This is a genomic window from Bradyrhizobium sp. B124 (genome assembly GCF_038967635.1).
Taxonomy (GTDB): Bacteria; Pseudomonadota; Alphaproteobacteria; order Rhizobiales; family Xanthobacteraceae; genus Bradyrhizobium.
Map to the genome: position 1 here is coordinate 57672 of NZ_CP152413.1, position 57671 is coordinate 115342.

A 57671-nucleotide genomic window follows, 5' to 3' on the forward strand; every position below is an offset into this window, starting at 1 on the left:
TCGACCGGTGCCACCGGTTCGACAGGTGCAACGGGAGCTACTGGCGCGACCGGAGCCACCGGTTCGACGGGTGCGACCGGAGCAACGGGAGCGACCGGCTCGACTGGTGCAACCGGAGCAACGGGCTCGACAGGTGCCACCGGTTCGACGGGTGCAACCGGAGCTACGGGCTCGACCGGAGCAACGGGTGCCACCGGTTCGACGGGTGCAACCGGAGCCACTGGCGCAACCGGAGCGACGGGCGCGACCGGCTCGACGGGTGCAACGGGAGCAACGGGCTCGACCGGAGCGACGGGTACAACGGGCTCGACCGGAGCAACGGGTGCGACCGGCTCGACGGGGGCAACCGGAGCTACTGGTGCCACCGGGTCAACGGGAGCAACGGGCTCGACTGGAGCCACAGGTGCGACCGGCTCGACAGGAGCAACGGGAGCTACTGGCGCAACCGGAGTGACCGGTGCCACCGGTTCGACGGGAGCAACTGGCGCAACCGGCGCTACTGGTGCAACCGGTTCGACAGGTGCAACGGGAGCTACTGGCGCGACCGGAGCCACCGGTTCGACGGGTGCGACCGGAGCAACGGGAGCGACCGGCTCGACTGGTGCAACCGGAGCAACGGGTGCCACCGGCTCGACGGGAGCAACGGGCTCGACCGGAGCTACAGGTGCGACCGGCTCTACAGGAGCAACGGGAGCTACTGGCGCAACCGGAGTAACGGGTGCCACCGGTTCGACGGGAGCAACTGGCGCAACCGGAGCCACAGGTGCCACCGGCTCGACGGGAGCTACAGGAGCGACCGGGGATCCTGGTGCAACCGGAGCAACGGGCTCGACCGGAGCCACGGGTGCCACCGGTTCGACAGGTGCGACCGGAGCAACGGGCTCGACCGGAGCCACGGGTGCAACGGGCTCAACGGGCGCCACCGGATCGACGGGAGCCACCGGTTCGACCGGAGCCACCGGTTCGACCGGAGCAACAGGCTCGACGGGTGCAACCGGCCCGAAGGGGTCGACCGGAGCGACCGGCTCGACTGGTCCGCGTGGTCCGACGGGTCCGACCGGTAGTCACCGTCACCATGGTCATACCGGTCCGACGGGTCCAACGGGTGGCACGGCCGGAGCGACGGGCTCGACGGGAGGCGCCGGAGCGACTGGTGCTAGCGGTGCGACGAGTGCTGGTGGTGCGACGGGCTCGACAGGCTCGGCAGGTGCAACGGGAACGACTGGTCATCAAGATCAGTCATCGCTGACCACGACGATCAACTCCGACACGACCGTTGGAACGTTGAGTCCGGTGCTGCTGCGCTTGGAGGCTGCAGTTGCGGACCTGGCGCTTGCAATGGCTGGAGGTTCGATGAACGGCCAGCAGTTGCAAGCCGATCTCACGACGATCAAGAGCTTGGCCCAGACGCTGTTGTCCCGCATGGGCAACACAGATGGCGGCTCAGCTTTCGATCAGAGCCGTCCGGGCGGTGCAGGAACGATGGGTCAATTCGATCAATCAAATAGGCCCAACCTCAACCTGCCGAAACACGACTCTTAAGGTCGGCGGCTGACGAAGTGACGAACGAGGAAGCCATGGATCGCGCATCCCTGGCTTCCTCTCCGATCAAGGCCCGGAATAGCCGATGGTTGGCACTACCATGATCGACCGCCGACGCTTCCTCGCTCTCGTGGGCAGTGCGGCGGCTCTCTTGGTCGAGAGCAGAAGGTCTTTCGGGCGCGAGATCCCTCCGACAGAAAGCCTCCTGAGTGCTCCGATCGAATTGTCGGGCGATTGGCATGCAGCACCGAACGACGCGGTGATGCGTGTGCTCACCCGGATCCGCGAAATCGATCTGTCAGGACTGCGATTGCTGTCGGATCGGCAACCCAAGAAGCTACGTATCGAAAATCAGGGTGAAGGTGCGCCCGCGATCTGGCTGCATAGCGATCAACCTGACATGGCATCCATCATCGTGAACGTCGGCTATGCCGATTGGTGTAGACTCGCCTATCAATTCGGTCACGAGCTTGGGCATGTCTTGAGCAACAGCTGGCAGCTCTCCGCCAAGCCGCAACCTCCGACACAATGGCTCGAGGAGGTACTGGTGGAGACATTTTCGGTTCGCGGTCTGCGGCTGCTCGCCGGCAGTTGGGAGAGATCACCGCCATTTGCGGGAGACGCAGGTTTCGCGCGGGCCATTCGTCAATATGGCTCAGCGCTGCTGGACAAGTTCAAAGCGGACGATCTTTCACCGTCTGAGTGGTTCCGTACAAATCGGGCGAAGCTGGAAGTTAGATCTGGAAAGGAAGTTCCGTGGGGACCCGCGGTGGTCGGCATCCTGCAGATCTACGAGGACGTCAAAGCAGGGAAACCAACCTGTCTCGATGATTTGGGAGCCTTGAACCGCTGGCCGGAGCGGACATCCGTTCCGATCGAGCGTTACCTGGATTTGTGGACGGAAAGCTGTGTTGCGATTGGTTCCACCGGCGAATTGCCGGCCCGGCTACGACAACTGTTCGCGATCGCGTGAGATGTCGGTGGGCAGGGTCGCAATCGCATCAACCACGTGCAGGGATTTCGGTGTCGCGGCCTGTCGAATTCGTCTAGATTGCCGCGAGATAGTGAAGAATTTTATTCTGTTATTGATTTTGGAGGGTGACCGTGGACCCGCATAGGGGAGCCTTTGGGGAGCCTGGGCCCGACAAGTATGTCCGCTTGCTGCGGAAGGCCATTGACGACCTTCATGCGAGCGATGAGGCGTCGCGCAATGCGCTTTACAGCCGGGCACGCACCTTGTTGGACAGCCGGCTAGCCGCCAGAAAAGATCTATCGCAGGCCGAAATCGACAATGAGAAGTTTGATTTCGACGAGGCGATGTGGCGCGTCGAGGGGCAGGTCCACCTCTGCGCAACGGCACCGGTCAGAACTCAGTCGGGTGTGCACGGCGACCTGCACATCATTCCTGCGCGGGAAAGCGACAGATCGCAGCTGGTGGCATCACCCGACGTCGTGCATCCGCGTGTCGCCAAAGGGCCGACCAAATCGCGACGTGCTTCCTCGCCGACGGCGAAAGCGCAATTCACAAGGCGATGGTCCGGTCAGTTGCGCGCATCCCTGGATCTCGCCCATCGGGGCTCCGAATTATTGACTGATCTCGGTGTCCGCGCGCGTGTCTCCGTGCAACGGGCCCGCGCTGAGTTTGCCGCAAAGGCTCAATCCAAACGGCAGGCCGTCTCAGCCGAGCGGAAGTCAAGCGATCTTGCTTCGCAGCAGGGGCATTCGATCGACCGCCTGGAGGCGCAACGCAGCCCGCAATATCAGGCGCGATTGCAAGCGGTTGTCCAGGTCGCGCGTCATCACGGCGTCGAGCTCGATGTCGCCGAGTTGAGAACTGGTGAATCCGATATCTATCCATCGGCTGCGGCGCTCTCGGCCTGGGCGCAGAATGCGGGCCTATGGTCCCGCGCGGTGCGAACCAGCTGGCGCCTATTGCTCGGGATGAGCGAAGGCGGGCCCGTCATCTTACTGTTTGCCGACGGTAGCGCCGCGCTCATGGTTGGTGCGAACGCCGATCAGAATATCGTTATGCTGAAGGATCCAGGCGCCTCCGCGGACGGAGCCGTACCCGTCGACGAGTTGCGCCTTTCCCAGGTGTGGAACGGTGAGGCCATCCTGGTGCGCGCGAGCCGAAGCCGCGCCGCTGCCGACGCGCCGTTTGACCTGCGCTGGCTCTTCGATCTCGTTCTGCACGAAAGGCGCTTGTTGCGGGACATCGGAATCGCCTCGCTCACCATCAGCTTCCTGACCATTTTCCCACCGCTGCTGGTGATGACGATGGTGAACAAGGTCCTGCAATTCCACAGTACGTCCACCTTGGTCATGCTTGCCGCCGTCATGGCGGTCGTAATCGTCTATGAAGCCCTCTTGGGGCACGCGCGACGTCATATCATTGCAGTCGTCGGCGCCAGGCTTGACGCAAAACTCAATCTGCACGTCTTCAATCGGCTGCTTCGCCTGCCGCTCGATTACTTCGAGCGTCATCCTGCGGGTGAAACGATGTACCGTATCGCGCAGGTCTATCGCGTTCGCGAATTTCTGACCGGCCGCCTTCTGACGACCTTTCTCGACCTGATGACGCTTTGCGTGCTGCTCCCGTTCCTGTTCTATCTCAGCCCGATCCTGGCGAGCATTGTGCTCGGCTGTGCCGGCGCAATCTTGCTGATCATCATCGCATTCCTGAAGCCGATGCGAGAGATGTACGGACGGGTCACCACGGCCGAGACGTGGAAGTCGGCAACGCTCGGCGAGACGATCGTGGGTATCAAGACGGTCAAGGCTTTGGCTCTCGAGCCACAACGTCGCGCCCTTTGGGACGAGCGGATTGCAGAGGCCGGAAAATGGCGATTGGAATTTGGCCGTCTGTCGAACTGGCCGCAGACTCTGGTTACTCCGATCGAGCGCTTTATGGTGCTCGGCACGACCATGCTTGGTGCGTATCTCGCGATGCACGACTCGTCAGGCTACATGGTGGGCGGATTGTTCGCGTTCCTGATGCTGAGCGCGCGGGTTGCCCAGCCACTCGTTGGGATGGCGCGGTTGATCGAGGACTATGAGGAGGTCGGGGCAGCGATCGGAGAGGCAAGCTCCGTGCTCAATCGGCCAGCCGAGAGCAGCGCGCGAGCGGCGGGCTTGAGACCGAAGTTCGCAGGCGAGATAGCCTTCCAGGACGTCAGCTTCACGTACCTCAACACAACCGTCCCAGCGCTCGACAGGGTCAGCTTCTCGGTTCCGGCCGGTTCGACGTTAGGGATCGTCGGTCGCAGCGGATCGGGCAAGTCGACGGTTACGCGCCTACTGCAGGGAATCAATCGTGATTATAAGGGATTTGTGAAGATCGATGGCGCCGACCTGCGCGATGTTGATCTGCGTCACCTTCGGCAGAGCCTCGGTGTCGTCTTGCAGGAGAACTTCCTGTTTCGTGGCTCCATCAGAGATAACATTATCGCTGGTCGACCGGGCCTGACGCTGTCGGATGCTGTCTATGCGGCAAGGCTCGCTGGCGCTGAGGAATTCATCGAGCGGATGCCCAATGGCTTCGAGACTTACATCGAGGAAGGATCTCCAAACCTGTCTGGCGGACAACGGCAGCGGTTGGCGATCGCGCGAGCGCTCATCACGGATCCGCGCATCCTGGTGCTGGACGAAGCGACCAGTGCGCTCGATCCCGAAAGCGAAGCCGTCGTGACAGGCAACCTCGAACGGATCGCGAGCGGACGGACGATGATCATCGTTTCGCACCGGCTGTCGTCGTTGGTTGGCTGCGATCAGATTTTGGTTCTAGATCAGGGTAAGATCGTTGATTGCGGCGCGCACAATGTTTTGGTCGAGCGTTGCGCGATCTATCGACAGCTTTGGAGTCAGCAAAACCGCCATAGCGAACCGACGCGCCAGTCCGTTACTCCGAAGCTGGTCTCGGGCGGAGCGAACGAACCATGAGCGAAGTCCAGGCCAATTTGCTGCCACTGCCGTTCAAGTCGAAGAAGAGCGACCCGACGTTGCCGGTGATTCTTGAGTTCCAGCAACCGTCAACGGCGATCATCAACGCTCCTGTACCCCGCGCGGCCCGTGGCACGATCTGGATCGTCTCCAGCATGGTCGCTGCTCTGGTCCTTGTTGCGGGAGTATTACCTGTCGATCAGGTCATCACTGCGCGCGGCCTGGTGGTCTCGCAATCTTCCACCATCCTCGTACAGCCGCTGGAAACGGCAATCGTTCGTTCGATTGACGTAAGCGAAGGCCAGCATGTGCGGGCGGGCGATGTGCTGGCGCGTCTCGATCCGACCTTCGCCGAAGCAGATCGAATGGCCCTCGAGGGGCAGCTGAACAGCCTTGAGCCCGAACTCGCGCGTCTGCGTGCCGAGGCAGATGGCCAGCCGTTTACATACTCCAGCAGCGATCCAAACTGGGTCCTGCAGGCTTCGATTTTCAGTCATCGCAAAGCGCAGTTCGACTCCAAGATCGAAAACTATGAGCACCGACTTCAGGAACTGAACTCCGTAATAGCGAGATCGGAATCCGATGCCGTCGGCTACCGCGAGCGCCTCGGCGTGGCTCAGAGCATCGAGGATATGCGCAAGCAGTTGGAGGCGACCCAAACCGGTAGCCGGCTGAACTCGCTGATCGCCAAGGATACACGCGTTGAAATGCAGCGGTCGCTTTCCAACGCGGTCGCTACCGGAGAGGGCGCGAAGCGCGATCAGTCGGCGCTTGCTTCGGACCGCGACGCATACGTCCGCGGCTGGAAGGCGGAAGCTTCGCAAAAGTTGCAGGAGATCAGTGTCAAGGCAGCCGACACGCGGGAGCTACTTACCAAGGCTAACCTGAGACGCAAATTGGTCGAGATCCGCGCCGGGCTCGATGCGATCGTGCAATCCGTCGCAAAGGTCTCGGTGGGTTCCGTCATGCAGTCGGGGCAGCAATTCATTACGCTCGTGCCGGCGGACGCGCCACTTGAGGTCGAGGCCAACATTGCGGGCAAAGATAACGGCTTCGTGCATGTCAAGGATCCCGTGTCCGTCAAGTTCGACACGTTTCCATTCTCCCAGTACGGGATGGCCGAGGGAGTCGTACGTATCGTTAGCCCGGATAGCTTCAATGCTCAGGTTGAGGCGCGCAATCCTACCAGTGCCATTCCGACGACGAACCTGGAGCCGTTTTACCGCACTCGGATCAGTATTGATCGGGTGGCCCTGCACGGCGTGCCGGCCGGTTTCCAACTCACGCCAGGCATGCCCGTAACCGCCGATATTAAGGTTGGTCAGCGGACCGTGCTAACGTACATGCTCGGCCTGATGCTTCCGGTGACGCAGGAGGCGTTGCGCGAGCCGTGAGCGATTTGGCTCTGCATTGCTGACGGATGGAGCCTTCGGGAAATGCTCTTTGATCGCTTGATCGGAAAGGCGTCGCCCGAAACGGGGCTGCGCCGAGCGGTCGCTCTTATCGAGAAAGAGCGGTTTGCTGAAGCGCTGCCGCAGTTGGCCCGAATGGCCGAAGCCGGCAGCGCGGAAGCTGCGTATCATATCGGAAGGCTTTACCTTCAAGGCGCCGGCGTACCGTTCAGTCGGACGGAGAGCGCGCGCTGGTTGGAACGCGCGGCGTTGAATGGCAATGTCGAAGCGCAGTCCCTGCTGGCATCACTCATGCTCCAGGGGCTCGGCTCGCAAGCGCGAGAAGACCACGGCGACGCCGCAGCGCGACTATTTTCGCAGGACAGCACGGCAACGCCAGATTTCGATGCTGCGCTGAAATGGGCTCGCATGGCGGCTGACGCCGGGTCTCCTGACGGGCAGGCTCTGCTCGCTTACATTCTGACCTATGGTCCGCCACCGCTCAGAGACCAGATACAGGCGAGAGAATGGTATCGCCGGTCCGCCGCCTCAGGCTGCGCCCAAGGACAGTTGGGATTTGCGTTGTCGCTCGCTGGAGACCCGAACCGGGCCGCTCACAAGGACGAGGTCGTCGAAAACATGCGAGCAGCGGCGGCCGCTGAAATTCCTACGGCTGTCTTTATGCTGGGTGTGCTCACCGAAGGAGGGATCAGCGGCAAACACGATCCGACAGCAACCGCCGAACTTTACCGCAAAGCTGCTGAGCTGGGACACCGCGGTGCGCAGATAAAATGGGGGATGATGCTGATTGAAGGTAAAGTCGTTGCCAGGGATTTGGTGTTGGGCGAGACTTGGCTTCGTCGTGCTGCCCTGGCGGGGGATGCTCGTGCTGCGGAACTGGTCGGCAACCTTTATGCCAAGGGCGGAGCATTGCCGCCGAATTATTTGGAAGCGGCAAATTGGTATCGTCGAGCGGCGGAGGGTGGCAACGCGGCGGCTGCTCGGGCGTTGAGTTCGTTCTACATGACCGGAGCCGGAGTACCTCAGGACAACCATGAAGCGGCCCGCTGGTTGCGTATCGCTGCCGAGGCCGGAAATCTGGATGCTCAGGTCGACGTCGGAAATGACTTGCTGGAACGAGCGGCCAGTGAAGAGGAACGTCCGCCGGTCGCGGATTGGTTCATGCAGACAGCGCAGCGCGGCAATCTCGTCGCCGCGTTCAATCTTGGCGTTTGTCTTCTCCAGGGCATAGGCGTCGAGCGCAACGAACAGCAGGCGGCGGTCTGGTTGCGGCGTGCGGCGGACGGAGTTCCAGAGGCGCAGTATATGGTCGGTCGTCTTGTTGCCGATGGGCGTGGTGTGCCGGCCGATCCGAAAGCGGCACGGGGCTGGTTTGCGCGCGCGGCGGAGGGAGGGATCACCGATGCGCAGGTTGCTCTGGCCGAGATGCTTGTGAACGGTCGCGGGGGCCCGCAGGACGCTCCTGCCGCGCTCAAATTATGCGAACAGGCCGCCGCCAACGGACACGCCGGGGCAATGTTTGCGCTCGGTGCGATATATAGCGGCGGCCACGCCATTCCCGTCGATCGAGCCAAAGCCGAGCATTGGTTTCGGGCGGCCGCAGAACGCGGTCATGGTCAAGCTCAACTCATGCTCGGGCGCTATCTGCGAAGCGGGGCCGCGGGGCACAGCGACCTCAAGCAAGCGAGCCACTGGTTGGAGATGGCTGCCGCTCAAGGCATTGCCGACGCAGACGCAGAACTGGCGGAACTGACAAGAACTGCGTCAAGATGATGTTACGCTCGCGCCGGTCGTAAAGTTCGATCATATCCAGGCTGGATCCCGCGGAAAAGCAATGGTTGGCAGCGGTTTATCCTCGAGGTCGAAAAGGGCATCGGTTGCGACTGAACACCGACTTGCACCAAGCGCGGGCTTATCCTTGAAGGGGGACGCCGAAATAAAGCATTCTGCGGTATTCACTAACGCTATTTCATTCAGCGGAAAGCGCATTATCGCGCAGCGCGCGTTGGCGTAGTATAAAATACAGATTAGACAAGAGATCAGACCTTGCATCTGATGCGGTAGTTCGGCTCAAAAAGTGTGGGAGTGCTCGATGGAGCGAGTAGCTGCAAGACACCTGCACTGGATTGGCTTTCTTCAACTTTCCAAGTCAGACGGCGTAGTCGTTCACGAAGGCAGAAATAGCCGCGGCACTTACTGGATCGATGGAAAAGTCCTACGTGTGCTGTGGGAGCGGTTCGGATCTGACAGCTTCACGAAGGTCGGTGAGGTGTGGGTGGACCAGAGGCTGCTCGATCAGACGATGCGAATTCAAGACATCAAAGTTGTCGACGCGTTTGGTGCTCGTTACCTGGCGAACCGGATCAGCGTAATTGTGCCTGAAGCAGGCGCTGAGATTGAACTGCGTCTATGTACGAGCGACCTGCTTGCATTCCGCCAGATATTCATCGATTCCGAATACAGCTTGAAAGATCTACCCGCATCGGCGTCTACTATCATTGATCTTGGAGCCAATATTGGCTTAGCGACACTTTATTTTGTAGCGCGCTATCCGCGGGCCACAGTGTTGGCAGTCGAGCCAGAATTGGAGAACTTCAGGCTTCTCGTACGCAACACGCAGATACTCGGTACCCGCGTTCATCGCTGTCAAGCCGCTGCATGGACACATGATGGACACGTCTGTTTGCGGACCGAAGACGAAACAAACTCTCCACTCGATTCATGGGGTGTCCAGGTCACCACCACACCACGACCCAGCGACAAGCAAGTGCCGTGCTACCGGCTCTCCACGCTGATCGAAATTGCCGGTTTCTCGCATGTTGACATTCTCAAGATTGATATTGAGGGCGCTGAACTCGAATTGTTTGCGCAGGCAGCAGATGATTGTCTGGCAAGAATTCAAGCGATCATTATTGAGACGCATGATAGATTTCGGCCTGGCAGTGAAGCCACGGTTCGCCGCGCGTTGGCCCCCTTTTTTGATGAGCGCCAAGGCCGAGGTGAGAATCTTCTTTTCGTACGGAAGGCGGCGTGATGGCTTTCACAGCGTTCGTGACGCGCTACGTAGATAAGCCGCTAATCTCGTTCTAACGGAATCATTTGTTTCAATAAGCCGCTTTCCTTCACATCGGCAGGTCAAGGTCAGCTTAGAAGCTCTTGAAGCCGATCGGGCAAGGCTGGCGAAGCCTGCAGTTTTTTGCAGCTGTCCTTCCAAGCCTCTAGATATTGCTCGAGGGGGATAGCGCTGCGGCTATCCCATCGGTTTAGCGCGCCGAGTGCTTCCATGGTGGCCGGGTTGCGCTCGTATTCTTCGAGGATGAATAGCGATGCCGCTTGTGCAAACGCGTTGAGGCAGGGGTCTGCCTCCAACGCGGCACGATGCTGCCTGAACCAGGCGTTGAGATTCTTTGAATTACCTTGTTCAGCCGCCAATTTTCCGTAGCGCTCGACAGCATTTTGTCGATAGACCGCAACGGCGGCGCCAAAACCACTATCATCCTTGAACGGAGGATCGCGAGACCAGTTGTCCGCCAACAGGGAGAGGCCTCGCAACGTAAACGCTTCTACCAGGGCCTCCTCCAGCCATTGGCTGGGTGCTGCAGGCTTAGCATCCGGCCGCCATGAGTTGGATGTAACGTGTCCCAACTCGTGACCAAACTGATAGGCGAGCCTCGACCAATCCCGTTCCCCAATGTCGACGACAATCCAGGCAAGGTCGGTTGAGTCGTTGTGAAGCCAGACCGCGGGAGGGCCGCTGGTGCGTTCCTCAACGCGAAGGCGGTTGGGTTGGTCGTTTGAAACAAGGCGGAAACCATCAAGGCAAGCAGCACGCATCCGCTCAACGACCTGCAGAGCCGCATGCGGGATCATGCGACCCCAGTCGCCGGCGAGTTCGATTGGAGCGGTGCGGAGATCCGCTAGATAACCCGAAGACATGCAGCATTATCCTTCCGACGATCAAAAATTGAGCCTTATGCTAATTACACAATGTTATTGTGATCAGAGCAATCCGCATGTCGTCCCTTTTTGTGCGGCGGCTAGCCAGCAGCTGTGCGTGTACATCCCGCTTCAACGAATACTTCGTTGGTTTATCTCTGCAACGGCTTCTTCGCAAAGGTCAGACGGAGAAGCTATTCCCGTACTTCCCCAAACTATCGTTCTGAAGCTATTGGAGGCTGAGGCTGTACGCACGACTTGCTAAGTCCAGCTCTGGCGAAAAATGGTGGGACATGATGCCGGAAGGTAGTCTTGGATCCAGAGCCGTGGGTTTCTTGCAAATCACGGCAAGCGACACTTCTTGATCTCCCTTATGAGCAGCAGTCGTCGGGATTGCGCTGCATTGAGCAGGCCCTCGAACAAGACAAAGGCCTCGCGCGCCTGGATGTAGACATCGGTGTTGATGGAATGCTGGTCGAAACCGTACGACGCGAGACGCGCCTCGATTTCGGTTGTGGCAACAGGATCGAGCCGCCAACTCAGCGCGTTTTGTCTGGTGTAGCGCTCGGCCTCGTCTTCGAACTCAGGCGCGATCCCGGTCATGTCGATATGGCGTAAGGCGGCCTCAATCGCCTTTTGCCGATAGGTCGCGAGCAGACGGTGGCGCAGGACGCGGTAACGCTGGATCTCCCAAGAGAGTTCTACGACGTCGATCGCGAGCAGCCACTCGACGGCAGAATGCGGCGCCAAATCAGCGAAGATCGCTGCGCGGAGCGCGTGATAATGGTCTAGGCGTTCACCAGGGAGCAGAAGGGGAGGTGGGGCAAACACCTCAAGCGCGACCGGCAACGTTGTTGTTGCGGGCAACTCATGCGCAGTTTGAAATGGTCCATTCATCGCGAGGGAACCTCCGGCTCAAAGCGGGAGGGAGCGGCCGTGCCGACCATGGCCGCGCTGATCGGGCTGTGGATCGGGCTTGCCGTCCACAAGTCATGGGCCAGCCGCAAGGGATCAATCTTCAAGGCCGCCCACCAGGCCCGTTCGTTGCCGTGTCGATGCAGCTCGTGGTGATGGGCGCGACACAACGGAACGGTGTACTCGTCGCTGACCTTGCGGCCGAGAGCCCTGGGTTGGGCGAACTTCAAATGGTGGGCATCGGTAGGCGATTGCCGGCAAATGAGGCAGCATTGTTCTCGGACAAACATGAGGTGCGCCTTGCTGCGCCTGCGGGGCAACTCCTTGGGATGCGCCAATCCGGCCGCAGGCGCATCTGTCAGGGGGGCCGGTACCGCGGCATCCGTGGCTGCGTAAGGCTGCGGGGGCTGCTCTGGCGCTTGGTCTAAGGCGGGTGCCTGTTCGACCATCCCGGCTTCGTCGGATTCCTGAAGCTTGGTCAGATAGGCGACCTCGACGAGCTGGGCGTCCGGCTCCAAGAGGGTGTTCTTGAGCGGAAGGCTGACCTTTGCCCAGGCGAGTAGGTCATCGCCGGGAGGCAGGACCGCGAGCTGGCTCAACAGCCGCACCCGAAGCTCGGCCGACCGTGTTGGATCCAGCATCGGCGCGCGGTTGAGAACGCCCTTGGAGGGGCGGGCCTTCGCGCCAGCGGGTGCTTGCGGCGCCGCGGCCGGCGGGCCCGCCACCGCGTCGGGGGCGTCGAGATCATCCTCGCCGGCAATTCCGACCAGGGCGAAGAGGGCATAGCGGCGCGCATAAGTGAGCGCCGCTCCCATGCGGTGCGGCGCCTCGACGTCTTTGACGGTGCAGACCGGCAAGTCCGAGCAAATCCATTCCCCGGAGGCATGAGCGAGCAGGGTGGTGAGGTGGATGTGGCCCGTAGTAGTCTCGATTCGGGTAGTCTGTATGGTCGCGATCTCCTGCCGGCTTAGGGTCTTGCGCACGATGTCGAGGCCTGCGGCGAGCGACGCGTAGCGGAAGGTCCGATCGTCATCGCGCAGGAAGGGCGAGCGGATTATGGCGATCAGGGTCTTTTCCGGGTTGGTCAGTTCGGCCTGCGCTCTGGCGAGCGCGGCTGCGATCGTGCCGATATGCTCACTTGCCTGATGCATCGACGATCTCCACCTCGAGCGAGCCAAAGCTGATGGCGCCGGATTTCGCCCGCTTGGCACGAATGCCGCAGCCGAACGCTTCCTTGGCATCCTCCGGCACCAGCTTTTTCAATTCGGCCTTCGCCCGTTCGTGGTCGCCGTGTGCGACGAGGGTGCGGAGGTAACTCGCTGCACATTCGGCCCACAGGTTGGAGGCGGTCATGTCCACGACCTTGACGGCCGCTAGCCGCGGGCGCGGCGCCTCGCTCCCGAAAAGGACCGGCGGCTCGCCGGTTCGCACGCAGCGCCAGAACTTCTTCTCCGCGGTCAGCAGAAGGTGCTGGTAGAGCGGGTCGGCATGCACGATAATCTCGATCCATTTGCCGCCTCCGGTGATCACCGAGAGCACCGCCGACCTTGCCGCAATCACCCACATGTTGTGCTGCAGCTGCGCCATGTGCTTTTCGGCTGCTGCTTCCTCACTAAAGGCCCATGGCAGCATGAACTTTGCTTCGAACACCGCGCCGGTCTGTTCGACGATACCGTCGAGCGTTGCCGCCATCCATGCATGGACGGGGTGACGCACGCGCTTCTGGATGTCTTTGATGGTTTGGCCACTGTTGCGCTGATACCAGCCGCGATTGAGTTCTTCCGTGGCGGTGCCGAGCTGGACGATAAGATTGTTGGACAAGTCTTCCGGCTCGCTCTCGCCGCGTTTTTGGCGCCATAGGCGGATCAGATCCGCCTCATCATTGCCCATGATGACACGGGCATCCGAGCCGCCAATGAAATGACGACGATCAGCAGGGTTGAACTTGACGAGCTGAAATCGTGGCTCTGTTGCGCCACCGGTCGGAATAGCACTCACCGGTATCTCCCGTTATGAACAGCGCGGCGATGGTTGCCGCACTGCGCAAACCCCGCGGGATGCGAGGTGAGATAACGGGGCCGTTTCTGCGCCCGGTCGACTCAGTAACGCTCCGTTTGCCGCGGAACGCCAGTCCTTTCTGCAGCAACAATCTTGCTCTTTTGCCAGCCAGAGCTTGATGCGGATAGCGAACGGAGCAAGGTGGCGAGCGTGATGGCAACGCGGAGAATAGGGCATGGCGTCAGTTCGACAAATCGAAGCCAATCGGAGAAATGCCAAGCACAGCACGGGCCCGAAGACAGTCCAGGGAAAGGCCCGATCATGCGGGAATGCGCTCCGTCACGGATTGTCGCGCTCAATGGCGTATGAGAGCACGGGGACTGACGCGTTAGCGAAGGCTCTTCTCAATCGCTTGGAGCAAGAAGCGCTGGCGTTCGAGCCGGCCGTCATCGTGGGCCAGGAGGAGCTCGCCCGCGTCCGCTTGGCTCGCTACGAATTGCTCGCCGCATTCCTGATGTGCCCGAGCGCGGCGATAGCAAAACGGATTCGCGGCCTTGCGCGTTACGAATGCACGGCGTTTACAAAGCAGAAGCGGGTCATCCGGGCCAGCAGGATCAGCAGAGCGCGCGCAGAAACAGAGCGTTCTTGCAGCGAGGCATAAAGGACCTCGACATTGAACTCTTTTAAACGACTAACCGCGGGTTTCATGTAAACACGTAATCGTGGTGTCCATCAAATCGGAAGCAGCTCAAAGTGGTGCGTCGAGACGAACGCATCGATAAGATCCGCGTTTACCTCAACGGCGTGAAAAAGGGTTCGAACGCTTCGCCAGGATCGACGGTTTTTTCAATGCCTCGCAGGTTCTCAACGTTGGCTTCAGTCAAGCATCAAGCCTCGGATGAATTGATCACGTCCGATTCTCGCGGTGGTCCGGTTGTTGTTGATTCAGTCAATTCAAGGATATAGTAAATCTGCAAATACTCGCGGAAGTTACCGATCCGGACTCGCTCCAATCAACAGAGCGGCCGGCAGCCCTCATGGCGCAAAAGTAGTAGCGCCGCGGCAATTTGCGAATCCTAGGACGCGGACTCATTAAGGCGCAGCCATAGCCGGATTGACGCGAGTTGAACGAATGCGAGGTAGTTGGCGGCGAGCCTATCGTAGCGCGTCGCCACCCGACGACATTGTTTGATCCTGTTGAAGAACCGCTCGACCTGGCTGCGAGCACGATAGAGACAGGGGCTGAAGCAGATCGGATCGCTGCGATTGCTTTTCGGCAGGATGTTGGCCCACGCGCCCTTCTTCATGGCAAGCTCCCTGATCCAGTCCGCCTCATAGCCACGGTCGGCAAGCAGCATTGACCCGAATTTCAGACGAGACATCAGTTTTCCGGCGAGTCGAACGTCGTGGGCCTCACCCTGGCTCAACGCCAGCCGTACCGGCAGACCAGTGCCATCGACCACCGCATGGATTTTGCTCGTCAAGCCGCCGCGGGACCTTCCCATCGATTGGCGCTGGTTCCTTGTGATTCAGGCTCCATGCTGATGCACGCGGACAATGGAGGTGTCGATCATCTGGACAGCGGCATCATGGGCAGTGGCAAGCGCTTCTATGATGCGGCCCCAAACATTGGCCCGCCGCCACCTAACGAAACGGTTGTAGCAAGTGGTGTATGGGCCAAACGCCGTCGGCAGATCACGCCAGGGTGCTCCTGATCGGAGGACCCAGAAGATGCCATTCAGGACCCGTCTGTCGTTCACCCGAGGAACGCCACGCGGCTTGTTCGGCAGCATCGGCTTGATGGCGGTCCATTCATGGTCGGCGAGTTCGTAGCGCATGATTCGGGTCCCCAGTTCGGGAGCTTGAATCACGGCAGTCCGGCCAAACGCAACTCTCCTGGCCCGCTCTTGGTACGGCGCTTACAGACAGGAGCGGACATCAACCAGTCCTCAATCCCTGCCAAATGCGTCGAAAATGACCCATCTGCGACATTAGCCCGAAATCGGGAGCGCAACTCCCTACCAAGGTGTTATCCTTTCGTATCGAGCACAGATCGGATGGGAGGTCCTCGACATGAGGCGAATTTTTGTGGCTGTGACGGCGGCGATGATATTCGCGACTCTGCCGATCACAGCACGAGGTGCGCCCTGCCTCGTGGTGACACTGACCGGCACCCAAGGTGGGCCAACAGTGTTCAACGGTCAGGCCGGTGCTGGAACATTGGTGAGCTATGGTGATGACGGTAACGGCTGCGCAGCCGTTAGGCTCCAATTCGACGCCGGTCGTGGCACGAGCATGCGGCTTTCGCAGATCAACGTGATCCCGGTTCAACTCAGTGCAATCTTCCTGACGCATATCCATGGTGACCACACCGAAGGACTGCCCGACGTGCTGGCTTTGCGTTGGTACCTTAAGGGCCCAAAGGTCGACGTCGTATGCAGCGCAGACACGGCTACGCCGTCCGGGTCAGTCAACAGTTGCCGAAACTACATCACTCATATCGCCGATGCATTTATTGGGTCGGGTGAAGTCGCCGAGCGGCTATCTGAGGATCGCGAGCGCCTTGCGGGCGGACCGGCAGAATTGGCCAATGTGCTGACTTTCGAGCCGAAGGAGGAGCCCAAACTCGTTTGGACATCAGGCGACGTAAAAGTTAGTGCCATCCGTTCAACGCACATCGCGGGGCATGCGTCCTATCGCGTAGATACACCGGCAGGCAGTGTCGTTATCGGCGGCGACGCGAGCAACGACACGCCGGCTCCGCCCCGATCCCACTCTACGTCAGATTAGGTCGAACGGTTGGCCCAGGGAACCGATGTCATCGTACATTCGGCGATACATCCGGTGCTGGGTCCGGACCGGGGCAGCGGCTTTCCCGCGCCGACCTTCTATCGGCAGAGCCTAGCCACTGACCTTGGCGCAATGGCACAGCGAGTGGGCGCAAAGTACTTGATGTTGACTCACCTTGCCCCCTCGCTCGGCACTGCAGGGCACAACCGCTGGTCTGTGCCGGGCGGCCCTCTCTCGGAGGCAGATTACCGCAGGGCCGTTGAAGAAAGCGGCTATACAGGCAAGACCATCGTGGGCACCGACCTGACCACACTTCGGTTGCCGCCGCAGTGAATCTCATAAGCCGATGTCCAGCGATCTGCTCGATGTCGCCTATTGGCCCGTGGCTGACCTCAACCCAGTTCGCGGCGATGTCGGCTTCTGAGAGATGACCCGACCAAGGGCACGCTGGCTGCCGAGGGCAGCCTTTGACCCAAAGCGGATAATCCGTGTCATCTCTCGGCGGATTTCTTAGGGATTGGCAAATAATCCTGACGGACGAGCCTGAGCCGGTATCAGGAGATTGATGGATGCAAAACGCGACAGTGGCCGCGATTGTTTACGAGCTTCTGTTCGAGGTCTATCGAAAGATGGAACTCGATCGAAAGGGCGGGCTGCTCCAATCCTTTCCTGATGAGCATGGCACGCCACGCGAGGCATTCTTCCATGAATTTATGAATACTTGGGAGTGGCTCGCCGGCACGCTGGAGGAAATCGGCATTCTAAAGCTTCTCCAACCAACTTCTGGTCTCTGGGGACCGAATTTCTACCCAGTGATTGGCTTGGACGAGTGCGCGGTGACGGATTTTTCAAGGTTCGAGACCTTCGACAATTATTGTGTCGCGATGAACTCTTTTGAAATGCTGCATAGTCATTTTGAATTTCGTGGGCAAGTCGATCTCAGCATTCGGTCGCCACGTTTCCTCGAAGCCGTCGCGTCCCAAGATGATATTTTTCTGGTCGAGGATGACGGCGAAGTCAGGTTTGATCGGGCGCGCTTCAACGCGAAAGTCATGACGCGGTGGGACGAACTAGAGGTTCGCCGCGTTCATCTCAAGAGCGGCGCTTAGTTTTTGAAGCGAAGACGTTCTGCAATAGCAGCAGACTGAAGGAATGTCCGGTTCTGGCCCATCGCTGCCGCATCCATCTGCCAAGGATACGTCGGCTGTCAGGGGTAGGCCGGACCTAACTTAAAACCGAACCAATCGCGATTGACCCACACCGGCTTCTCGGGCCGGCTGCCATGGTTCCTCACCATTTTCGCTTTGCGTTTGCCAACCTCAATCTCGGAGAGTTCAATGCTTTCAGCCCGGCGTCATTCCCTTCGCTTTAATGATGGCGCTTGCTTCTGGCGACTTGAGATACTCGAGCAGCGCTTTTGCGGCATCTCCTTGCTTTGTGTCCGCGGCAACGGCACCCGTAAAGACAACTTCCTGCTGCAGGTCCGCAGGGAATGGGCCGACGACGTCTAGTCCAGGGGCGGTGAGCACATTTAGCAAGAACACGCCTAGCTCAGCTTCGCCCTGTTCAACTGCCGCAACGATTTCGGCTGGTGCCGCCTTTGCCTGAAGCTTGCCCTTGATTGCCACGGCGACACCAAGTCGCTCGAATGCTTTCATCACTTGCGCACCTGCGGCGCTTGCCGGCAGTGTCGCAATCGACCGTGCTTCGAGCAGCGTAGCCTTAAACACGTCAGGTGTGCCGATGTTGGGCTTCGGAGCGCCAGCTCGCACCGCAACACCGAGGCCGACGCGCGCAACATCGGATGTAGTGCCGGCGGCGAAATTTGCTCGTGCTCCTGCGTCCTGCATCACCTCGACCGGCACGACGCCGACGTCAAACGCCTTTCCCGACGTCGCCTCCTTGATCAAATTTGGGGTGGTGCCGAAGAAAATGTCGAGCTTGAGTCCAGAGACCTGTTCGAACTTTGGTTTCACCTCGGCCCACACCGCGGTCATCGCGCCGCCCGCCAGAACGCGCAGCTCGGCTGCCTGACCCTTTTCACCCAGAAATGTAACAAAGACTGACGCGAGGAATGCCGCGCGCGCAAAACTCAACACAGTCATGATTTGCTCCCCACACGAGTTCACGCAGTTTAGCAGTTCCGACTGATCAGTGCCAATTGCCTGCGTGCATGCAGCGAGTCGCCCGGAGGTCCGCAAATGGCCCATCGCGACATATTGCGCCGCCGCCCGAAGTCGGTCGCTATAGGGGCAAAGCAGACATTGCTTAGTCGCCTCACGTCGCCGGGTTTATGGGTACACGGCCTAGTGACGAAATTCCGGAAAAAGCCGTAACCTGCTCAGTACTGGAGGTTGGCCGCCCCAGCCTCCAGCTTAGTCCCGGTGGCCCCAACTCAACCCCCGAGCTGGGGCACGCCGGGCTGAGGGCAAAACGATGCAAGAAGTATTCAAACCCTACGTGGTTTTCCGTCGTCGATACCTCAGGCGTTGCGCGTGCGGCCTATTTTATTTGCATCGATGGCGGAGAGGCAATGCAGCGAGCCGAACGCTATCTTCAAGTAGGTCGTCGCGGCCCGGCCCCTGCGGAAGCTTGCTAGCGGTGGCTTCTAGCTTCACCGCCATTTCTTCTAGCTCCCGAAGGATGGTCGGGGTGTACGGTTGGGTCGGCCAATCCGCAGCGGGGAATGCAAAAAGATGGGATCCTCCGGACGAAAATTTTAACCGTATCCGTCCGCTCAAATTCTCGTGCTCGCATGATCCCGTGGGGCGATCACTTTCTTACAGGAGCGAAGCGCGTCCGGCGGCACCTATTGCATATCCGGTGCCGTCATAGGCGTTGCCGGATGATGACCAAAGTGAAAACTCGGCTCTGGCATGTTCGCTGGGGCGTTTTTTTAATCAGTGACGTCCGGCGGTGGATCTCGATGGGCTTCCGGGTGATGGGCGTTGTCGCCGCTATGCGCCTGCCTGTTCGAAGGCTTGGTTCAGTGCTCGGAGCGCGACAGGCCGCATCAAAGCATAACCCGCGACATTGGGATGGACACCATCAGGCATGATCGCCGCCTTTCTGGCTTCATCGATCGTTCCGAATGCCGCTCGATAGTCGGCGAAGACATACCCCCGTATTCTTGCGGTATCCTCGATCCAGGCGTTCATGCGCTGGATCCAAGGTTTCGGATCGATATCTGGTGCCCATGCGAACTGGTCGTAATCGGCATAGTTGCCGAGAATCACACGCAGGCCATGCGCATCGGCAAGTGTCAGCATAGCCAGCACGTTATTCTGATAGTCGCCGAATGTCGTCGGGCCGGTATTGCCAGCGATGTCATTGCAGCCGCACAGAATGTGAACCACCTTAGGCCTGAGTGCGACGACGTCCGCCATGAAGCGCAGCAATATCTGAGGCGTGGTCTGCCCAGCGATGCCACGCCCGACGATCCCGTTCGAGAACAACTCGGGATCGACGTGAGGCCATGCTTCGGTCAGAGAATCCCCGATGAACACCGCGCGCAGTGGGGCCATTATCGCAGCATTGCTGTCTCGGTATTGACCGAGATTCGGCCAGTCGCTGCCCATTCCTCCAGTTAGATTCTCGACCATTCCGACTGTGCTCATTGCCAACCTTCCGCCCGACGTGGAAGCAAATTCGCATGCGTTATTTTCATCAGTAGCAGAGTTGCGGTGGGCGAAAATTAAACCTCACGACAACAACGCCGTCCGCTAAAATAGCGGACGGCGCTGACATTGCAAAATCCTGATGGCTATGAGGACGCAGAATCAAGCTGCGCGTCGGATGCAAATTATCAATCCCTTGAGTTTCGGAACCGCGCGCAGCTACCGCGCGTCGCCGATGTCGAACAGGGGTCCGTCGCTACTGGCCATTGTCGGCCTTCGCATACGTACCTGCTCAGGCAAGGTAAACGTGTAACGCAAACAGTGAACGTTCTCGCCGTAGTGAGGTCCTCGCAAGAAACCTCGTCTGCTTGTGCGGCATTATTTCCGACGAGTCTGATAGCGTCGGACCAATCCCAAATCTTTCGTAAGTACTCCGGTTTCTATAGTTTCTTTGTTCGCTCCGCTAGAGTGCCCTTCAAGTCTGGATATTGGACGGCGAGGCCCACCTCCGGCGAGCGACTGTACATACTGCCGGCCGCTTCTTCGTGGCCTACGAGAGGCAAACTTCGCTTGGGTAAGAAATGCCTTCTTGAACCGGGACATGTTCGGTCACGACGGGTTCAGCTGCCTTTGGCCAATCGACGACGCCAAGTTTGAAATCTTCGACGGAGCCGGTCCCAAGCAGAAGCGAACTGCCCTTCCTTGCGATAGCTGCTTAACAAATCGTCGTAGACCTGAACATTACCTATCGCGGCATTGCTTCGAGCGAGAATCGCCACCGGCTTATGATACCCGGGGTAAAGCGCGCCGAGAGATAGACCCACCTCTTAACCATTTGACAAAGTTACGAAGATGCCGAAAGCCACGAAGACATGGTGCTGAGACATAGAGTGGCAGTGAGGGCACTGTCAGAAAAACAGCCATCTTGCGATCTCGAGTGGGAGCGGTCCAGCAGCGAAAGCCTGCACCATTCCTCCGGGGATTTCTTTTATCGCAAATCAATGGAGGGAAGAGACGGAGCGCAATAACTCCTGCCTTGAATTAAATGAACCGCGTTCTGTGGCGGATCGTTGAACACGTTCGAGCAATCCGCGAGCGCGAAAGGCTAAGCTCAATGAACAGGCAAGTCGCCACGGCTGGCGAGAGTTCGGTAATTCCTAACCGTGCCAGGAAAAGACGCCGCCGGTCTCACAATATATGCCCGCGGCGCTTTATTCCTGAACTGGATATTGAAATCCCTAGTCTCACACAGACTGCATGGCTACGCCAGACGGCTTCATCGTCTACTGGCGACATGCATAGGCGAATTTGTGCTTGGTTGCGGCGTTCCCATCGCGGCCCACGGTTCGGCCGGTCTTTTAGTGCCTTCGCCTCCGTCACACGGCTCGTCGCGGTGGCGGGGTGCTCTGACCTTAGGCCAATGCGGGCACCGGCCGCCGCGGTGGGAGCAATCTGAGCGCTTTGACAACAGCCCCTCGAAGCCAAAAGCGCAGGGGACCGCTCTACGCGAGCGCCACACGGGACTTGGCGACTGATTCCCCACGAGGCGGCAATCCGGACATGCCGGACACGGCGATATGCTTCGGGGACTTCACCTTTGATCCAGTCCTCCGGCCATCGGCTGAATAGACGCTCTCAGCGTCTCTCGGGTGCCGCTCGAAGACCAACTCTCCTGAATGATCGAAGGCCGTCATGGTCGCGATGTCGCTCACTGAGTAGCAGCAAAATGCGCCTTGGTGCTCCCTGGTTATTCACTTATGAGCCTGGCATCGGCTCGTTTCAGAGCCTCTCGTCTGCTTCGGTGATACCAAATGTTATCTTCTCACCAGGCAAAGGATCCCCAGGAAACTGTCTGCGCAGTTCATCTAACAAGCGCGCCGCGCTGATGTCCTTATTAAGGGCCATTGTATAGATCTGTCTTACATAGGCGTCCCAGAGTGACATCTTGACCACGCCTCCGTCGACCTCAATTCGGATTTCCTCCTGTGAAACTTTGCGAAACAGAAACCCGACAGACATTGGTCGCTTCGTTTGCTTTGGGCGACCCTTCGGATTGCCTGAACGCCCCTTCTTGAATCGTGTGTCGTTCGTTCGTGGTTCCGCGCTCATTAAACCTGTCTCGACATCAAGCTTGATCTGGGGTGAATCACTTCACTTCTGGCGCACGACAAATTCTATGTCTGATGGTCCTTCGGCTTCTGGACCGAAATGTTGCTTTGCCATCTTTGATAGGAGCTTTGCCACGGTAAGATCCCCCTTAATCGCTTTGAAGAATAACTGCCGAAAGTGGATTTCTGCCTTTGACATTCGTTTGCGTTTGCCGTTGACGTTGACGACGATTTCCTCTTTGTCGATGGATTGCAGAATCCTTCCGGCGTGAAATTCCTTAGTAATCTTTTTCGGACGCCCGCGTGGATTCCCGGACTGCCCCTTTTTGAACCGCGTTCTTACCGGCGGGTTTCGGTAGCCCACCTTGCCGTTATGTCCCGCGCCCTCACTCACCGGTCGCTTCCGCTTCAGATTCAATCTCGGCGAACCGCTTTCCATCCGATAACCGGACGGCATCCTGCCCGGTCAGATTCTGCCAACGTCGGATCGCCGTATCAATATACAGAGGATCGAGCTCGATCCCGCGACAGGCGCGGCCCGTCCGCTCTGCCGCGAGCAGCGTGGTGCCGCTGCCCAAAAAGGAGTCGATGACGATTTCGCCGCGGTGCGAGCAATCCAGCAGAGCGTCCATCACAAGCTGGACCGGCTTGACGGTTGGATGCAGTTCGAGGACATTATTGCCCTTTCGAGCTTGGGTGCTGGCGCTGTCGTATTTCCAAACGTTAGTGCGATTTCGGCCATGCTTGCCGAGCTCGATGTTGTTCGTGTGCCGCGCCGTGCCTGACTTGTAGACACATACGAGTTCATGCTGGGAGCGGTACAGCGATCCCATTCCCGCAGCACTCTTGACCCAGACGGCGACGTTCTTCAATTCGCTATAAGTCTCGCGGCCGGCGGCAAGAAGCTCGTCAAGGTGCGCCCAGTCCATGAAGACGAAATGGATTGCGCCATCTTTGCTGAACTTCGCAAGCAGCCCGCAGCTCTCGGCCAGGAAGCGAATAAATTCGTCTCTGCTGAGCTCGCCGACACCTTGAGCAAATTCGCGGTGGACAGTTTTCCCGTTGCCGGAGACGTGGCCGTGGATGGGAACGTTGAAGGGCGGATCGATGATGACGGCATCGCCGCGTTCGTCTCGCATGAGTTCGTCGAAGCTGGACTCCGATCTCGCGTCGCCGCAATAGACGCGGTGGCTGCCGAGCTGCCAAAGATCACCGACCTGGCAGACCGGCACTCCTGTGACAGAGCTGCTATCTTCGAGGTCATCGACGGGTGCCTCAGTAAGCTTCTGAATCGTCAAATCGATTTCGGGCAGGGTGAAGCCCGTCACCGACAGATCAAAATCCTGGTCGAGCGCCTTCAGCTCCAGGAGGCTTTCGCCCAGAAGGCGCTCGTCCCAATGCGCATTCAGTGCCAGTTTGTTGTCCGCAATCCTGAGCGCCTTCAGCTGGGCGGACGACAGGTGCCGGATCTCGACCACGGGTATTTTCGCCATTCCGAGCTTCTTGGCCGCAAGGACCCGCCCGTGGCCGACGATCACGTTTCCCTTGTCATCGATGACAATGGGCATCACGAAGCCAAACTCTCGGATGCTATCCGCAAGCTGAGCAACTTGATGTTGGGAATGCTGGCGCGGATTGCGCGCGTCCAACAGGAGGTCCGCTACCGCGCGATATTGAATCTGGATTTCTACCAGGCCAGCGTTCGTTGCCGTGCGGCTTCTAACTGCTGCGCCGACGGCCTGCTGAGGGGGCGCCGGGATAGGGGAAGTCTGCTTCTTTTGGGTCAAATCGCGTACTCCGAGGTTGTCGGAGCACTTAAATAATCCTGATCGGACGAGTAATGTTGCGCGGAAAAGTCGAACTAAAATTACTTGCCGCGGGAGGGGCCAGCGATCGCCCTATAATTCTTGGGCGCCACACCGAGGTGTTGCCGGCATAGATTCATCCACATGTTGTGCACACCCCGGTTATGTTGTGCCATGTCATTCGCGGTAAGGTAGCTGCGGCGCAGCGTTGTTGCATTCGTTATGCTATGGCGCGAAAAGACGTTTCCCTTGGCGCTTGGCGTGGGCGTCAATCTTGCGGGACCAATTTTGAATCTAAGCCATTTTTTCCTTTGTTGGGCAGAAGCCGCGGCTACGTATTTGATGTTCCCACCCACAACGTTGTGAATCCCCCCGAGTATCGCTAACTTACGGCAGACCTTGCTGATGGAAGGGGGTCTGCGGCTTCGCCAATTTGGCTGGGTCTTCCTGGTCTCAACGTAAATGCGAATGCGCAGGAGCCGGACAGCAACCCAGACCTGAGCGTAAAAATCAGCATTCCTCACTATGCTGCCGCGCGGACGCCCCCGGCGACGTTTAGCTTCTGTTAACATATTCCTCCTTGCGCAAAGCGGCCTGCAAACGCCTCCGCGGGGCGCGGCGCGCACTCCTTGTCCTGCTACCGCGAATCCGCTTCCCTGTTATCGCAGTATATTCCCCTGTTAACTTCCGTTCCCGATCCATCGAAAGAATCTTCATTCATTGGACTTTTGCCACGGAGCGGCCATTCGGAGGCAATGAAACGCAGCGAAGTCCCTGTTATTGCCCTGATATGCAGGGAATTCGCTGCTCCAAATTGGTAGGCTAGACTGCGTCCACCGCCCGGACCCCGTTGCAGCGCTCAGTGGCAGCGCTGGGCCGTTGGTGACGATGCCTTGGACCGTCGGCCCACTTGCCGTTCCCCCCGCAATCTCTCTGTCCGCGCGCGACAATCGACGCCTTCTGCGCAGATCTAATTCGCCGTCAGCACGGCATCGACGCGTCGACTGTTGCGTGTGCTGATGACGATGACGCCGTTGCGGGTGGCAAATCGCGCACCGACGAGCCGGGGCACCTTCTCGATCAACGATGACGGCAGCGGGATCATTCCGCCGGTGACGGGATCGCCGACGTTGATCGGCGGTCCGGCCGCGCCGGCCGATGGCGCGGCCTTGATGTACTCCCTGATCAACTGGATTTCTTCCCGCGACAGATTGAGCGCGGCGTGCTCGCTACCGGCGTCAGAGGCTTTCTTTTCCGCCCGGACCCTTTCTTGCGCTTCGTCCTGCTGGGCGGCCTCGCGTTTCGCTGCGTCCTGTTCGAGTCGTACGAGACGTTCCCTCAACGGGATCAGCTCGCGCCGCAGCGTGGCGTTGTCCGACTTCAGCGAGGTGATCTGGCCGAGTGCAAGCGCTGCGGCAACGCACGCAACGACCGAGATCAGGCTGAGGCACGCAACGGCCAGCCCCGGCATTCCGACGCCCTTGACCGCTTTCCGATCCGGCACGTCGTCCTCGGAGCGCCGCCGCCGCGCCCGGGCAAATCGCGGGATGCCGGTGCCGAGGAGTTTTACAAAGTGCGAGAGCCGGGAAACGTTTCGGTCCGGCTCGTGAATGGAGCCAAATGCCGGCTCGGGGATGATCGGCGCGCGCGCGGGTGGGTCGGGTGCTGCCATTGCGCGGCTTGTGCCCAAGGTCGTGCGATCGGCAAGGCCTGCTTCCATCACCCGAGGGACTTGCCGATCAATCGCGTCGGGCCGTTCGGCAACGGCATCGCTGATCGCATCGCGCGGGTCGGCAGCAACCGTCTCCACGGGCTCCGTTTGCCGTTCGCCGGGCTCCCGCTCCTTGAGGTTCTGCTCGCCGAGCTCCTGCTCGCTGAGTTCCTGTTCGACGCGGGATGCTTCAAGCGAGCGCCATAGCGCGAGGCCGGAGTCCGTGATCTGCAGCCCGGCCTCATTGATCGAAGCCCATCCGGATTGGAAGACGTCGGCGTCGCCTAGCTCCGACGATCGCTTCAGCTTCGTGGCTGCATCGCCCGCGGCGATCATGCGCTTGACTTCGCGGCTGACCTCTTCAAGCGGAATCCGTTGCTCGGGTCTTGCGGCCAGCACGCTCAAGATCGCCAGATTGAACCTCATGTGGCGCCTCTCGATGCCCCGGCAACCGGTCGTGCAGCCGCTCCGCTCCCGTGCCGGCGATGTGCGAACCGCAGACGAGGCCGAAGCGGATCAATCATGCCGGCGCGGACGTCCGTCACTCGGAGAGTCAGGCAAGTGTAGCGGCTCCCCGAGAGGCAAACAATGCGCCTTCCGGCGCACGACAGATGGATAAGTCTGCCTGCGAACGAGACGCGTCAGGGTCACGTCCGCTGAAGCGCCTCAGAGGAACTCGCGAAGCCTGGAGAGCTCGATCACGTGCTCGGGCGACAGCACATCCGGCACGAGGGGAGGCTGCGACGTGGTCCGGATCTCGTAGAGATGCCGGGTCTTCTCGGGCTTGCCCATGAAGTCCCGGATGCATTGGTCGAGCGTTCCGTTGACGATCATATAGGGCGCGCGATCCTCTCGCCTGGAATTGCCGAGAGAAGGCCATTTGTAAAGCGAGGCCGCAGCCTGGAAGTCCACCTGATGAGAGTGGTCGGTCATGCCTTGATCTCTATCCGAAAAAGCCTGTTCGTCAAACAACGCCGGCTCATGAGCGAGCTGGCGCAGCGGGACGCGAGAGCTGCGCGCAATCGCGCTCGTCCTCGGCAGAGAACGCCCGTGGACGTCGAGCGACCTCTCAACCGCCTCGCGGTGATTGCTTCGACAGCGATCGGCAGCCCGCATCGATGCTTGGCACCACAGCGCGCCCAACGTTCGCCGGGAGATCGCCAGCACCGGCGGCCATTCCTGGTCGACTGGAGTTGAATTTGTTCTTGTTTTGTTCTTTTAACTATCGTAGCGTCCAAGGACGAGCAGTTTTGGTCAGGTCAGGGATGAACGGGTTGAGATGGCAGCCGCAGCCACCATCCTTCACGCGGACCTGGATGCGTTTTACGCGTCGGTCGAGCAGCTGCTTGAGCCGTCGCTGCGAGGCAAGCCGATCGCCGTCGGAGGCGGGGTTGTGCTTGCCGCGTCCTATGAGGCCAAGGACTTCGGGGTGTACGGCGGCATGTCGGGACGGGAAGCTCGCCGGCTCTGCCCGCAACTGATCTTCGTCGGCGGCCACTTCAGCGATTACCAAAGGCTGGGTGACGCAGCCATCAAGGTGATCGGCGACTTCACGCCGCTCGTCGAGCGCATTTCGATCGACGAGGCGTTTGCTGACGTTGCAGGCTGCACGCATCTGTTCGGAACGCCCGCCGAAATAGCCGCGGCGATCCGGCGGCGCGTGCGCACTGAGCTCGGCCTTGCGATCTCGGTGGGCGTCGCCCGCACCAAGCATCTGGCGAAGATCGCCTCGCAGGTCGCAAAGCCCGATGGACTTGTCGTCGTCGATCCCGACGCCGAGCTCCGATTCCTACACGAACTGCCGGTCGAATTGATGTGGGGAGTAGGGCCGGTCACCAGGACACGACTGGACGCGATCGGCGTCTCGACGATCGGTCAACTCGCCAAATTGTCGGAGCGGTCGCTGACGCGGCTGCTCGGTCCGGCGGCGGGCGAGAAACTCGCCGCGCTGGCCTGGAATCGCGATCCGCGACAACTCACCCCGCATCGGCGCGCGCGATCGGCAGGAGCACAATCGGCGCTTGGCCGAAAGCCCGCGATCGAGCAGGTCATTCGGCCGACGCTGCTTCATCTCGCCGACCGCGTCGCCACGCGGCTCCGGGCGAAATCCCGGCCTGGACGAACCGTGACGGTGCGCGTTCGCTTCGCCGGCCTGAAATCGGTGACGCGCTCGATGACGCTCGATGCGCCCGTGTGCACGACGGTGATCCTCGCCAGCCTCGCCGAGAAGCTGGTGCGCGCCACGCTTGCTGACCACCCAAGCGAGAAAATCATTTCGTTGCTGGCAATCTCGGTGTCACATCTCGAGGAGAACTGGGATCTTGCGCTCGAGCTCCCGCTCGGACTGGCCGATCAAGCGCTTCGCCCTGGAAGTCCGATCGGGATGGCCCGCTGGGCCGCGGACTGTGCCATCGACAAGGTCCGCGATCGTTTTGGCTGGGATGCGATCGGATACGGTTCGGCGGCGCTGGAGGTCGTTCGTTCGGTGCCCGACGATTTCCGCAAGCTGGCCGAGAAGGAGCTCTAGCGCTTCGCCGATTCATCGGCTTGTCATTGCATTAAGAAAAGGCAATCCGGAATCGCGGGCTTGTGAGTGGTGGCGTGGCGCGCCCGGTCTATCCTGAGCACGCGGAGGATAGCCATGAAATTCAGCTCCGAACTGATCCAGACGATGCGCGACGCGCTGGAGACGGTGATGGCAAGCGTGCCGGCCGATCAATCCGTGTTCGGTCTCAAGGCGGCCGTTGCAGAATGCATCTTGCGGGCGGCGGCGCACGGCCAGACGTCGTTCGACGGGCTCGTGGCGTCGGCATCCGATCAGCTGCAATCGATCATCTCGATGCTGAGCTAGCAGACCAGGTCGCACCTCAGCGTCATTGATGGCTCCCGCGCAGCCTACGATGAACCAATGCCTTGCTTTGCGATCCTGGTCAGGGCTTCGTATCCGGATGGCGTCAGGTGCAGGAGATCGCTCTTGTAATTGGCACACGGCGTTGTTCGTCCGCATGCGATGTCGGAGGCGTCGATCGTTCTGATTCCGAGTTCCCGGCTCCTTCTGCTGAGTTCGGCATTGACAGATCCAATATTCTCGGCCGCACCCTTCATCTGCTCGCCTCGCGGAAGAATCTGGATGGAGAAAATCTTGCCGTTCGGCCAAAGCGACCTGATCTCGTCAAACAGCTTTTGGTAGGATTCCATCACTCCGCACGGCTTATCGAGATAGATGTTGTTGGTCCCGACCAGCACGATGATGGACTTCGGCCTGATTTTTCGCAGCCGCTCGCGTTCGTGTTCGATGAACCAGAGCGTGTTCTGAATCCTGTCGCGTCCGACGCCGAGGTTGGCCACCGGCCCGGCGCCGAGCGAGGCTGATAGTTCCCTCGGCCACGCCTCAACCAGCGAGTCACCAAGCAAGACCGTCGAGACATCGCCGGACAGGCCCGACACATTTCTCTCATATTTGCGCAAGGCGTCGGCATTGTCCGGCATCGCGGCGGTTACGGCGAATTGCGTATCGGTTTTGTCGCATGCAGCTCGCGAGCTTTGCGCGCGTCCCGCCGATGGTAGACAGAACGCCGCGACAATTGATAACGTCGCCGCGACATAGACGATTGACGCGGTGTTGCGGGGTTCTTCATCGTGCATTTTCGATGTCATTGCGCGGTTCCATCTGAGGGCAGTCAATCTGATGTCGCTGAGCATTTCGATCCTGGGACAGTCAAACAGCATCCTGAAGGCAGGCTTTTTCCAGAAGTTTCTGGACGCCGATGACACAATTGAAGTGAAATCGGCAGGAAGGATCGGTGCATCTCCGTCCTTGCTCGGTCCGTACTTCGCCCAGGGCGACTTCTTCAAAGGCTCGGAGTTTTGCATTGTCGATACATGCGTGATCGATTTTTCGCTGCTTTCCGCCAATGCGATCGATTACTACGATGTTGTGAGGTGGGTCGAGTGGATTGGGCATTCCGCCAAACGCGCCAATTGCGAGCCGGTTTTTGTCTGCATACCGGTGAGCGACATCAACGCATCAAGAACGATCATCTCTGCCTGCATTTCCGTCTGCCAGAAGCAGGACTGGTACTATCTTGATGTAAGAGATGTCATTGCCGCGGTCGTCAAGTCCAAGAGCGTAGACGCGAAGGAACTCTATGCAGATGGCAGTCATCCAGCCGAGTTCTTGTCGGGCGTGATAGCGACGCACCTTGGCAATTTCTTGACTAAGATAAGGACGGCCAAGACTGCAAAGTGCAAACGCACGTTTGCATTCACGGCTTACGAACGCGTGCCGCTCAAAGATCAAATTGCGGGCGCACCGGTGGAGTATTCGTCGAGGCTGATCGCGTTTTCGGGGGTCCGGCTGGCACGCGGCGAGACGTATCCGATCCACATCGGGTCGGATTCATCCATCCGCGGCCTCATGGTGAACTCGGCAGCCTGCAAGAGCGTGCTGTCGATCGAGGGAGACAGAACCTTCCACAAGAACCTGCGTCTCAAACCCTATCACCCGACAAACTTCGAGGCGCGGCTCATTCCGATCTGCAGGCCAATTCGAGACCATCAGGGAATGATCAGGCTGTCCCTGACAAGCCAGGATGTGTCCATGAGCGATGTGACGCTGCATAGCTCGAAGGACGAGAACAACGAAGGCTTCATCGAAGTTGCCGATCTCGTCGTCGAGCGAGGATACGACCTGGTGACTTACACGACCACGCGGCCGGCAGATCCGGCTTCCATCAAATGGGTGCCTGATTGATGGTGGCAGTCTTATGAGCCGGTCGACCGCGACGCGTCTGTCCAACGCGCAGGGTAGCTTATCCACTATGTCACAAGTTCCCGCTGTCAGCCCACGACCTGCATTACTCCCGTAATATTCCGCGCTTCAACCGATTGACGATTTGTCGCGCTGTTAGCCGCCCGCTCTGAAAGTCGATGGATAAGTCGGTCGGCGCTTTGGCTGACAATGTCTTTCCGCTGTAGAATCAGCCCGATTCGAAGGCGCTCCTCATATGACATTCAAAGGCTTCCACATTGGCCATGACGTTAGGTTGATCGTTTGCACGCTCGAGGCCGCAAGGACCGGTCGTCGGCGCGTCTGGCGGCGGCAATGACCTCAGGCTATTGGGAATTCCGCTCCAAGGGCGGCACGTTTCGCATCGTGCCGCTGAACGGGCGATTTCACTTCTTCTTCGAAGAGGAGGATTTTGGGTCCTATCACTCGGCAGTGGCCGCGCTCGATCTCCTCGGAGGTTATTCCCATTATCCGTCGGCCCGTGGCCTACCGTTTGAAGTTCCCGAGTGGACGTTTGTTAGGGGCGGCTGAAGATGGTTATGGCCACGCGCCTCTCAGCTATTTGCTTGCGCAGTGTGTTTGACGAGCAGCGATCCCGCTAGGAAACGCCCACGACAGTCGCGTGCCAGCGGAGCCTGGCACCGGTGCGGCGGAGCTCCCTAGCATAGGACGATCGGCAGACATCGCATCCGAACTGGTTCGGGAACGATTTCCCGTAGAATAGCGGCACCGGGCCCTAAGACGTTCCATTGTGTTGCTAGGGCGCGAGCGGTAGTTTGCCGGAGACAGTTCGTGGCCTGGCATGGAAACCTTGCCAGGAGGGTTTCCAGCCGGGGGCACTGACCGAGGCGGCAAGCCGTTCAGCGTCGGACTAATGCCCTTGCAGTCCGAGCGAGCTCAAGCGCGTCGAGCCGCTTCCCTGCTCGCCTAGGCTGCGGTACGCTACCCGCTTTCCCATTTGCGCACTTGAATGGACCGTTCAGTCGGCCATTGGTTCTGCTCTCGGTCGGATTGCATTTTGTTTGTTGCGGAGCACCAAATGGACTCCACGCTGGATAACAAGGTTGCGGAAGAGCGGCTCTCGAGCTTGGAGGAGCAGCTTTCGGACTTCGCACGTGAAGCGGGAGTCAGTCCGTTGAGTCCAACGACCAGCACGAAAGTGCCTCGAACGTTGCGAGCAATGATTCATCGATTGGAAGATTGGCGCTATCCGGCCGCCATCGGTTTTGTTGTGCTGGCATCCATTGTTGGGGGTACTTGGTGGTGGTCCTCCGTTGGTACGCCGGTCGTATCCCCCTCAAACCCCACACCTCTGACACAAGCCGGGCCGAAAGACATTGCGTCGACTGCCGTCGTACCTTCCCCGGATATTGCACAGCAGCTCCAACCGATGGCGCGCGATCTCGCTGCCTTAAGGCAGGCGGTCGAACAGCTGCAACTGAGGCAAGAACAACTGGTCCGCGACAATGAAAGCGTGGCAAGCCAACTCAAGGCGAGTCAGGTGGAAACAGCACGCAACAACGATGTCATCGGCCAGATCAAGGCTGCCCAGATTCAGATGGCGCAGGACAGCAAGACGATGACCGAGCGGCTCAACGCAAGCCAGGAACAACTGGCCAGTCTGATCGCCAACGCTTCGGCGCCAAAGGCAGAGCCTGACGAGCCCAAGCCGTCGTCAGAACAACCAAAGATAACCTCCGAAATACCAGTGCCGCGTCCGCGGCCGCCGACCAATGTCACCCAGACGCATAAGCGGGCGCCGAATGCGGCGCGCCCGCAAGCGAACAAGCCGCAACCGTCGGCATGGCCGTGGTCAGCGCGCTAATCTGCGAAGCCACCTTCATGACAGGGAGTAACGGATAGGCCGCTGGCGCTGGGACGGCGGCCTCTTGAACCTGATCTCAAGGAATGACTTGGAATCGGCGGCGGTCGGTGAGCGGCACCTCGCCCAGCGCGCGAAGCGATGCGGGACGATGTAGCGCGCTTCCAGAACAGCGCCGCGCGATCGGGCGGCTCGGCTAACCCGCGGCCTTTATTCTGATCACGTCGCGCGCATGTCGCATCGCGGGCGCTCTTCGTTGGCACGGTTCCCTTCGTAAAGTCGAAGAGACGGCTCCATACGGGCGAAGTGGGCTTCGTCGCCCGCGCGATACCTCGGATGAGCGAGTGACAGCGAGCGGAACCCGCAGAGTGGAAGGCCGAGCTGTGAGAACTGTCTGGCTCTGCGTCATGCAAGGCGCAACGGCGGAGATCAACTACCTCAGGGTCATTGCCATACCGCACGCCGCGGCATGGTTCCGCGGAAACGGGGGTGTATCGGCATAGGCCTTGCAGTCTAGGCGATGCTGGGAATTTCAGTGTCCCGGTTTAGGAATAGACCGTCCCCGGCTGTGTTTTTTTGAGATCGGCGGACTGAATTGATTGGGAGGTATCGTTGAATTTCACCGCGCCTGAGCAAGCTAGATTCCTCGTTCGGAAAGGAAGCACCGACTGGATGGTTTATGATCGAGAACTCAAGGGGCCGGCGCAGCTCGAAAAAGGTGGCCGCTTTGCCGAGAAGCTGACGAAGGAGCAGGCCGAACGCATAAAGCAGGCTTTGACTGACGCTCTACCGGCACCTGCGGGCAATGCTCGGGTTTGGCGTGATCGACTGCATCGCGAAGTGTCGGCGAAACAGACCACGAACAAATGACGCCTGTGTTACCTAGTAAGATATATGAACAGAATGAGACACCGGGGAACGAGGCGGGGCAAAATGGCGACAAGTTCGTGGAACAAAGCTAGGCCCTTGAGGAATTCGACTGCGATTGCTGAGCGTTAAGGACCGCCATTGCTGTGCGAGCCTTTAGAACAAGCCGGGAACTTCTCGAGAGCCTGTTCTTCATTTACATGCTGCCGCCCGGCGCTGCGGTCAAAAATCAGCGTGACGCATGGTCTTGCGGAGGACATAACCCGTTCACACTATCTCCGACGTGCCATGTACTAGGCCATTCGTCCTTAGCCTCTGGATCGCCAACTGTTCTTCAGTGAGGCGCCTTTCGACGAATTCCCTCTCTTGTTCGGTTAGGTGGCCCTTGAGCAATCGGCGATAGCGCTGGACATTGTTCCCGTAGACTTTCAGGCGCATCAACTGCTCGTCGGTCATCTTCGTCTCCATGCGAGACCGGCAATAGGCGGACACCTCCCGGCCATTCCCAACAAAATTGCAGAGAGCCGGGAAAAATCTCGCCACTGTCTCTGCGCCGCTTCAATGATTTCGGTTGTGACTTTGCGCAACCTTTCCTGGCAGTGTGGAAGGTGACGATGCGCACCGAATGGCTTCCCTGCACGGCCCCGGAGCAGTGTCTCGCGATGTGTACTCGCATCATCACCGGTATCGCGCGAGGCGCGACCTATCCAGGACCATAAGGCCTCCCGCAACTACAAAATCGAGGCCTTGCTCCGAATCTTACGAACGATCGAAGGCGCGCAACGCACGATTTGCTCCCGCTGCAATCGAGTGAGTGTAGATTAGTTACCCTTCTTTGCAGAGCGTTGGCTGGAAATTCCGAGGTATTCCGTCGAACTGTCGCGGAGCCATCCGGAGTCACGATCAATTTGGGCAACTACGATGCCACTCGCTAGGGGGATTATTCGCCGGTCCATCGATGCCTCAAGTCCGGCCGTGTCCGTGGTCAAAGACCAGTTGAGCGAAGGCTGCCGCGATCGACGGCGCCGACGACTGCCAAGACACTGGCACGGCGAATCCGTACCTCTGCAAATATTCCGGTGCGCAATTGATCGGTGTTTCGAACTCCTGCCATCCCAGCGGTCAGGCGGTGCTCCCGGTCGCGGTGATGCACCGGTCAATCGATTCCTCGTTGCTGCGTCAGGTCAGGGTTGGGAGAGCGCATAATCCGGAAGGGTTAGGCGGGCTCCTCCAAGGGGAAATAGCGCGCGAGGGCGAACTGCACGAAACTACGATGAAAATTCGGATCGGCGAAGGCAGGGTCCCATGGGAGAATAAATGCAGCAGTGCCACGAACCGCAAACGGCGGATAGCCGTGCTCGTGCTCGCGGTGTTGGTGCTCACGAACAATCCGCTCCTTAACAATGTGACGTCGCACAATGTTACAGCGATCTCGGTGGGAAGGTGGGAATCGAGGTGGTCACATTGGGAGCGGGGCCTCAATCCGGATCATGGGCTTCGCGCCGAGGGTAGGGCACTTAACGCCGCACCTCGATAGATCGTGTCGCCAAACGAAAGGTGACTGCGGATGGACCGCACGGTTCTCCTCGACAATGAAGTAGGCCGCGCCGGCGACATCGCAGGCGCGCCGCCGCGACGCCTGCTCAGTGTTGCACAGCCTGTACTCCTGTGGTCGACGGCCGTCGCCATGCTCGCAACCGCATGGGCACCCGAAACAACACGGGCGTCGCCCGATCCTGTGCGTCTCGCGGCAGATGCGCAGCAAACGATGGCCCTTCGCATTGTCAATTCTGCTGCCGCGGCGGAGGACGGCAATTCCGAAGCTACGCCGCGGGACGAAAGCGGTACCAAGCGGCCGATGCTGATCGTACAGGAAGCGCGCGACCAGAGCGGGCCTCCCTCGGACCAGGAGCCCAATTTGGGTGGCAGCCTGTCCTGCGAACTCTCCACTGCAAGGCTTGACATTGGCTTGCTGCAGCGCCTCGAGCACGAGCGTGAGAGGGCAGAGACGTTGGAGCAGGGTCTCGCCGCGGCTCGACGCGACCTCGAAGTCCAGACTGCCCTGGCCAACAAGGCCGTCGAAGATGCTGCCCGGGTGAAACAAGCCGTGCAGGGTGGCGCGGGGGCGCAGGATGCGCTGCAACAAGTGCTGGAGAGGGCAGGAAGGCTGGAACAGGATCTCGTGGCGGCTCGACACGATGTCGAGACCCAGACCGCGCTGGCGGCACAAGCAGGCGAGGAAGTTTCACGGCTGAAGCGGGCGGGGGAGATCGGCACGGCCGAGACAAGGCAACCGCCTGCAAAGGCCGGAGTGCCGGCGGGCGGCTTTTCTTTGACGCGGAGCGCAATCCAGGCCTACGAAGCTCAAGCCCGTGCGGCTGGAGGAGAACTGGCCGAACTCGGACAGGCTACTGCGAGCGATACCGGGTCGCTTCGCTACCCGGAACAGTTCGCACGTCTCGAGCAGGATCTCGCGGTCGCGCGAGGGGAGCTGGAGACACAGACTTCAATTGCGACGAAAGCGAGCGAGGAGGCGTCCCGCCTCAGGCAGTCGGGGGAGAGGGACGCAGCCGACTTGCAGCAGGAACGCGAGCAGTCTGCGCGGCTGGAGCGGGATCTCGCGGCGACGCGGCGTGATCTGGAGACTCAGACTGCGCTGGCGGCGAAGGCAGCCGAAGAAGCCTCCCGGCTGAAAGCCGCAGAGGCGAGCGGAACACCGGACCTGAAAAAGGAAGATGAGCGGTCCGCGCAGCTGGAGCGGGACCTCGCGGCGGCACGGCGTGATCTGGAGGCCCAAACTGCGCTGGCGGCAAAGGCGGGCGAGGAAGTCTCGCGTCAGAAGCTGTCCGCGGAAGCCGTGGTTGTCGATCTGAGGCAATCGCGCGCGAAGGCCGACGCGCTTGCACAGGAACTCTCCCAGGCGCGCAGCTCGATCTACGCATATGAGGCGCAGGCGCTCAAGGCTGGCGAAGAAGTGACGGAGCTCAGGCGGGCGGCTGAACGCGGCGCGGCTTCAGCCCAGAAAGCCGCACCCGTCGAACTTGGACAATTGGCCCGGCTGGAGCAGGATCTTGCGGCGGCTCGCAGTGAAGTCGAGGCCCAGGCCGCACTGGCGGCGAAAGCAATCGATGAAACAGCCCGATTGAAGCGGGAGAGGGAGAACGGCGCGGCAGAGTCGCAGAACCTGCTGCAGGCGGCACGTCAGCGGGCTGACAGGCTGGAGCAGGATCTGGTGGCGGCGCGGCGTGATGCCGAGAGCAAGACTGCGCTGGTGTCGAAAGCCGGCGACGAAACCACACGGCTGCAAGTCGTGGTCAAGAGCGCCGCCGCGGACCTGCAAAAGGAACGCGAGCGATCCGCGCGGCTGGAGCAGGATCTGGCGGCGGCGCGACGTGATGTCGAGAGTAGGACCGCGCTGGTGACGCAGGCAGGCGAGCAAACATCGCGACTGCAAGCAGCGGGCAAGAGCGCGGCTGCGGACCTGCAAAAGGAACGCGAGCGGTCCGCACAGCTGGAGCAGGATTTGACGACGGCGCGGCGCGATGTCGAATCCAAGACTGCACTGGCAGCCAAAGCGGCCGAGGATCTGTCCCGGCTGACATCGGCGGGGAAGAGCGGCGCGGTGGATTTGCAAAAGGAGCGTGAGCGGTCCGCACGCCTGGAACAGGACCTGGCAGCAGTGCGTCGCGAAAATGAGGTCCAGACGGCGAGGGCCGCAAAGGCAAACGAGGACGTCTTGCTGCAGAAGACAGCAATAGAAGCCGATGCCGCTGAGTTGAAGCAATTGCGCGGCGAAAGCGCCGGCGTGAGGGCGCAGAACTTCTTCCTGTCGCGGAGCGCGATCCATGCCTATGAGGCGCAGGGTCGCAAAGGGCTCGGCGCTGCATCAGACGTTGTGACGACCGGTTCGCGTGGCCCAGACAAGTCCGGCTACGTCGGAGTGGCTGCCAATCCGATCGCCGAGCAGGCACCCCCGGCACCTGCTCGCGCTGTTGTTCAGCCCGCTTCCGAGCAGGTTGCGGAAGCTGCAGGGTTGGTGGCGCGTGCCAGTTCCCTGCTTCGGCAGGGCGATGTAGGGGCGGCGCGGCTTGTGCTTGAGCGCGCCGTCGAGATGGGCAGTGCGCAGGCGAGCTTTGCGCTGGCAGAAACCTACGATCCGTTGGTTCTGGCGAAATGGGGAACTTACGGCACGCGCAGCGATGCGACCAAAGCAAAGGCGCTGTATGCCAGGGCCGATGCAGCAGGAATCAAGGAGGCGAAAGCTCGGCTGGACGCGCTGCATCGCTAACATTTCGGGGCACGCGCCGTCCCAAGCCCATCAGCTCGCAACCGTGACCGATCGGGCCGACCTCATCATCTGATACCGACTGAAGGCGCATCAGCTTCCGTCACCGCGGTTCGGCCCGTCGCCGGCGACGGGCCTAAACCGCTCAGCTTTCGGGAAGGTGCGTCCGGAAGATCCTGGTATCGCAAGGATACCTCGACCGTGTCGCCTGGTTGCAATTCGGTATCTTCGCTTGCGGCAATCTGTTCCGGCCCGTTCTTACCCTTCCTGACGATGGTAATGTCGGGCTTGCTTCCGCTTCCTCGCACGAGCTGTGATCGAACCATAGCGGTGTACTGAATCTTCTCACCCACCGCCTGCAGTCTCTCGCGAACCTGGTTAAGCTTCAGGCTCGTTTCCTGCAGCTCACGTAGCAGGTCAAGCCGCCGCTGATCATCGAGCTTTGTCAGCCTTCTGGAGAGCTCATCCTGCTGCTTCTTGACCTGTAGCAGCTGCGCAGAGGTCTGCAACCTCCTGGTTGACGACAGCAAAACCGCCCGACGCGCATCTGTAACGCGCGGGCTGGTCAGGGTGCCTTTGGCGAACATTTCTTGCGCTTTTTGCAACTCGTCCTGGTCGGACTGAAATCCCTCCTCTTCCCTTTTTTGCTGCTCGGACAGCACGCGCACTTCCTCGTCTCCCTGCCGAACACCGCGCTGGAGGAACTCCTTCTCCTGCTGATAGTCACTCTGCTTCGCCTTCAAATACTCCGTTTCAGCATTGAAGATTTCTGAAATCGCCGATCGAGCTATCGGTGCCTCCTTCGTAGCGTTTGGAGCGATCTGGGTCGCCTCTCCGAGTTCCGTCTTGATACGCCACGAGCGCGCCTGCTCTTTGGCGAATTCTGTCCAAAGCGATCCGTACTCGGCTCTCAGGTCCGCCAGATCAAGATAAGGATTGTTCATTCTCACATGCATGATGTCGTAACCGCTCGCCAGCGCTATGAGTTGACGTGCGGTGATCGACGGAAGGTAAGGATACTGACCCGGCTTCGAGACATCGCCATTGATGTATATTGGCCTGTAGTCCGCCACGGTTGCAGTGATTTCATCTGCATCTATCACGATGACGCTTTCACGCCCTTCCGGACTTCTCTGTCGAAACACCTTGTTCGCTAGTGCAGCGCCGACCTTGGCTCGGATCTGTGGCAAGCTCAGGCCCGCTACCTGAAGCACTCCGACGAGCGGCAACGATATGTTCCCGTCCGTCTGGACGGCTGCACGAGATCGCAGCTCCGGCACGCCCGCGGCCGCGACCTCCAGCACATCTCCGACATTGACGAGATATTCCGCTCTCGCTTGTGCCACTGAAATCGTTAAGGCGAGGGCGGCCAAGCCCCATTTGATATAGCCGCCGAGGCCGTTGCCCGTGATACCGAGTCTGAAACGCTTGCGCGGTGTGAAATTCGGCATGACGGCAACTTTCTCTGCGACGTGGTCACCAGGATGAAACCCGCGGAATCTGTCGGCGTGCCGACACGTCAATACCGCTGACGCTCCGGTAGCCATCGAGACGGACGATCGGCAAAACCGAGGTTCGTTCCCACATCTGTCGGGGGCAGGACGTACCGCCCACATTTTCGATTGATCGGCCTTGTTGATCGTCAATTCGAAGTTGCATCAGACCCATGGAGACGTGCGAGCGAGCGGATCGCCACTCGAATTTAGTCCGGTCGTGCCGCGGCTCAATGGACCATCGTAATTACCCATTTATTGCCTTTCCCAAGCTGTGACCCGGAATGTACTGATTCAGCAGGAAATGAGCCGTTGGGCCGTAGAGTGCCATGAACGTTGCGTTCTTCACCAGCTTGCCGGCCTCCGCCAACCTTCCGGCGCATCCGGTCCATGGCAGCAGGGTGAATTCACCAGATGCCGTCAGGCCGGTTAATGGCCGCACTGGCTATGACCGCTGCCGAATTCCTCGCCAGCGTGATTTCGGCTCGTTTCGCGGTCGTCGTCTATCACAGGTTGATGCGGTGACCACGCGCCGGTTTCGGCCAGCTACCCTCGTCTCGAAAGGCGCATGAATGCCTATTGATATGACTCAGCCGGCCGCACCTTCCGCTAGCCTTGCTTCCTTGAGCGAGCCCACTTGCGCTGTTTGACCTGGCTGCCGCAACGGAGCTCCAATTATCAGCGCTGGTATGAAAATGTTGCAGAATACAACGGATAGTTGGATGAATCGGGACGATCCGCCGCCGCCAGAGTTTCATCCTACGTCGGTCATTTCCCCGCAAGCGGTGGTTGCCTTCATCAGGCGACGCCTGTTGACCATATCACTGGGGTGTTGCGCAGCGCTTGGCATTGCCATGCTCTACCTCATCATGGCGGTTCCCACGTTTGTTTCCAAGGCGCAACTTATCGTCGATTCGAAAGCGACCCCCAGCGACGTTGCGGCAGTCGCAACGATTGTCGAGAGTCAGATCGGCATCATTAGGTCCGAGAGCATCGCCAGTGCCGTGATCGAGAAGCTCGGTCTTGCGCAGGATCCGGAATTTGCGGGCGGCCAGGGTAGTAGCGTGCTGTCCGTATCGCGTCTGCTCGGCTGGAGTAGACCGGAAGGCAAAGGTAGCGCCATGCGCTACGCGGTGGAATCCTTCGGACAAAGGCTTACCGCCAAGCGTGTCGGCCCGACTTACCTTGTCGAGCTCACCTTCAGTTCCAAAGATCCTGATCGAGCAGCGCAGATTCTGAACGCCGTCGCGGAAAAGTATATTACTCATCAAATGGACCAGGGCGGCTCGTTGCAGGATGAGGCGTGGGTCCGGGACCGACTGAATGGCTTGAGCACTCAAGCGTCAGCTGCGCAGAAGGCACTCGAGGACTTCAACAGAAACAAAAAGGATGAGCCGGATTCCGCTGCCAATATGGATAAGTTGGTAGCCGCTGCGGAATCAGCCAAAAGTGCCTACGACAATTTTCGTCACATGCTGCGCAGACTGGAGGCTACGCGACAACAGTCCTCGCCAGTGTTTGCTGCGAGTCTGATTACTCAGGCGTTGCCTCCGCTGAGGGCCGCTTCGCCGAAGCCTAAGAGTGTGCTTGGAATAGCGCTCCTTGGCGGGCTGCTTCTTGGCCTCGCCGTCGCTGTGCTGCAGGATCTGATGGATGGTCACATGCACTTCGGTGCGTGGGACCTCTTGCGCGGACAGGATGACAGGGCCGAGTGGCCTGTCCCGGACACTGTTCGACCGGATCATCAACCTGAAGCATCGACAAAGACCAGGCCAGTGCGCCTTACGGGTTCGGGGTGAGGGCGGAGCAGCCATTTTCAGCAACGCTTGGGATCCATTGTGCTGGACGGCGGGCGGGCAGGCGCCATCGGATGATCAGTATCAGGCACGATGGCGCCTTGGCCCGGCGAGCACGGTGCAGAGGTCGTGGCGTGGGCCGCATCCCAGGCGCAGCTTTTCGGGGCAACGGTGGCCCGCGCCATCTGGCTGGACGCTGGAATTCGCGTTCGGAAGACGTCGCGCTTCTGGCCAGTGCTGAAGACAGGGTGCGGCGCGTTGTGGCCATGTCGATAGAATTGCTCAATCTCGTACCAGGCGAGCTTCAGGGGCTTGGGAGGCGCTGCGCGCCGAGAAGCCGTGCGTTCGAGTTCGGTTGCGCTGGAAGGCAAGGAGCCCGCCCGTCATGACCGTTGCGTTAAGATATGGTGGCGGAACTCCCTATCATCGCGCGTCTGCGTACTCGCTCGGCCAAAGTGCAAAATGGCTCTTTCTGGCGGTCGTTTTCATACTGCCATTTCAACGAGTGCCGTTTGTTAATTCGAACCTACTCGGCATCCAGGGCTGCAAGCCCTTTAACCTGTTGTCAGCGGGAGTACTGATCTATTTGTTATTCCGAGTTTCACTCTTATCAGCGACCGACAAAATCGAACGGACGTCCATCCGCATTCTCTTGCTGTATTTCGTAACCTTCACCATTGCTTTCGCTAGGTCGATCCTGAATGCTCCTCTGCTTCATGAACGTCTCCCGGATGTATTTCCAGAGTCCTATCTGGATTACATCATGTCATACGGCATGGTTCCAGCGTTCTACATACTGCCATTTCTGTTCATTCTGAAGCGATGTCGCTCATTTTCGGAGATTGAGACAGTCGTGAACGCCATCTGCGTTTCGATTCTACTCCTATCGGCCAGCTTCATCCTCGTCGCCCTCATGAATCCATCGGCCGCACTTTCAGGGCGGGCCGCCGTTAACGATTTGTGTGAAGCCTACTTCGGCATCCACTACAATACGATGGGCACGATATACATCTGCACGGCGCCCTTGTTGCTGTACAAGGCACTTACTCGCAGCTCACTCTGGATAGTGCCCGTCGCCCTGTCGCTTTTGGGGCTCCTTCTGCTCTCATCGCGCAGCGCGCTTCTAACCGTTGCGGGCTCCTATGTTCTGATTCTGATTTACAAGCGCAAATTTGCTGTCCTGGCTGCCGGCGCTGCGATGGTGGCTATCGCATCCGTTCTCTGGATCGCGCCGACTATGGACGCCATCCTTTCCATTGGTTTCGACGGGACTTCGGAAGTGTCGGCTGATGAATTGCTTACTGGCCGGGTAGATTTCATCTGGATCCCGCTGCTCAATGAATGGACGAGTGATCTCGGCCTGTTTCTATTCGGCGCGGGTCGGTCCGGCATCATAACCAGCGACGCCTGGTACACGGGAACGTTGATACAGGCTACTCATGCACACAACGCAATTATCGATTTCTTTCTCGACTGTGGAGCGATCGCGACCGGCATTCTTCTCGCTCTTATGTGCGTCGGGATATCAACCGCGTGGCGCGTCGGCCGACGGTTGCATAGCGACCTGTATTGGGCCTTGTTTGCGTGCATCGTCGGCTATGGAATAAGTATGTTTACCGAGCGAGAGGTATTTCCATCGTTCGAGAACATGTACCTGTTCCTTCTCATCGCGATGATGGTCAACCTGGCGCGCCTGTCTTCGCGCGCGCGTCAAACCTCAGCATGAGCCGCGCCACGCTTGATGCGGGTGACGCGGGCGCCGCAAACGCAACGACAAGCCAGTGGAGGTAACTCCAGTTCTCCGTCTCTGAACGGAGTGACCTTCTTGCAACGGAGCAATCGAGCCCGCTTAATGGCGACATTTCACTTCGCATCGTTCCAATTGTGGTGCATTCCAGCATGACGCTGTTCGGGCAAGAGATAGTGGTTCGCAACAGCCCGATCGAAATCTGGAGCCTGGTCCGGCGGTACAGAATATGCCCCAAGCCAACCGGAACGATTTGTCGTTGTGCCTCGCAGGGACCGCTCCAATGATAGGCCCACTCAAGCGTCTCACGCAGCGCCTGCTCATCGGCGCTCTCGGATTTGACAATTATCTGTTCTTCGTCGCTCAAGCGCGCATCGCTACGATAAAGACGTTCCGTTATGAAGCCGACTTTCTGTACTTTCTTAACATGGTGCCGAACGACGGCGTGATCCTCGACATCGGCGCCAATATCGGGGTGACGGCCTATTTTCTGGCGGCGACGAAGCCCGGCTCCCGAGTCCATGCGTTCGAGCCGGGGCCCGAGAACTTCAGGAGCCTGACGCGCGTGGTCGCCCAGCATACGCTCGCGAACGTGACGGTTCACGAATGCGGCCTGGGCCGCCAGGCCGCAGCGCTTCCGATGATCATGCCCGTGATAGGCGGCATTAAGCGACACGCCCTGTGCCAGGTCGACGACGGGCACTCCGAATACAAGGAAGGCATCCGCTTCCAGATCAAGATAGAGACGCTCGACGATGTTCCGGAGTTGAAGACATGCACGGACGTGCACGCGATCAAGATCGATGTCGAGGAGTTCGAGGCCGAGGTGCTGAAAGGGGGCATGGAACTGATAAGGCGCTGCCGGCCGCTCATCTTCTGCGAGATATGGAAGCCGGAGAACCGTAACGAGATCCGTGCAATGTTCGAACGCGAGCGCTACCGTATGTACGGCTATGAGCATGGCATGCTCAAGCCCGCCGGATCTGGCCTCAAGAACTTCACAGGGAATTTCTTCATTATTCCCGATGAATGTCCGCTGCCCCAATAGAGGTCGCGCCGGTGTCCCGATTCCCGTCGCGCGCACGACAAGGCATGTGCGCGAGGGGACGCCAGGCACCCGTCGCAGCTCTTCGGTGCCAAAGTACTACTCACGAAGAGCGGCGCAGCGGCACGCAGTGCGCCATTGGAAGCGCCACCCGCCGTTGCGCCGGAGAGCCAAATGAGTTCAAATCGACTTGGGAAGCTCGGCTCCACTGGATAGATGAAGGAGCCGAGGCCAAGGGCTAGTCGCATCATGCTGCGCCTGATGCCGCTCTACCGCAGTCGAAAACAAACGAATTGTCGTGACGCGCATCCTGATTGTAACGCATAAGCCGCTCGCAAGCCTGACCAACGGGCATGACCTCCGTGTGTGGCACTTGTGCCGCGAATTGGCGAAGCGGCATGAACTGTACCTTTTGACGGTCAACCTCGGTTCAACAGACGAATCTAGCGCCAGCCTAGTTGGCTTGTCCGATGTCTTCAAAAAAATTGCGGAAACGCCGAAGTTTCCGGCTCACAGGCCCTCACTGAAGAGGCACTTCCGTCGAAATGATTCAGACTACTTCTCGCTCTCTTATCCGGATCACTTTTCAACGGTTACCAAGGCGATAGCTGGCTTCTGCGAAGAGAACAGTATCGATCACATGATTGTCTTCTGCCTCGTACTCGCAGAATTCGTCCGACCGTTTTCGAGCGAGAAGAAAATACTGTTCGATCTCATCGACAGTGAAGTTCTGACGTTGACCAGACAAATACAGTTCTTTCCGCCGTGGCCCGCGCAGCTGAGAACGCGTCTCGACGCGCGCCTGATGCTCGCGCGTCGTGCAAGGGCGGAGGCGTGTTTGCCGCTTTGGTTCAATCACGTCACAACCGTCAATGATGCCGATTCCGATATGGTCTGCAGGCTGTCTGGCAGAACTGCGAACGTCAGCACGGTACCGAACGGAGTCTCGCCCGACCTGATGGACGCATTTGACGCAAATGCGCGTGTCGCCAAGCGGAGGGGAGTGGCATTTTGGGGCAACCTTGCCTTCAAACCAAACGCAGACGCGGTCCGGTTTTTCTACCAGTCTGTCTATCGACCGTACCTGGCTCCCGCCGGAATTGAATGGTGCGTGGTGGGTAAGGATGCGGAGAATTGGCTTCTGGAAGAAGCAAAGCGAGACGACGGCATTCGCCTGACTGGATTCGTCGACGACATCTGCTCATTGCTCGCTGAGTATCCGATAATGGTAAACCCGATGCGAATTGGCAGCGGATTGAAGAACAAGGTACTTGAGGCGTTTGCCATGGGCCTGGCCGTGGTTTCAACGGGAGTAGGCATCGAAGCGCTTGGCATGGCGCGAGAAGGCGTCGATTATCTGCGAGCTGACGAGCCCGAGAAGATTGTGGCTGCAATCAAGCTGCTCATCGAAGACGAAGGCGTTCGGTATTCCATGATCCAAAGTGCTCGAAGAGTCATGCTGGAGCACTACACCTGGAAAAGGGTCGCTCGCGACATGGATGCACTCTTGGCTTCGGTGTGAGTGCCGCGACAGGTTCGGTAATGGCTGCCATTGGTATGACGCCCTGGTCTGACAGGATGATGCATCGATCGATCCTACGAGGTTGACGATGAGTGGCTCGAGAAAGGTGAGGCGAGAGTGATCCAATTGCCATCAAATCGTTGTTCGCTTCGTGCGATTGTCGTCTCGTCCTGTCTTTCTGGAAGTCCATCAGGGAGTTCTGATCGCTTTCCTGGAAGGTGCGGCGACCCCAATTCGCGCCTTTGGTCGCCGACGCCGTCGCGAGGTCGCTGACCCATGGCATCCATACTGCGTCAAGGAATTGCACTCTCGGCTGCTCAATACACCGAGCAAGTCATCATGTTGTTGACGCCGATCGTTCTGGTCCGAACGATTGGCGCCACGGCGTTTGGCGAATATCGGCTGTTCTGGCTGCTCGTAACCACGGTGGCCCTGTTGTTCTCCTTCAACATGCCCCGGAGCTTGCTTTTCTTCTTTGTCCGGCTGGATGCAGAGGGACGGCGGGTTTACGTCGGCCAGACGGTCTTGTTCCTGCTCGCCGCAACGACGGTTGCGGTGCTTCTGGTTTTTGCCTTTCGTCCTGTCCTTCCATCGGGCATGAAGGATCTGCTGCACGACCACGGGTTGTTGCTGGCGATGTTCCTGTTCGTGTGGAATCTGGGCTTATTGCTGGATGTGTTACCCAACGCCGTGGGGCGAATCCGTTGGCAAGCGCAAGCAATCCTGGCTTCGTCCGTGCTGAGAGCCGCGCTGATAATTTCCGCAGCAGTCGTTTTTCATCGATTTGAAGAGGTGCTAATCGCGGCGTTGATTGCAGCTAGCGTGCGCGTAGTACTTCTGGCTGTCTTCATCGCGCGCTATTGCGGCATTCGACTTTTCCCAATTGAGAAGGAGCAGTTCCGCGCGCAGCTTCGCTACGCTCTTCCGTTCGGTGTGGCCGGCTTGCTGTGGAGTGTACGGAAGCAGGCAGAACTGTGGATTGTCGCGACGATGTTCTCGTCGGGCATGTTCGGCATTTTTTCAATTGCAACCATGCTCCTCATGCCGTTCGAAGTCTTGAGAGGCGGGCTGGGGAACTTGCTCCTGCCGAAGATGAGTCATTTCCATTCATTGGGCCGCCACGAAGAACTGTTGCGCCTGAACAATCAGGGCAACGTCATCATTAGTGCGGTCATGTTCCCCGCGATCGCGGCATTGTTCGTCTTTGCGGAAGAAGTCATTCAGTTTCTGTTTACGAAGGACTACGTGAGTGGCGCTCCGGTGCTGCGCATTTATCTGATTCAAACATTGATCTCGACCGAGATTACCACTCTGCTCAACGTGTTTGGACAGGGTTCGGCCAACATGCGTTATGAAGCTGCGATCCTTCCGTTTGCCGTGTTAACAAGCCTGGCCGGCGTCTGGTACTACGGCTTGCCGGGGGCGGCGATCGGGTCGGTATTCACAACTTTCGTTGTGTATATCTTGTTTCTCAGAAGACTTTCAAAGGTGATGAGCATTCCGATCGCAAAGTTGCAGGACTGGAAGAATCTTGGACTAATTCTGGTCGCATCGGTGTTGGCGGCAGTGCTGGTACGGATTTCGTTTGATCTGCTGCAGGCGCCGGTTCCGGTTGCCGCGCTGGTTGGTCCGGCTGCGGTTCTGGTGTGTTATGTGGCGATGTTGTTTGTGACCGGATACTATCGAACACTGGCTGAGGTTCGGAGAGAATGGGGAGTTCTCGGGGCGTGATGGAAGGGTGATCCGCATTGCGCGGTTGCCTGAATATCAGCGCGAGGGCGCGACGGCCATCGAGAGAGGCTCAGTCATTATCCGGATTGTGGTGGATGCTCCTCCCAGGCGCGACCGACGAAGACCGGGCGTGATCAGGTGAGGAGCCACGGCGGGACGTTCACTTGTCAGTGGGCCTTCGGCTGGCCATCCGACCAGTCGTATTCGGTTGCGATACCGCGCATGATTTCGTTGGCCAACTCTCCGCCTTGATCCCCGTTCGTCATGATAACAGCGCCATCTCCATTTTCGAACATCGTCATCACGCTGACGAACCCGTCGTTGACGCCTGCATGTAGAATTCGTCGATGCGGCGCGACCCCCAGTACAATCGGACCAAGTCCGTAGTTGCCAAGGCCGGGTGTGAGCATTTGGAGAGCCGTAGCCTGCGACAGCACGGAAGCATCTCGACCGGTCCAGGCGCGGACCACACCCAGCGCAAAATGTGCAACGTCAGTAGGTGTCGTCCACAAACCTGCGGCAGCCAGCTCGGGATAGATATGCGGACCGCCCGGCACCGGCTCGCCGGTCGCTCGGTAGGGGGTTGCGGCCGTTGGAGCGTCACTTTTGGGCAGCGGCTGTAGGAAACTGCTGTGGGTCATCCCGAACGGCTTGAGGACAACTTCATCAAGCAATTTCGGAAACGGTTTGCCGGTCACGTCGATGAGCAGTTGCTGCACAACGGTGTAGCCGCCGCTGGAGTACTCGAACCGTGTGCCGGGCTCATGATCGACAACGACAGGCGCGGTATTTGCAGAACCGCATAGTGCAAACCAATCGTGCGCTGACGGCTGGAACCGGGTTAGGTCACGACACAAGAGTGACGCGCCATTGAGAACGTCGCCGAGTGACGGAATGGGGGCGCCTGCAGGATATCCCGGAAAATAAGGAACGGTTATACCAGCCGAATGATTCAGCAGTCTTCGAAGTGTAACCTTCGATTGATCGGTGAACGAGTTAGCTGGGAGCTTCCAGGTCTTGAGGGATAAATTGACGTCGTCATCGAGATCGAGCTTTGCGGCCTGAACCAATATGAGCGCCGCTACAGCAGTAACCGGTTTGCTGATCGACGCCGCCTGGAATAGAGTCTCAGGCGTTACAGGCGGACCGCCGATGCTAGCGTACCCGAATCCGCGAGCCTGGATTACGCCGCCGTGAACCACCGCAATGCTGACGCCGGGAACGTGCAGTTCGTTCATCCGATCAGCAAGTTTCATCGGAGGTGCGGCTGCGGTGTCAGCCCGCAGTCCATTCACGATGCGTTGCATGCGCTGTTCGAAGTCGACGTTGCTGCCTGCGAGCGCGCCGTCCTGTGCAAGCGAAGCCTGGAGGGTTGCGATGCTTCCTATGATGACGAGCGAGGCGATACGGCCGACGTTGAGAATCATCGACGTGGAGCTCCGCGGGCGGCCGGTGGATTGGACCATGCGAGGATTTCTAGCAAGAAGACGGCACGTCCGGTAGGGACGTCGTCAACCGTTGAAACTGCCGCCTCTGCCGGTGCAGTCCGCGGCCGCACGCGCCTGCAATCTGCAGCGAGACAAACCCCTTCCAGACGGCCGCAGAGCCATCCTTGGTCGGCGCACAATCCGAGCCGGCTGGCCCGGCTTTTCCTGTGATCGGGAATGGGTAATCCGAAAGGGTCGAGCCGCGTATCGACCCAAAAGATTATGCTTGTGAGAGAAGCAGGGCGCACCAGGAGCAGTGTGCCTTCAATCGACAGAGTTCGAGCGAACCCAGAGACGAGCCGAGCAGAGGGTGCAGTATATGACGGTCCTGATGCGCTTCTCCGGAGGTTTTGGGGGCGGCGTGGTTTTGAATGCAAGGAATTTCCTGACGGAAGGTGATGCGTTTACGCAAACACAGGAGGCGGCGTTCTTTGCCTCAATCCGGCTGCGGAACGGCACCTATAAGACCACCGATCATCATCGCCTCGATGATCTCAACAAGCTCGTTATCGATGAGTGGAAGAAACTCGGCAGCCAGCCGAGCCAGATCATGGACGTCGGCGTATCATCAGGGATTTCCTCCGTCGAATGGGCGGATGCCCTAACGCGCGCTGGCATCGAGGCGAAGATCCTGGCGACAGATCTGTGCATGCGCGGGAGCCTCGTGCGCCTGTTGCCAGGATATGAGGTCCTTCTCGATCGCGATGGCAAAGTGCTTCAGCACATCGTTGCCGACCGTCCGGTGCGCTGGTACCTGAATGGTCCCCGAGATTTTCTCAAGGGGACCGGATTCGTGGTCGCCGCGCTGAATACACTTGCAGGCGTGCTGCTGCCGCTAACGAACATGCGGGAAGGGGGGAAGGATGTCCTTCTGGTGAACCCGCATGCCCGCGACGACGCTCGGCTGAGCTTTGCCGAAGATGACATTCTGGCGCCTAACCCTGCTCATCTGCGCGGCCGGTTCAACGCAATCCGCGTGTCGAATCTGCTCAATCATGGCTATTTCAACGAAGCGCAGTTGCGTGGCGCGGTCGGCAACCTGAGGGATCGCCTGGTCGGTGCCGGTTCGTTCCTCATTGTGAATCGAACGCTTGCGAACGGCACCAATCACGGCACGCTCTTCCGGCTTAACGGCGCAAACAGATTTGAGACGGTGGCCAAGCTTCGGGAGGGGAGTGAGATTGAGAGTATCGTACTGTCGGCTTGACGCGGGACGATCGAGCTTCTCGATGAAGGCAGGGCTCGCTCTTTCGCTACACGAACTGAGAAGCCGTACACCTCGAGTTCGCGGGCAGAGCGTCGCAGAGCTTCTTTTGATTGTGCGGTCCTATTAGGCACGAGGTGTCGGGTGCGTATTCTCTCGATGGATTTTTCCATCCCTTATCTGATGAAAGATGAGAACTACCCGATCGGCGGGTGGGCGATCGAGCTCGCAGTGTGGCTTCGTGCGCTTGAGAACGCCGGTCACGAAACCGCTGTTCTCACCTGGAAGGGCGCGCTGGAGCACGTAGGTTCGGGACAGCAAATCAAACTTATAGAGACCTACGATCCCGCTCGTGGCATTCGGGTTGCGAAGTATTTTTATTCATATATTCCGAAAGTGTTGGCGGCCGCCCGCAGCTATCGCCCGGATATTCTGATCCAGGGAGTATGTGGAATACACACCGCCATCATGGCGTTCGTCGCCGATCAGCTGAAGGTTCCATTCGTCTATCGCGTTGTGAGTGACATAGATGTCGATGAGCGATGCAAAGCGCTTCTGCCATCCCATGAATGGATATCCTATTCGTGGGCCCGGCATCGCACCGCCGGGTTTCTCTGTCAGAATGAGTATCAACGCGGAAAGTTGGCAGCGCTTTTTCCGGACAAGCCAATCCACGTCCTGCATAATCCGTTTGCGATAGCAGAGGACGCGGCCGCTCCTTTGCCGCGCGCAGAACGCGGATATGTTGCCTGGCTCGGTGTCTTCCGCTATCCGAAGAACCTGCCCTTGCTTTTCCGGATTGCCCAGGCATTGCCGGCCGTCAAGTTTCGCGTAGCGGGGATGACGTCGCCCAATACCGATCAATCGACGATGGACGCCTTGAATGGCTTGCGTCAGCTGCCAAACGTGGAATTGGTCGGCTATGTGCGGCGGGCGGACGTTCAGAAATTTCTATCGGAAGCGACAATGCTTCTCTGTACGTCGGATTTCGAGGGCTTCTCAAACGCATTTCTGGAGGCGCTGGCGGTCGGCGCACCCATCGTGACGCGCCGGCACGTTGATCCGGATGCGATTGTCGAACGTCATGTTCTCGGCGCTTCAGTTGAAGACGAGTTGGTGCTTTCAAGAGCTGTGAGTGAGATTTGGAACATGGACGCCGGTGAATACAACGCGCTCAGTCGGCGATGCCAGATCTATGTCAAGGCAAATCACTCCCCGATGGTGAAGACTCACGAGTTGATGGCGGCTTTGACACCCCTTGTCGCCAGGTCGAGGCACTTGGGTGCAGCTGTTATGAACTGAGCCGCTCGCTCGTTGTCCATCGAGATCGGCGATGAGCAACGCGGGATGCGCGCGGTGAGGCGCTTAATCGGATCCGGCCGTTGATCTTGCTTCCGGCGTCAACAAGCGAGACAAGGGTCCGTCCTATCGGCATGACCGCTATCGACGGTCTGGTAGCGTGAACCGCCGGCGAGGTAGACTCGCTGGCCGCAAGGCTTCGCGCCGCGATGCAACTGACCATGCATTCTTTCCGAGCTTATGCCTGGCGGTAGTCCTTATTTTCCCTCGATTGAGCCCCTCGATAAATTGCATCGAGATTTGAATGGGTTACCTTTGGTCTGACTGCGCATTTTGCGACGGTCGCGGGACCGAACAGGGATGGCAATGAGAATAGTTTTACCCCTCATCTTCGCGCTGGCTGGGAGCATGGCGGAAACCTCCAATGGATCGACATCGAGCATTGCCAATGCGGGTGGTCGGAGAACGCTGTTGGCTGAGGGCCCATCCGCCGACGCCTACAATGCTGCCGGCACCGATGGGAATACAGCAACCAGCAGAACGGCTGCTTCGTCGGTCACGTCATTTTCCGGTAAGCCGCGAACCCGCTTTCAGATCGGCGACGTTAGCTACGGCGTTCACGTTGCAGACCAGGGCTATAGTCTGACCAATCCCGACCCCCAAACCCTGCGCTTCGAGGTCCGCAAGGGCGACCATGCGTGGTACGACAGCTCGTCCGCGGATCGTTCCGAGATCAATTCCACCGTGACCTATCCCGCCGCCACGCCCATCACGCTCAGCTACCAGCTCATGGTGGAGGCGAACGGCAGCAACGGGGCGCTCGTCAACAGCGCGACCGGTTGGTTCATCGTCGGACAGTGGCACAACGACGATGACGCTTCGGGCGTCGGAACCTCTCCTCCGGTCGCGCTGAACCTGCAGGGCGATCACCTGCAGGTGCTTGTGCGCTACTGCCCGCCGGGCAAGAACCCCAGCAACGGCGCAGGCTTCGTCGTTACCAAGACACTCTGGACCGACCCCAACCCGATCGTGACTGGCAAGTATCACGACGTGAAAGTGCAGGCCCAATTCTCGAACGACACGACCGGTTACCTGAAGGTCTGGATCGATGGGGCACCGGTCGTGAACTACAGCGGGCCGCTGGGCTTTGGGGTCGGCACCAATTGGGAATTCGGAATCTATCGGTCGTCGGCGCCCGAGACCGTTGCGGTCAACTATCGAAATTTGATGATAACGACCGGGTCGCTAACGCCTGTATCGTCAGAGCGACCGTGACCCACCGTGCGGTCTGCAGTGATGGGCTTTCTGCAACGGGGACAAGCGTCTGCCGACATGCAAAAGAAGACGGCTCTTGTCCTCACCTATCCCTTAGTTTGAATACTTTCTCATAAGCCGCCAAAAGCTTCGTCGATGCATGATGCCAGGCGAGTTCGCCACTAATTCGTTCCCGACCGAATGCGCTCATGGCTTCGCGCCGCGCCGGATCTTCCAAAAGCTCCAGTATTTTGTCGCCGAACTCGGCGGTGTCCGCATTCGGCACATACAACGATGCATCTCCCGCCGAAAAGCGGCCTTCTGTGAGGTCGAATTGGACGATCGGCTTGCCCAGCGTCATGTACTCCATGATCTTGTGCATCGTCGATATGTCGTTCATCGAACTGGGGCGGTCTGGATTCACGCAGACGTCGGCCGTCGACAGGATGGTGAATAGCGTGTCGTCATCGACACGGCCGGTGAATGTGACTACGTCATCCAGTTCGAGCGCCATCGCGAGCTTCTTGAGGTCGTCCAATTCCCGTCCGCCTCCGACGATCACGAACTGGATATCATCGCGGTTCCGTGTGCTGCGGATGTGCTTGATCGAATCCAGCAGCAGGTCGAGCCCTTCCTGTCGCGCAATAAGACCGACATATCCGACAAGATACTTCCGTCCCTTCTTCCAGGAGGGGTCCGGTGGAAGCGAGCGAACGCGGGACACATTCGGAGCGGAGCGCACAACGAACACGCGATCCGGGCGCATTCGGCCCCGTTCAATCGCAATGGAGCGATACGACTGGTTGGTGGCAATCGATACGTCCGACAACGCGAATGTGACGCGTTCGAGCAGGACCATAACGCGCCACAGAAGGCCACGACGTCCGAACTTCGCCTCGTAGAGCTCAGGATTGACGTCGTGCTGATCGAAAACAAACGACTTCCCGAACAGAAATTTGTGAAATGCACCGACGATGAAGATGAGATCGGGTGGATTACACGCGTGGATTACGTCAAATCCACGCGTTGCCAGAACTTTCACGCTCAGCACGAATTCCCAGAACAACGCCACGCTGTACTCGATGGCATAACCCAGCACCCCGCGACCTTCCGCAGGCATCCAATGGCGATAGACTGCTACTCCCTCGAGCATCTCGAATGAGGCCGTTGCGCCGTGTCCCTTGGGGCAAATCACAGACACTTCGTAGCCATGCCGCGCCAACGTGGTCGCTTCCGACCACACCCGGCCGTCGAACGGGACTGGAAGATTCTCGACGATGATTAGGACCCGGCCACGAACCGAGCCAACACCCGCTTGTTCGGATTTGCGCACAACGGTGTCGTCATGAGAGAGTGTTGACATCAATTACCCGTTTTGCATTCAGGGCCATTTGCTTCGCCCACCCTCGGGTATCGATGACGAGGTCGAATAGCTCCGACTCGGCGGCGGACTTTGCGATCAGCAACTTGCGAAGGGCGGGCAGATTGGCGAACGCATAGCCAAGGTTCTGCCCCAGCAGCTTCGACGGCTCGACGTGTGGATCGTAGATCGACAGGCCGATGTGCAAGCGGAGGAATTTGCGAGCCAGGTCGATGTTGGGACTTTCGCGAAGATCGTCGCTGTTCTCCTTGAAGGCAAGTCCCAACATGAGTACCCGTCCGCCGGGCGGGACCGCTTTCAGGCAATTCTCAAACAGGAAATTCTTGTGCTCGTCGTTCGATCTGAGCACCGAATCCACCAGCCAGGTATGCGCCCCGACATCGCTTGCGATGTATTGGAGCGCGCGAACGTCCTTGGGCAGGCAGGAACCGCCGAATGCGCCGCCCGGCCTCAGATAGTAGGGTGAAATGTTGAGCTTGGTGTCGGAAACGAAGATCTTGTGTACGGTTGTCGCGCTGATGCCGAGCTTGTCGCAAACGCGACCGACTTCGTTGGCAAAGGCAATCTTCACTGCGTGGAACGAGTTGTCGACGAATTTGGTCATCTCCGCCGTACGATAGGTGGTGTAGAAGACGGGCACCGCGATGCTCGCGTTCAACTCGTCAAGGACCGGGCACCGTTCCCCGTCCTTTGTTCCGACCACGATCTTCGGCGGATTGAAGAAATCTTCGATCGCTACCGACTCGCGCAAGAACTCGGGATTATAGACGACGTCGACGAGCTCCATCCTGCCGTTCAATGCGCTTTCGAAGATTGGCAGAACCAGATCCTCGATGGTGCCTGGCCGCATCGTGGAGCGAAACACCACAGTTAGCGTCGTCGTGCGGGTGGGGCCGATCAGGTCTGCGATCTGATGGGAAACTTCAGCGACGAAGCTCATGTTGTGAGATCCGTCCGGGGCGCTGGGTGTTCCCACGCACACTATTGCCAACGTGCAGCCGTCGAGATGCCCGCTCGCGTCCTTCGTCGCGCTCAGCAAGCGCTTTCGGACGGCGGATTCGACAAGTTGATCGAGGCCGGGCTCCGTGATTGGAGATTTCCCCGCATTGACGATCGCGACTTTCTCATCGCTGATGTCGACGCCGATGACCTCGTGCCCTTGCCTTGCGAGGCAAGCCGCTGCCGTCATGCCTACGTAACCGAGTCCGAACACCGCTATTTTCATCTGGATCCATCACGCGCATCAGGTTGCGCCGGCAACACTGGCGGCCTGTTTAGGGGTTGTCTGCAAGGTCGACGGCTTCATTCAGAGATAGTCTTCGGGCAAGGTATTCTGAGAGCGCGCTACGCGTCCGCAACGCCTTCCAAAGTGCAGCCCGATTGTATTCGTTCAGGCTTGCGGAGCCTGAACTTTTTCGGGCTACCTATTCCGGTTTTGGCCGGCGAAGGCGGACTGAAACGGCGCTAGAAGCAAGAGATCGAATGCTCGAGACCGGTGTCCACTTCGGCCGCCTTTGGAGACGCGTGGTAGCCGCTGCCGAGAGGCTGACAAGTCGGAGGGGCGAGCGGCAGGGGGCCGCCCACGCTCGAAGCTTCATGACTGAGGCAATGTGTCCGGGCCAAAGCGGCTTGATCGCGTCGCTTTGCGTCGTCTGCGGCTACACGCGAGAACGAAGTAGGTGACCGTAATTGTCACGAAGTTCGGACAAATATCGCCGAACGGCCACCCCGAACCGGTATCGGATCGATTCCGAGGCGGGCGAACCATGCAACTGTTCGCGATAGATGCACCGTATATCCGCCGCGCCGCCCGGCGGGACATCGACCATCACTCGAACATGTCCGTCCGTGTATTTGTACGCGATGAGGCCTTGGTTGACTTCAACGCCCTTTAGGGAAGCGATCTGCGGTTCGCGCTTCATGACGCAAATTCGTCGTGTCGTGGGTCCGCCGTTCTCGAAGAGAAGCCGCTCGGCAAGCATCCTTACCAGGATTGTTTCGCCGTCGGATCGAATGCCGTAGCTGCGGCGAACGGCGTCCTCGAGAGGTCGCCAGCAGAGTTTCCACTGCAAGGATGCGAGAAGCCGGAGAAATGTCGCCAGTTCGCTACCCCGGCCGCGGAGAAGGTCGTGATGTCCGGCAATGAAGCACGGCTTGCCCAGGAGTCCGTCAAACGCGAAGTTTTCGATGCCGTGGTCAATGTATCGCCGGGTAAAGATCGGGAAGCTCCCATACCGGACAATGGCGACACTCCAGAGATCAGCGAGTGTCGTTTCGTTCAGCGCATCATTGGCTGGTGCGACCTCGGTGTTGACGGCCGCGATGAAGCCATTTCGCTTGAGCGCCGAGGCGGCCTCGGGCGAGAATGCCCCTTGCGGGAAAACCATCACGTTTTCGTGGTCAAGCGCGGTGTTCTGGCGAAGGGCCTGCATCCGCGTTCTGGCGGTTTTCAGCTTTCTATCGAGCAGCTCAGGCGAGCGGGCTGCGAACTCACCTCCTGTGTGATCGCAGCCGTGTACGCAGACGGACAATTTCCCGTTGCTTTCTCGAAAGGCGGCAACAGTGCCGCGGTTTGTTCGTCTCCAGTTCCATGGAATGAAGGCAATGGTCGTTGCGAATGCCAGCTTGTCCGCAAGCTGCAACAGGTCATCAAAATCGAGGAGACCGTACCGCGGCCACAAGGGCGGATCGTCAATGATCAGGCAAGCGTTTATTTCAACGCTCGTCAAGCAAACGTCGCGGAACGCCCACTTCAGATACATCACGATCGGCACCGCGCCGGCGAAACACTTCTTCACATCAAAGTAGCTTGCTGCGCGTTCGCGAACGTCCACGATCGTCAGTGACGAGTCAGCAAAAAAGCGGACACCGGAATAAGTGAACTCGGCGAACAGATGCCCCTCGCGCACTCCGACGATGCTCTGGAGGTTGCTATTGCGGACGACGAGCGCGGTATCGGCGCCCCGCTCCAGTTGGATTTGCAGTCCCGACATCGGGCCGCACATTTCGGGAAAAGAATCGGTGACTGATACGGTCGTTGGACACTGGCCGGAGGCGCGGATTTCCGCCTCGGGATCTCCGGCGATCTGGCGCAACAGAGACCTGCAGGGATCCGCGGCTTGAAATCCATAGACGAAAACTGAATTGGCTGCCGCCAACCACGTCGGAAGCGCCTCAGTCTTGTTGCACTGTAGGACTTCGCCGAGACAGGCCGCGGAGGTCAGGACGGAGAATTTCTGATGACCTGCTGTTAGCGCGGCTATGTTGTCCCCGCGCGCTTCGTCGACTGTCAGCGCAGTCCAGGGAATTTCGAAGAGATCAAGAATTTCGGTCAGGTTGCGATCATTGGTCGATGGAGCGCTACCGCGGAGCAGGAGTGCGATCGAAGTGCCTTTGGCCATGGCGTCGGCGTTTCATCCGTGGGTTGTGCCTCATCTGTTGGTAAGGCCACCAGGCCTCCTGCAGATTGTTCGTGACCTCGCGCTTGTGCGCCTCTTTTGAGGAATCCTATACGAGAGATAGCGAAGTTTCCACTATGGGACGGCTGCGCAATGGTGGTCCCCGCCTAACTAATCTGCGGTATGCGATCCCGCGGGCCTATCGAGATCAGATTTGGCCTTTCGCAGTCAGGGATTTGTGAATCCCGCGGCCGGCGTGAACCTAGATTGGCGGCACTAACATTCTGCGAGAGCGCTGCGTCGGGCACCATGCGACGCGTCGGGTTGCCGCAAGCGAATTGCCGACGTGAGGCATTCGCGGGGGCGTGATGCGGAGACGACCGCGTGCTGCTGTCCGTACGAGTGTGCCGACCAGTCTTGCAAGTAAAAAAAGTGATTGATTCCAACATGGTGCCCAGCTCTTGGACGCACCAGGTCCGGCTGTTGCACTGCGTGCGAAGCTCCTGGTTTGCCCACGCAAGGGCGGGGGTACCCCCGATGGGCGTGGGTCATAATCCGTGTTCTACAGCGGCGCGCGCGCCCAACCGGCTATCCTAATTCGACGCACGCTAAGGCCTTCAATTAGGGAGCCAACATGGCGAGATAACCGTGCTCGTGAGGATACTGATATTTCACCATTGCTTTCCTCTGGCGTGATTGTGGCAAACATGTCGAAACAATTATATTCCAAATTCGTTCCCGGCTTAATTGATGCTCAGAACATGACCGGCGGCGCGGA

Annotated in this window: 43 protein-coding genes and 1 pseudogene (1 of these 44 only partly in view); 25 read left to right on the forward strand and 19 right to left on the reverse strand. The window is 59.1% G+C overall.

All coding sequences use genetic code 11. The features are described from left to right. The first annotated feature begins 1353 nt into the window (after nt 1-1353). The 6 genes from AAFG13_RS00200 to AAFG13_RS00225 all read left to right on the forward strand — a co-directional run bounded on the left by AAFG13_RS00200 (nt 1354) and on the right by AAFG13_RS00225 (nt 9927). Entirely contained in the window at nt 1354-1542 is a 189-nt protein-coding gene (locus tag AAFG13_RS00200; RefSeq protein WP_342713583.1) for a hypothetical protein, read from the forward strand. 85 nt (nt 1543-1627) lie between these two features. After that, nucleotides 1628-2515 (forward strand): hypothetical protein, encoded by an 888-nt coding sequence (locus tag AAFG13_RS00205; RefSeq protein WP_342710757.1) that lies wholly within the window; start codon nt 1628-1630, stop codon nt 2513-2515. 185 nt (nt 2516-2700) lie between these two features. Continuing rightward, nucleotides 2701-5481: a peptidase domain-containing ABC transporter gene (locus AAFG13_RS00210; RefSeq protein ID WP_342710758.1), complete on the forward strand. Its 2781-nt coding sequence runs from the start codon at nt 2701-2703 to the stop codon at nt 5479-5481. Next, nucleotides 5478-6875, forward strand: coding sequence for an HlyD family type I secretion periplasmic adaptor subunit (locus AAFG13_RS00215; protein ID WP_342710759.1), 1398 nt, complete (start codon nt 5478-5480; stop codon nt 6873-6875). The genes AAFG13_RS00210 and AAFG13_RS00215 overlap by 4 nt, the downstream gene beginning before the upstream one ends. A 42-nt stretch (nt 6876-6917) precedes the next feature. Beyond that, nucleotides 6918-8666 (forward strand): tetratricopeptide repeat protein, encoded by a 1749-nt coding sequence (locus AAFG13_RS00220; RefSeq protein WP_342710761.1) that lies wholly within the window; start codon nt 6918-6920, stop codon nt 8664-8666. Between the two features lie 319 nt (nt 8667-8985). Further along, nucleotides 8986-9927 (forward strand): FkbM family methyltransferase, encoded by a 942-nt coding sequence (locus AAFG13_RS00225; RefSeq protein ID WP_342710762.1) that lies wholly within the window; start codon nt 8986-8988, stop codon nt 9925-9927. A gap of 107 nt (nt 9928-10034) precedes the next feature. Here the strand turns inward: AAFG13_RS00225 and AAFG13_RS00230 are convergent, their stop codons facing one another. From AAFG13_RS00230 to AAFG13_RS00245, 4 genes are all read right to left on the reverse strand, one after another. Continuing rightward, nucleotides 10035-10829: a hypothetical protein gene (locus AAFG13_RS00230; RefSeq protein ID WP_342710763.1), complete on the reverse strand. Its 795-nt coding sequence runs from the start codon at nt 10827-10829 to the stop codon at nt 10035-10037. Nucleotides 10830-11171: 342 nt separating this feature from the next. After that, entirely contained in the window at nt 11172-11726 is a 555-nt protein-coding gene (locus tag AAFG13_RS00235; protein WP_342710764.1) for a hypothetical protein, read from the reverse strand. Continuing rightward, nucleotides 11723-12895 (reverse strand): ERF family protein, encoded by a 1173-nt coding sequence (locus AAFG13_RS00240; RefSeq protein WP_342710765.1) that lies wholly within the window; start codon nt 12893-12895, stop codon nt 11723-11725. Before AAFG13_RS00240 ends, AAFG13_RS00235 begins: the two co-directional genes overlap by 4 nt. Next, nucleotides 12879-13742 carry a YqaJ viral recombinase family protein gene (locus AAFG13_RS00245; protein ID WP_342710766.1) on the reverse strand — a complete coding sequence of 288 codons (864 nt, stop codon included), beginning with the start codon at nt 13740-13742 and terminating at the stop codon, nt 12879-12881. The genes AAFG13_RS00240 and AAFG13_RS00245 overlap by 17 nt, the downstream gene beginning before the upstream one ends. Nucleotides 13743-14100: 358 nt before the next feature. Here AAFG13_RS00245 and AAFG13_RS00250 point away from each other — a divergent pair, with 358 nt between their 5' ends. After that, nucleotides 14101-14403, forward strand: coding sequence for a hypothetical protein (locus tag AAFG13_RS00250; RefSeq protein ID WP_342710767.1), 303 nt, complete (start codon nt 14101-14103; stop codon nt 14401-14403). A gap of 415 nt (nt 14404-14818) precedes the next feature. Here AAFG13_RS00250 and AAFG13_RS00255 read toward each other — a convergent pair. Continuing rightward, a pseudogene (locus AAFG13_RS00255) lies at nt 14819-15580 on the reverse strand (IS5 family transposase). A 235-nt stretch (nt 15581-15815) separates the two neighbouring features. Between AAFG13_RS00255 and AAFG13_RS00260 the strand changes: the two are divergent. Both AAFG13_RS00260 and AAFG13_RS00265 read left to right on the forward strand, forming a co-directional pair. After that, a complete protein-coding gene (locus AAFG13_RS00260; RefSeq protein ID WP_342710768.1) occupies nt 15816-16532 on the forward strand; it encodes an MBL fold metallo-hydrolase in 717 nt (238 codons plus the stop codon). Nucleotides 16533-17101: 569 nt separating this feature from the next. Further along, the gene (locus tag AAFG13_RS00265) at nt 17102-17641 is read left to right on the forward strand and encodes a hypothetical protein (RefSeq protein ID WP_342710769.1); all 540 of its coding nucleotides are present in this window, start codon (nt 17102-17104) and stop codon (nt 17639-17641) included. A gap of 234 nt (nt 17642-17875) precedes the next feature. Here AAFG13_RS00265 and AAFG13_RS00270 read toward each other — a convergent pair whose 3' ends face one another. The 7 genes from AAFG13_RS00270 to AAFG13_RS00300 form a co-directional block, all read right to left on the reverse strand. Further along, a complete protein-coding gene (locus AAFG13_RS00270) occupies nt 17876-18637 on the reverse strand; it encodes a substrate-binding domain-containing protein (RefSeq protein ID WP_342710770.1) in 762 nt (253 codons plus the stop codon). A gap of 852 nt (nt 18638-19489) precedes the next feature. Continuing rightward, the gene (locus tag AAFG13_RS00275) at nt 19490-20149 is read right to left on the reverse strand and encodes a GDSL-type esterase/lipase family protein (protein WP_342710771.1); all 660 of its coding nucleotides are present in this window, start codon (nt 20147-20149) and stop codon (nt 19490-19492) included. Between the two features lie 1779 nt (nt 20150-21928). Beyond that, a complete protein-coding gene (locus AAFG13_RS00280) occupies nt 21929-22258 on the reverse strand; it encodes a DUF5681 domain-containing protein (RefSeq protein ID WP_342710772.1) in 330 nt (109 codons plus the stop codon). A 42-nt stretch (nt 22259-22300) separates the two neighbouring features. Continuing rightward, a complete protein-coding gene (locus AAFG13_RS00285; protein WP_342710773.1) occupies nt 22301-22651 on the reverse strand; it encodes a DUF5681 domain-containing protein in 351 nt (116 codons plus the stop codon). Then, nucleotides 22644-24044 (reverse strand): DNA methyltransferase, encoded by a 1401-nt coding sequence (locus tag AAFG13_RS00290; RefSeq protein WP_342710774.1) that lies wholly within the window; start codon nt 24042-24044, stop codon nt 22644-22646. The genes AAFG13_RS00285 and AAFG13_RS00290 overlap by 8 nt, the downstream gene beginning before the upstream one ends. 988 nt (nt 24045-25032) lie before the next feature. Continuing rightward, nucleotides 25033-26178 (reverse strand): hypothetical protein, encoded by a 1146-nt coding sequence (locus AAFG13_RS00295; RefSeq protein WP_342710775.1) that lies wholly within the window; start codon nt 26176-26178, stop codon nt 25033-25035. Between the two features lie 261 nt (nt 26179-26439). After that, nucleotides 26440-26706 carry a hypothetical protein gene (locus tag AAFG13_RS00300; RefSeq protein ID WP_092125468.1) on the reverse strand — a complete coding sequence of 89 codons (267 nt, stop codon included), beginning with the start codon at nt 26704-26706 and terminating at the stop codon, nt 26440-26442. Nucleotides 26707-27052: 346 nt separating this feature from the next. On the opposite strand from AAFG13_RS00300, the gene dinB reads away from it, so the two are divergent. Continuing rightward, nucleotides 27053-28300 (forward strand): DNA polymerase IV, encoded by a 1248-nt coding sequence (dinB, locus tag AAFG13_RS00305; protein WP_342710776.1) that lies wholly within the window; start codon nt 27053-27055, stop codon nt 28298-28300. A gap of 114 nt (nt 28301-28414) precedes the next feature. Beyond that, on the forward strand, nt 28415-28624 hold the full coding sequence (locus tag AAFG13_RS00310) for a hypothetical protein (RefSeq protein ID WP_212315383.1): 210 nt from the start codon (nt 28415-28417) through the stop codon (nt 28622-28624). A 44-nt stretch (nt 28625-28668) separates the two neighbouring features. Here the strand turns inward: AAFG13_RS00310 and AAFG13_RS00315 are convergent, their stop codons facing one another. After that, a complete protein-coding gene (locus tag AAFG13_RS00315) occupies nt 28669-29475 on the reverse strand; it encodes a GDSL-type esterase/lipase family protein (RefSeq protein ID WP_342710777.1) in 807 nt (268 codons plus the stop codon). On the opposite strand from AAFG13_RS00315, the gene AAFG13_RS00320 reads away from it, so the two are divergent. The 4 genes from AAFG13_RS00320 (at nt 29462) to AAFG13_RS00335 (ending at nt 33254) form a co-directional block, all read left to right on the forward strand. Then, on the forward strand, nt 29462-30526 hold the full coding sequence (locus AAFG13_RS00320; RefSeq protein WP_342710778.1) for a hypothetical protein: 1065 nt from the start codon (nt 29462-29464) through the stop codon (nt 30524-30526). The two genes, AAFG13_RS00315 and AAFG13_RS00320, sit on opposite strands and share 14 nt — an antisense overlap. Nucleotides 30527-30877: 351 nt before the next feature. Further along, on the forward strand, nt 30878-31093 hold the full coding sequence (locus tag AAFG13_RS00325) for a hypothetical protein (protein ID WP_212315377.1): 216 nt from the start codon (nt 30878-30880) through the stop codon (nt 31091-31093). A 508-nt stretch (nt 31094-31601) separates the two neighbouring features. Next, a complete protein-coding gene (locus AAFG13_RS00330) occupies nt 31602-32387 on the forward strand; it encodes a hypothetical protein (protein WP_212315375.1) in 786 nt (261 codons plus the stop codon). 609 nt (nt 32388-32996) lie between these two features. Beyond that, entirely contained in the window at nt 32997-33254 is a 258-nt protein-coding gene (locus AAFG13_RS00335; protein WP_342710779.1) for a hypothetical protein, read from the forward strand. 264 nt (nt 33255-33518) lie between these two features. On the opposite strand, the gene AAFG13_RS00340 is transcribed toward AAFG13_RS00335, so the two are convergent. Next, a complete protein-coding gene (locus AAFG13_RS00340; protein ID WP_212315373.1) occupies nt 33519-33707 on the reverse strand; it encodes a hypothetical protein in 189 nt (62 codons plus the stop codon). A 1111-nt stretch (nt 33708-34818) separates the two neighbouring features. Between AAFG13_RS00340 and AAFG13_RS00345 the strand changes: the two genes are divergently transcribed. Next, entirely contained in the window at nt 34819-37539 is a 2721-nt protein-coding gene (locus AAFG13_RS00345) for a hypothetical protein (protein WP_342710780.1), read from the forward strand. A gap of 65 nt (nt 37540-37604) precedes the next feature. On the opposite strand, the gene AAFG13_RS00350 is transcribed toward AAFG13_RS00345, so the two are convergent. Continuing rightward, nucleotides 37605-38987 (reverse strand): polysaccharide biosynthesis/export family protein, encoded by a 1383-nt coding sequence (locus AAFG13_RS00350; RefSeq protein WP_212315369.1) that lies wholly within the window; start codon nt 38985-38987, stop codon nt 37605-37607. Between the two features lie 764 nt (nt 38988-39751). Between AAFG13_RS00350 and AAFG13_RS00355 the strand changes: the two genes are divergently transcribed. From AAFG13_RS00355 to AAFG13_RS00375, 5 genes are all read left to right on the forward strand, one after another. Then, the gene (locus AAFG13_RS00355; RefSeq protein ID WP_212315367.1) at nt 39752-40828 is read left to right on the forward strand and encodes a Wzz/FepE/Etk N-terminal domain-containing protein; all 1077 of its coding nucleotides are present in this window, start codon (nt 39752-39754) and stop codon (nt 40826-40828) included. A gap of 382 nt (nt 40829-41210) precedes the next feature. Then, on the forward strand, nt 41211-42551 hold the full coding sequence (locus tag AAFG13_RS00360; protein WP_342710781.1) for a hypothetical protein: 1341 nt from the start codon (nt 41211-41213) through the stop codon (nt 42549-42551). 304 nt (nt 42552-42855) lie between these two features. Further along, nucleotides 42856-43620, forward strand: coding sequence for an FkbM family methyltransferase (locus tag AAFG13_RS00365; protein WP_212315363.1), 765 nt, complete (start codon nt 42856-42858; stop codon nt 43618-43620). Nucleotides 43621-43915: 295 nt separating this feature from the next. Then, nucleotides 43916-45139, forward strand: a complete 1224-nt coding sequence (locus AAFG13_RS00370) for a glycosyltransferase (protein ID WP_212315361.1) — start codon at nt 43916-43918, stop codon at nt 45137-45139. A gap of 276 nt (nt 45140-45415) precedes the next feature. Further along, nucleotides 45416-46870, forward strand: a complete 1455-nt coding sequence (locus tag AAFG13_RS00375) for an oligosaccharide flippase family protein (RefSeq protein ID WP_342710782.1) — start codon at nt 45416-45418, stop codon at nt 46868-46870. Nucleotides 46871-47037: 167 nt separating this feature from the next. On the opposite strand, the gene AAFG13_RS00380 is transcribed toward AAFG13_RS00375, so the two are convergent. Next, nucleotides 47038-48297 (reverse strand): serine hydrolase domain-containing protein, encoded by a 1260-nt coding sequence (locus AAFG13_RS00380; protein ID WP_342710783.1) that lies wholly within the window; start codon nt 48295-48297, stop codon nt 47038-47040. Nucleotides 48298-48676: 379 nt separating this feature from the next. Here AAFG13_RS00380 and AAFG13_RS00385 point away from each other — a divergent pair, with 379 nt between their 5' ends. The 3 genes from AAFG13_RS00385 to AAFG13_RS00395 all read left to right on the forward strand — a co-directional run bounded on the left by AAFG13_RS00385 (nt 48677) and on the right by AAFG13_RS00395 (nt 52135). Further along, on the forward strand, nt 48677-49564 hold the full coding sequence (locus AAFG13_RS00385) for a hypothetical protein (RefSeq protein WP_212315355.1): 888 nt from the start codon (nt 48677-48679) through the stop codon (nt 49562-49564). 141 nt (nt 49565-49705) lie between these two features. Beyond that, nucleotides 49706-50863 carry a glycosyltransferase family 4 protein gene (locus tag AAFG13_RS00390; RefSeq protein ID WP_342710784.1) on the forward strand — a complete coding sequence of 386 codons (1158 nt, stop codon included), beginning with the start codon at nt 49706-49708 and terminating at the stop codon, nt 50861-50863. Between the two features lie 405 nt (nt 50864-51268). Next, on the forward strand, nt 51269-52135 hold the full coding sequence (locus AAFG13_RS00395; RefSeq protein ID WP_342710785.1) for a heparin lyase I family protein: 867 nt from the start codon (nt 51269-51271) through the stop codon (nt 52133-52135). Nucleotides 52136-52217: 82 nt separating this feature from the next. On the opposite strand, the gene AAFG13_RS00400 is transcribed toward AAFG13_RS00395, so the two are convergent. From AAFG13_RS00400 to AAFG13_RS00410, 3 genes are all read right to left on the reverse strand, one after another. Continuing rightward, nucleotides 52218-53477 (reverse strand): glycosyltransferase family 4 protein, encoded by a 1260-nt coding sequence (locus AAFG13_RS00400; RefSeq protein ID WP_342710786.1) that lies wholly within the window; start codon nt 53475-53477, stop codon nt 52218-52220. Further along, nucleotides 53458-54720, reverse strand: a complete 1263-nt coding sequence (locus AAFG13_RS00405; RefSeq protein WP_212315347.1) for a nucleotide sugar dehydrogenase — start codon at nt 54718-54720, stop codon at nt 53458-53460. The genes AAFG13_RS00400 and AAFG13_RS00405 overlap by 20 nt, the downstream gene beginning before the upstream one ends. A gap of 433 nt (nt 54721-55153) precedes the next feature. Continuing rightward, the gene (locus AAFG13_RS00410; RefSeq protein WP_342710787.1) at nt 55154-56896 is read right to left on the reverse strand and encodes a hypothetical protein; all 1743 of its coding nucleotides are present in this window, start codon (nt 56894-56896) and stop codon (nt 55154-55156) included. A 704-nt stretch (nt 56897-57600) separates the two neighbouring features. On the opposite strand from AAFG13_RS00410, the gene AAFG13_RS00415 reads away from it, so the two are divergent. Continuing rightward, nucleotides 57601-57671: the beginning of a Gfo/Idh/MocA family oxidoreductase gene (locus AAFG13_RS00415; RefSeq protein WP_212315345.1), read on the forward strand. 1090 nt of this gene lie beyond the right edge of the window; the window shows 71 of its 1161 coding nt (coding positions 1-71); it begins with the start codon at nt 57601-57603; its stop codon lies off the right edge, out of view.

Bases quoted from the DNA above. Each gene is read 5' to 3' on its own strand.
- AAFG13_RS00200 (WP_342713583.1), top strand. From the start codon at position 1,354: ATGAACGGCCAGCAGTTGCAAGCCGATCTCACGACGATCAAGAGCTTG.
- AAFG13_RS00205 (WP_342710757.1), top strand. From the start codon at position 1,628: ATGGTTGGCACTACCATGATCGACCGCCGACGCTTCCTCGCTCTCGTG.
- AAFG13_RS00215 (WP_342710759.1), top strand. From the start codon at position 5,478: ATGAGCGAAGTCCAGGCCAATTTGCTGCCACTGCCGTTCAAGTCGAAG.
- AAFG13_RS00220 (WP_342710761.1), top strand. From the start codon at position 6,918: ATGCTCTTTGATCGCTTGATCGGAAAGGCGTCGCCCGAAACGGGGCTG.
- AAFG13_RS00225 (WP_342710762.1), top strand. From the start codon at position 8,986: ATGGAGCGAGTAGCTGCAAGACACCTGCACTGGATTGGCTTTCTTCAA.
- AAFG13_RS00230 (WP_342710763.1), bottom strand. From the start codon at position 10,829: ATGTCTTCGGGTTATCTAGCGGATCTCCGCACCGCTCCAATCGAACTC.
- AAFG13_RS00235 (WP_342710764.1), bottom strand. From the start codon at position 11,726: ATGAATGGACCATTTCAAACTGCGCATGAGTTGCCCGCAACAACAACG.
- AAFG13_RS00240 (WP_342710765.1), bottom strand. From the start codon at position 12,895: ATGCATCAGGCAAGTGAGCATATCGGCACGATCGCAGCCGCGCTCGCC.
- AAFG13_RS00250 (WP_342710767.1), top strand. From the start codon at position 14,101: ATGGCGTATGAGAGCACGGGGACTGACGCGTTAGCGAAGGCTCTTCTC.
- AAFG13_RS00260 (WP_342710768.1), top strand. From the start codon at position 15,816: ATGAGGCGAATTTTTGTGGCTGTGACGGCGGCGATGATATTCGCGACT.
- AAFG13_RS00265 (WP_342710769.1), top strand. From the start codon at position 17,102: ATGCAAAACGCGACAGTGGCCGCGATTGTTTACGAGCTTCTGTTCGAG.
- AAFG13_RS00270 (WP_342710770.1), bottom strand. From the start codon at position 18,637: ATGACTGTGTTGAGTTTTGCGCGCGCGGCATTCCTCGCGTCAGTCTTT.
- AAFG13_RS00275 (WP_342710771.1), bottom strand. From the start codon at position 20,149: ATGAGCACAGTCGGAATGGTCGAGAATCTAACTGGAGGAATGGGCAGC.
- AAFG13_RS00280 (WP_342710772.1), bottom strand. From the start codon at position 22,258: ATGAGCGCGGAACCACGAACGAACGACACACGATTCAAGAAGGGGCGT.
- AAFG13_RS00300 (WP_092125468.1), bottom strand. From the start codon at position 26,706: ATGACCGACCACTCTCATCAGGTGGACTTCCAGGCTGCGGCCTCGCTT.
- dinB (WP_342710776.1), top strand. From the start codon at position 27,053: ATGGCAGCCGCAGCCACCATCCTTCACGCGGACCTGGATGCGTTTTAC.
- AAFG13_RS00310 (WP_212315383.1), top strand. From the start codon at position 28,415: ATGAAATTCAGCTCCGAACTGATCCAGACGATGCGCGACGCGCTGGAG.
- AAFG13_RS00320 (WP_342710778.1), top strand. From the start codon at position 29,462: ATGTCGCTGAGCATTTCGATCCTGGGACAGTCAAACAGCATCCTGAAG.
- AAFG13_RS00315 (WP_342710777.1), bottom strand. From the start codon at position 29,475: ATGCTCAGCGACATCAGATTGACTGCCCTCAGATGGAACCGCGCAATG.
- AAFG13_RS00325 (WP_212315377.1), top strand. From the start codon at position 30,878: ATGACCTCAGGCTATTGGGAATTCCGCTCCAAGGGCGGCACGTTTCGC.
- AAFG13_RS00330 (WP_212315375.1), top strand. From the start codon at position 31,602: ATGGACTCCACGCTGGATAACAAGGTTGCGGAAGAGCGGCTCTCGAGC.
- AAFG13_RS00340 (WP_212315373.1), bottom strand. From the start codon at position 33,707: ATGACCGACGAGCAGTTGATGCGCCTGAAAGTCTACGGGAACAATGTC.
- AAFG13_RS00345 (WP_342710780.1), top strand. From the start codon at position 34,819: ATGGACCGCACGGTTCTCCTCGACAATGAAGTAGGCCGCGCCGGCGAC.
- AAFG13_RS00350 (WP_212315369.1), bottom strand. From the start codon at position 38,987: ATGCCGAATTTCACACCGCGCAAGCGTTTCAGACTCGGTATCACGGGC.
- AAFG13_RS00355 (WP_212315367.1), top strand. From the start codon at position 39,752: ATGAATCGGGACGATCCGCCGCCGCCAGAGTTTCATCCTACGTCGGTC.
- AAFG13_RS00360 (WP_342710781.1), top strand. From the start codon at position 41,211: ATGACCGTTGCGTTAAGATATGGTGGCGGAACTCCCTATCATCGCGCG.
- AAFG13_RS00365 (WP_212315363.1), top strand. From the start codon at position 42,856: ATGATAGGCCCACTCAAGCGTCTCACGCAGCGCCTGCTCATCGGCGCT.
- AAFG13_RS00375 (WP_342710782.1), top strand. From the start codon at position 45,416: ATGGCATCCATACTGCGTCAAGGAATTGCACTCTCGGCTGCTCAATAC.
- AAFG13_RS00380 (WP_342710783.1), bottom strand. From the start codon at position 48,297: ATGATTCTCAACGTCGGCCGTATCGCCTCGCTCGTCATCATAGGAAGC.
- AAFG13_RS00385 (WP_212315355.1), top strand. From the start codon at position 48,677: ATGACGGTCCTGATGCGCTTCTCCGGAGGTTTTGGGGGCGGCGTGGTT.
- AAFG13_RS00395 (WP_342710785.1), top strand. From the start codon at position 51,269: ATGGCGGAAACCTCCAATGGATCGACATCGAGCATTGCCAATGCGGGT.
- AAFG13_RS00400 (WP_342710786.1), bottom strand. From the start codon at position 53,477: ATGTCAACACTCTCTCATGACGACACCGTTGTGCGCAAATCCGAACAA.
- AAFG13_RS00405 (WP_212315347.1), bottom strand. From the start codon at position 54,720: ATGAAAATAGCGGTGTTCGGACTCGGTTACGTAGGCATGACGGCAGCG.
- AAFG13_RS00410 (WP_342710787.1), bottom strand. From the start codon at position 56,896: ATGGCCAAAGGCACTTCGATCGCACTCCTGCTCCGCGGTAGCGCTCCA.